The following is a 45,606-nucleotide window of genomic DNA, read 5'->3' on the forward strand; positions in this document are numbered from 1 at the left end:
TGGCACGTGAAATCCGTCGGTCTCTTGCGCCCCATATCTTGTTTCACGCTCTGCTAGGGTAGCAGCGTTTCCATCGAGTCAACAGAGCCCTTGAAATGGAAACTCAGCCGGTTGTTAGAAGGCCCCAAGACATATATCGAGTCCAACGATTCCATCCTTAATGACTAATTTCACAGGATATCTACTGGGCATAAGAGATAACATTGTTAAAAAACGAGGTGGGGAGGTCAGCTATGGTATTTTGTCTGTCATCGGTATAATCTTGTTTGCGTTAACATTCAGATCAGTTGATTTCAACGCGTCCTCAATAGTTACATTATTCCCGTTTCTGGTCAGCTTAGCTTTCTTTTCCTACGGATTATCTGGTTTTGTACCATCCGAGAACAAGAATACAATATTATTGCTGCGTTCAGGTGTTGTAGTTATAGCCATTGCCGCGATTGGCTTCGTTGCATTGTTTATCCTATTTGCGCTTGGAAATACTCCTTGAGTTGCACTCTTCAGCGACCGGCTGTTTCGGAGGTAATTATGTCTGAGGAGGTGTATTTAAACATAACCAACATTTTCTGACGGGTGGTTTCGGTGGAGATCGTCTAAATTGAATCCCGTACAGCAATCTTGGCATCCGCAACTACAGTCAGGACACCGGCGCGAGCGGTATGGTGAGGTCGTTGACTTACCGGATACTCATCTCACAAGCTGCGCGAGGAGGGTGGCCCCAATGAAGAGGGAACGTTATTGTATCTCTTCTAATACCTCTGGCCCCCTCAGTATCCGGAAGAATTGCTCGTACTCTGTCTCACTGACTACTTGGGACAGTGCGCGCTCTGCGTTCCTGTCGTCGATGATCAGCCCCACGGAATCGTGACCCTCAGACACCCGTATTTGAACAAGATTACCGGCGAATTTGGCGTCCGTTTTCGGGAGTTCATCTTCTCGCTCTTGTTCGAGCTTGGCTAATTCTCTGTGTGCTTCGTCAACCATCTCGCTCACGGTAGGGCCGTCACGGATTCGCGCACCGTAATCCGGCTCTGGAAGGGCAACAATCCAGTCCTCGTTACGTATTGGATCAAGCCAATCATTGACACCGTAGGGACCAGCCCATTCCTTGTCCAACTCCTCGACTACTCCAGTGGAGACGTACAACTGCTTATCATTCGACTGAATGTAGTTGATTAGCTGTCGCCGTTCTGGAGTAGATCGCCCGATTCCACCCAAGACGCTCGAGTCAACGAGGAGCGCATCCGGGAGCGGGTAGAGGGGTGAAGAGTCAACTAATTTCGGCCGATCGCTCATTCCTGCTCAAACACGTACGGAGTGTTTCGGATCTTCCGATCATGTACGTCGTGTTCGAAGGAATCATCGATGAGCCCTGCTTCGACAAACAGGGCAATGATCGGCTCCAGCGCCTGCGTGATGCTGATAGCCTCGATCTCATCAACATTGAGGCGGTCTGCTGCTCCACGACGAGTCACCTCGCCACTGAGATATGCCCGTGTCTGCTCAACCGCCATCAGAAGCTTCGCCTTGCCGTGCCGATCAACGAAGAGTTCGATCTCACTGACTTCGCCGCTTGCACCGTAAGCGGCGATCGTAAGCGGGTCAAACAGTATCCGCGTCTCTCCCTCCCCAACGGGGAGAAATAGTGAATCAGTCCGGAGCTGGCTCTCTTTCCCGCTACTGACATCCTCGACAATGTCTAAGTTTTTGAGCTTTCCAACCCGCATTGAGGTTGTACTTCCGGCAAGATCGAGTCTACGCTCGACACTGCTGTTCGTAGTAGGCTGATTCAGCAGGATGTCAGTATAGACTCTGGCGATGTCGGGATTCACCAGTATCTCTGAGGCTGCGATAAAGGAGCGTGCGGTGCCCTCTTTCGAGCCGTTCTCGTTCGCAGCCGGGGCGTTTGTTACCACCATCGTAATTCATGATACGTGAACCGAGAACTAATATCTTGTGGCAGTTGTGTCGGACTGTATGGAGGCTCCTAGAGATTGTTCTTAGATAACTGATTTGTAGATACTGGCATTTGTATTCACGCCTTAAGAAAGTATTTCAGTTAAACGAATTAATCTTAATCTTAATCTTAATCTTAAGATTAGTCTGACAGCTTCTTCCGGACAAACGGCTGCTAGCCGGGTACTAGAGCAGTGTCGGTGTTTCGTGGTCACCACCCAGTGGCCATGTCCCAGAGGAGGGCGACGTCAACGATACCGAGGATAACTCCAGCTAGTAGCCACGCATCAAGTAACGATGTGAGGTCCAAGATCGGACCAGAAACTGCGAGTTCGAAGGCCGACGCCAAACTCGCCACCTCAAACAAGAGTACCCCCGAGATGACCCATATCACAGTCGCACCAGCGGCGATGAGAAGCTTGTTCCCGCTCATCTTTGACGCTCTAGCGACACCAAGCTAATGTCCATCGTACCAAGGCGGAGCACCGAACGCGTCGGCGTAGCAGTCTGGGTGACACGGCCGCTTGCGGTTGTCCGGCCACGCCCGGTCGAGTGGAACCTGCTCGCCGCAGAGCCCACACTCGGCGGTGTGACCTGCCTGACGAGCGTCTGGTGAGAGATTCCGCGCCTCGAGGTAGAGCTCGTGGAGCGCCCACGGCGTGAGGCGAACGGCGACACGCTCGGCCGGATCGGGATCCTCGTCCGATGTCGCGGCCGAGAGCGTAAGCACCCAGTCGTCACCGGGCTCGCCGTCGGTCGCTGGCCCGAGGGCGATCGTCCCCGCGAGGTCGTCGTCGACGTAGTACCACTCTGCGTCGCGGTCGATGTGGTAGTGGGCATCGGGGCGCGGATCCTCGGGATCGACGTCATCGCCCATTGTGTGCCATCGTTGGGTCAGGCGTTCGCCTTCGGGCCCTGTCCGGACTTAGTCGTGAGCGGGAGGTCCGCGTCGATCTCGTCGTACCACACAATTGGGCGCTTTGCTCGGCCATTTTTCTCGAATTCGACGAGGCCGTAGTCGGCGAGCTCGTTCACGTTCTCGAGGACCTCTGGCGGGTTCCGGTCAACGAGGCGTGCAAGCTCGCGGATGCTCTCCGGCTCGTGTTCGACGATCGCCTCCAAGAGCTCGAGGTTGGTCGAGCGGAAAACGCGGCCGAACGTTTCGAGGTTCTCGATCGACAGGGTCGGCTCACTGGGGTCAACGTCCTCGCCAGCGTCGATCGCTTCGAGACGCTCTTCGAGGTCACTACGGTCGGCGGACTTGATCTGAACGTGGAGTGTCTTGGTCATGGGTGGTGGGGCGTGAGATGATCGGTTGTGATTGGTCGCGGGTCTGTACGTCAGTCACCGTAGTTGAACGGGCTACCAGTCGTCGCGCTTCTCTTCTGGGAGCGCCGCCCGCCAGGCGCGGAAGATCTCCGCAAGGCCGGGGTAGTCGATCTCGAAGGTCTCACCGCCGAGGTGGAGTTCGTGGACGCCGTGGTGGTTGTCGAACCGGATGATCGGATCATCTGCGCCGGCTTCGCCGTAGTGGTAGGCGTACTTGATCCCGTCCTCGAACCGGTCTGAGATCGGGACCGAAAGCACGCGTACCCGCGCAACGGTGCCATCGGCGTAGGCTTCAATTTCGTCTTCGAGTACGGTGACATCATCGCTCATCCACACACGTGTCGACGCACCCAGTTCCGATAAGTGTTAGGGAAAAACCTAACAAGAGCAAAGAAACAGATAGCATCCATGACGGCAACATCGAGCGTGGCTAATGCGGTACTACTCGTCGTCGGTGTCGTCATCGACGAGACCTAGAAAACTGTCCGTTACCTGTCTGAGCTACTGCCCGGCTGATGCCCTTCTCGAACAGATCCCAAGTATAGCTCGGCAATTGGAACGATATGAGTTAATCTTAACCTTAACCATAATATTAATCCAAAATACTCTTTCTACGATGTCTAGTGATGCTATGTGGAGCTCACGCGAGAAGAGGGCCAAATACTAGAGTCAAACAGTCCTCGAACGCAGCGGTTCGATCAATCGTCGTGGTCAATATACCCGGCTTCCCATTCAGTCCGAGCTTCGATTTCTCTAGTGCCCCGGCGAGTAGTGCTGTACTCGTTGGTCCGTCGGTCGCGCTGACTTTTTTCGATGAGTCCCTTCTCAACGAGCGTGTCGAGGTTGGGATAGAGCCGACCATGATGGATTTCCTTTTCGTAGTAGTNTTTCGATGAGTCCCTTCTCAACGAGCGTGTCGAGGTTGGGATAGAGCCGACCATGATGGATTTCCTTTTCGTAGTAGTCCTCGAGCTCGTCTTTGATCGCGAGTCCGTGGGGGTCATCAAGTCCGGCAACTACGTACAGCAGATCGCGCTGAAAGCCAGTAAGATCGTACATGTCGCAATTTACTCATTCGGGTTTTGAAATACTACTGATCTGGCCCTGTATGGAGCGAAGGAATTCGTCACTCTCCCCGTGGGTCACCAACCGGTATTTCACCATATTCTGGACATGAGACCCATCCCTGTCCGAATGCCCCACCCATCCCTTGGTCCGGGCTCCATTCGTGTTCATCCCCACAATGTGGACAGTCTACCAGTGGCGGGTCAATCTCCAGTGCCTCTTGCTGGATGAAATGATTTCCTTGGTAATGAAATTGTAGTCTGATTATACAATAGACTGCTGTGTTGAATAGCGATCTTATCTGCCGATATCACCGGTTTAGAAGGGTGAAGCCGAGGAAATCGAACCTGCCATGGAAATCGATATCCTCGACTTCATTGAGCAGTGTCGTGACCTAGCTAAACAAGCGTTAGGGAAGCACGCGGGCGAGCCCGCCAGCGGCGGGTTCGCCCGCTGGATCCACGTCGTCCTGCACTGTTTTCGGGTCGAAGACGGCCACAGCTACCGCGAAACGCCGAATCGACTGAAGTACATGGCCGAAGTACGTGACACTCTCGACTTAGATCGGGGCGATCTTCCCGATCATACGACGATCTACAAGTCGTTTGATCGGCTGAAAATGTGGGCGTGGCGGGCGCTGCTGCGCGGAAACGCGCAGCAGCACCCGCAGTCCGGCCACGCCGCTCTCGACAGCACGTTCTTCGACCGCCGACGTGCGTCGTCGTACTTCCGCCAGCGAGCTGGACGGACGATACAGACGCTAAAAGTGACGACATTGACTGATGTGGAATCGCTTGCTGTTCTTGATGTTCACATCACAGCTCGATGGAAGCACGACACGAAGACCGGACCGCAGGTCGTCCGGCGAAACGCGGACGACCTGCAGTCCGTCGCCGCCGACAACGGCTTCCAAGACTGGCACACCGAGTGCGAAATCGCCGCACATGACGTTGAGTACCTTGTTCATTACCGCGGCTCGTCAGCGAAAGCAGCCGCGAACAACGCTCTCAACCGAGCAAATGGCTACTCTCAGCGCTGAATGGCCGAAACATCCTATTCGACAACGAAGCGCTCGCTCGGCGACGCCGTGCGAGCGCTCGGCTGGTATCGACAGTTCCGTGAAATTGTTCTGATGTTCGCCATCATCAATATAGAACCGCTGTGTGAACCGCTATAACCGTGACTCAGCATCTATTCAACAGAGCACAACGAACCGTCACTCGGTTCTACCAGAACCTCACCGGACTTTCCGCTCCCTACGGACACCCATTCGGTGTCTGCAAAGCGCGTCATAGAAACAGGAAGCCCCACCCTCAACGAAGCCGCACCAGCGGCTGAGTAGGGTGGGGTAGTTCACGTTGGAAATATGAGGACTTTCGCTAACCCCCTATTAATATGTGGCATCGAGGGCGATCCCGTACAACCCGGATCAAAATCACTCGTTAGCGAGAACGACTCGACAGCACTCAATCGCTGCTTCGATGTGGCGGTCGGCGATCACATCGTCTGTTTTGTCAGCCGACTCAAGCAGTGTGGCAACCTGACGAACCCGTTTCTGTCTGGTTTGAGTGTCAAGATCGTCACTGGTAGCATCGCGGGCGACGGCTTCAGCCTCTCCGAGCCATCGGTTCGTCGCTGGCGGTACTGGGCGATCTGCGGTCGCAGTTAGATGAGTCGCCAGTGCGTCGACTGCAGCCCGCGGCTCGGTTGGGATGTCGATTTCGTCCGTCATCGTTAGTGTATTGACACCCACTGTGAAGAATTGTTGTCCCAAGCGACACTCCAGATTCTTGAGAATGTCTCCAGCCTAGCACAACCCCTTGTTAGTCAGTAGTAACGTGTCCTCAGTATCTGTCCGGTATCGTTCGAGAACCACACCAGACGACACAAACCCATACGCAGCCGAGAACGTCGAGTATGGTGGAAGTCGATCTCCCCGACTTCGTTGTGTGGTCGGTGAGCGAGCGAGGAGCGGGTGACGTGCTCGTCGCGCTCCCTGCTACCTGATCACCACCGAGTCGGTCCCGTATACTGTCAGTCCTCCGGTCGTTCGGCCGGTGAGGACGGCGATCGTGTCGTCAGCCTCGAAACCGGCGTCGGCGAGGCGGAAGACCGCGACAAGGTCGGCGTATCCGTCGCCGTTTACGTCCTCAACGTCGGTTGCGAACGCCGTCTCCCCGCCGCCGGCGGCGACCGTCGTCTCGGACCCGAACCTGAGCGTCGAGTCGTCGATAGTGGTCGGGTCGAAGTCCGCGTTCCCGAGGACGGCAACGGGGACTGCCGCGCGTGGGCTCGGCGGGAGTTTGTTGGCCGTATCGCCCGGCCGGACGTCGACCTCGACGGGGAGCTTGACGAGTACCGTGCCGACAGCGACGCCCTCGACGGCGAGATCGAACGTCCCCGCAGCGGTGACGGTGTAGTCGAATGTCACGGTCGTCTTCTCCCCGACGCCGAGCGTGACCGCCCTCGAGTCCACCACCGCCCCGTCGACCGTGAGGTTCAGCGTCTCGGAGCCGGCGGCGCCGCCGTCGTTTCTCGCGGTGGCCGTCACAGCGACCGTGTCACCAACGAGTACTTCGCTCTCGTCGACCGAGGCGTCGATGACGACGATCTGGGGGACCAGCCCGCCGATCGCGAACGCCGATAGGCCGGGCGAGACGGCCTCATACTCGTACGCACCCGTCGTGGCGTTCAGCCCAAGGGTCGTCGTGGGGAGCGCCTCGGGCGTTCCCGTGGTATCGTCGTAGCGGAACAGCGCCACGTCGTCGGGGGCGACGCCCGCCGTGGCGAGCGCGTCCGCGTCGACGCTGAAGCGGAACACGACCTCAGAGACCTCGGCGTCGAGAAGACTCGTATCGACCGTGAGGTAGCCGAACGGGACGGTCCCGTTCGGGCCAACGACGGCGAGGTCGGTCGTACCAGGCGGGGCCGTCTCGCCCGTCGTCACGTTGAGCGCGTAAGTTGTATCGAGCGCGATGGTGACCGCGAGCGAATCGAGGGTGACGTTCTCGGTCACCGGGTCGTCAAGCGGAATCATCACCGGCTCGTCCGTGATGGCGCCGATGACGGTGACGTTCGAGCCGTCACCCGAGTCGTCTACGTCGACCGTCGGCCCGGTGGTCCCGAGCGGGGCGAAGACACTGAAGTCGGTGATGCTTGCCGAGACGGTGTCGTTCGTCGTGTCGACTATCGACCCAGGGACCGGCGCCCAGGCCGTCCCGTCGTACTGCCACAGTTCGAGCGTCGATTCGGTGATGTCCCTGGCGAGCACGTCGGCGTCGTCGTAGGAGACGGTGATGTTGAGGATTGACGAATTCAGGCCAGTCGTGCTGGTCGCGGTCGCGTTGAAGAACCCGCCCACGTTCGTCCGGTCAGTGGGCGTCGCCGGCAAGGCCTCAACGTCGCTGACGCGAACGTCTTGGCCCGTAAAGGAAACCGTCGCCGACGACAACTCCAAGCTCTCGAAGGCGATAGCCGTCGAGTTGTTGTCGAATAGCGAGGGATTGCTACCGACGCGAACATCCTCGACCCCGCTGTTCACGACGGTGCTGTTCCGCACGGTGACATTATCGGAGGATTCCCCCACGCTATCGTCACTAACACTGATCCCGGTCTGGGCGTTGCTAACCGAGAGGCCCTCGAGCGAGGTGTTCGCGCTGTTCCGGATTGAGACGCCTACGAGGGCGTCAGAGACCGTGACGTTCCGGACGGCGACGTTGTGAGAAGGTGCGCCGAACGCACCATCCCTGACGCTAACCCCCGTCTGGACATCGGTAATAGAGAGGTCTTCGAAGGCGGCGTTCGCGTTGTTCCCGACTTCGACGCCGATAATGGTGTTCGAGACCGCGACGTTCCGCACCGAGACGCCGTCGCTCCCGACCACTGTGAGCGCGCTATCGAGCGGGCTGACTCCGAGTCCGCTCGCGGTGATATCCCCGAGAGAGAGTTTGCTGTCGGTGAATGCCACGTTCCGGACGGCGCGAAGCTCCACGGCACCACCGCCCTCGACGATGCCGTTCGACGTTGACGTCTCCTCGACGATATTCGTGATCACGGCCCCATCGATGTCGGAGAACCCGACAACGGCGGCCCGGCGGAGGGTAACGTCGGTGACCGTCACGTCGGTGCTCGCCTCAAAGGATGCTCTGTTACCCTGCATGACGACATCTTCGAGCTGGACATCGGTGGTCTCGACGAACTGGAACGTGTTGACGGTGTAGCCGCTCGTGGTGACATTCCGGACCGTGACGTTCGTGTAGGGACCGGCAGTCGTCCCGTCTACGAGAACGCCGATCGACGGGTCGAACGCTAAGTTCGTGCCCGTCAGGGCGTATCCCTGTCCGTCCAGGATGACGTTAGAGGACCGGATGTCGATGCAGACGTCCGTCCCGTCGTCGAGGATAATTCCGTTTTGCAGGACGGAGAGGTCGTTCTGCACGAGGTAGACTCCCGGCGAGTCGATGACTCGGCAGGTAGTGACGTCGGTGGTGGCGGCCGCGACCGGCGTGGCTAGCCCGACGAACCCGCCTGTCACGACCCCTAAAGTCACGAGGACTACTACAACGGCCCGGGTGACGTTCGTACGGCTTGTACCTCTCCTCTGGAGCGCCTCACGGCGTGTTGAATCGGACATGGCTGCGAACTCCGTGTCGAACTACGACTGGTAGCAATTGACACGTGTAGAACGGCTTAATCGAAGATATACTTATCTACGGAGAACGCTTTCAAAATCGAGACTCGAATAAACGGCTCCGTTGAAATCATTAATCGGTGATAGGTTTCAGCGGTCGTGCTGCATACAGGGTACGTATCTCGCACAAGGCCTTCGTCAGAATAGGTGGCTCGTTCAGTACAGGTCGGACAAGCAAGGGAGTGCGAAAAAACTGCTCCGCGTCTCTAACCAGGCTTGTCACAGGTATCACTCGCCGCTGAGCACTCCTCGGATCGCGCTGACCGCCTCTCTGAACGAACGAACGTCCATGGAGTCAGCAGTAAAGAGGACGCCAACATCGCCCTCAAGCACCCTGACGACGAATCCGTTGTCGTGGAATCGGACGGTGAAGTTGTACGGGCCGATGTTCGAACCGTCGTCACTGTGTGCGATTTCGGTTCGGGCTGACCGTTCCGCGAACCCCACTTGTTCGAGTTGGACCAATTGCGCTTTCCGTTCTTGCGCGGCCTCATCAGACGGGTAGAGGTCCCGCCGCACGTACAACAGATCGAACGACGACGGTGTGAAATACATGACGCTCCGGAGGGTGTCCCCGAGGCTAGTTCGGGTGGCACTGAGGATCTGTTTGGCCGTCTCGTCACTGATACTCGTATCGAATGTCTCTGAGTTCATACAACGTAGCAATCGCGTCCGGTGATAAGAAGCATTTCTACGGCGATATCCAAAAATCAGCCCTGGCGTTCCGGCGAGATCTGCTGTACACACTGTCTTCCGCATCGAGAGCGGCTCCCATGATGACGTATTCGGATCTAATCGCCTCATTGGAACTGAAAAATTGCGTAATTATAGGCGAAGTAACAGTTAGGTAGAGTCCGCTCCAATACTGTGTATGCCCGAAGACAGTGAGGTAGTATCTCAGGACCGAATACTCAAACCGGGACAGCAGGTGTACGACGGGAACGGCCGGACCATCGGCGTCATCTCTGCCATCACGGAAACTGGGGTCGAAGTCAACACCAACAGTGACGTTGACACGTTGTCGCTCAGGCGCGCTCCCACCGTTAATCTCGGCGAGGGATATCTTGTGTGGCGGTGCAGCGAGTGTGGGGAGTTGGGTGATATCGACCAGATTCCCGACCACTGTCCAAGCTGTGGAGCTAGCAGAGAAACCCTCTACGCCTACCTAGAGGATTAACACGTATGTCAGAGGATCACCCCCCACGCGATTCGCCGGAGTGGAACAACCCTGACCTGTGTCCGTTTTGTGGTGCGGCCCTGTCGGACGGCGGGGTCGGATTTATCGATCACATTGCGGACGCCCCCAAATGTGAAGAGCGATTCGAAGCTTGGCGGGGACAGATTCGAGACGACATCGGTGGGGAATGGGGTGGATAACTGCGGTTTGCTTGCTGTATCTCTCCTCTGAGGGCGGTGATGCAGAACTGTTCTCACAGTGTGATGGTTGGGCTGGCGACATCATTTCCTCGGTGGTGATTAGCAAGTGCGACGGCCAACCGAAGGCAGAGGGCGATGAAGACATCTGCCCGTTTATCTAATACATCAAGCAGAGCAATTTCCTCGCCCAGTTCGTGCCGTGGGGTGCTGGCCCGTCCCTCTACGATTCCCCGTCGACATCGTCGGCGAAGAACGCCAGTTCCCGCCGGTTCCACCCGCGGTCCCCGTCCCGAACGTTGTAGAACCAGCCCGCCTCGCCGGGCCGGAATGGCGATACATAGCCGTAAATCGCCTCTCGTCCCGGTTTGTCTCCATCGTCCGGTGGGTAGGCATACCAGACCGGCTCGGAGTCGGACTCATCGGACCAACCGTTGCGGCCGGTTGGATCCACCGAGAGCTTGTACCTGATCGGGTTCGGCGCCGACTGCCTGTAGACGGGCACCCTGCCCTCCTCGGGTACTGTGGAAACGTAGAAGAAGGGGTTCTTCTCCAGGATCCACCCGTGGTTGGGCATATCCGACGTGCTGAGTGAGAAGTACCACCGACGGGGATTGTCAACAAGGTAGCCGTACACCGGCGCGATAGTCGGTTCCGGTTCCGGAGCGAACCCGCTGGCGTACCCCTCGTATGCCGCCTCCAGTTGCGCCCGACGAGCCGGGGTTTCGCACAGTTCCCACAGCGGCCGCAGACTGTCCGGGTTCAACGAGACGAATACCAGGTTCTGGCGGATGCTCTCGCGCCAGTCGTCGTAGAGTCCGTCGACGATTTTGCCGGCGAACTCGGCCTGGCCGCCCCGGGCGTGGACTTCGATCGTCGACGCTTTCCGAAATTCCTCGATGGCCTCACTATACTGGGTCCGCTGCTCGGCCGATAGCTGGCCTGTCGCCCCTCGGTAAGACATCTCCGCTGCCACGGTGAAATCCACGTCGGAGCTGTACCTAGTGGTGTTGGTTGCGGCGCTGTAGGTCGCCGCGGCGCCGACGATCAGGCTGTGCAGGTAGTGGGTGCCGTACCTGTCGAACAGCACGGCCGGTTCCAGTGTCTCCAGGTCGTCCGCCGCTCGCTCTCTGAGGAGGTTCCGAACCGGCACGCTCGGATCCAGCGTCAGGAGGGCGATGTCGTACTGATCGGTCTGCGTGACGAAATTGAACACCGTACTCCGTCGCTGACGTTCGTTGAATTGAAATTCGAGGGAGCCCTTAAAGAAGCCGTAACCGCCATCAAGGCCGACCTGTGCGGCGAGATTGCTCTGGTAGTCGCTTGCCCGGGTACCGCTCGTGGCGGTAATATTCGCGTCCTCAAGCCACTGGACGCGAACAGTCTCGGGCTTGTAGAACAGTCCTCCGGCAGTGTCGAACTCGGCCGATTCGCCTAGGTCGAACAGCGACATCTTAGTCGATACCGGACTTGCGAACTGGCCACGGAACACATCGTAACTAAAACCAATAGAGTCCAGCCCCGGGAACGCGACGCCACCCGGTGGTACACTGTCGTCCTCAGGTGGCACGACCTGATCCGCTCCCGAGCCATCATCGGGATTGAGGCCGCCGTCGAGACATCCCGCTATCCCGCTGACAGTACCGACACCCATCGCACGAACGAAGTTTCTTCGGGAGGAAATCATGAGTCAAATACGCACGGATTATTAATAAGCATATGCGTATAGATTTATATGAGATATGGCGCAGAAAGCCTTCACACACTCTATACTGCCTGTTTTTTATTTCCGAAGAGGATATGGTAGACTGGGTTTCATATCGTGATAGTTGGACTGGCGGCATCGTTTCCTCGGTGATGATTAGCAAGTGCGACGGCTAGACGAAGACAGAGAGCGATGAAGACGTGTGATTTGACCCTCACTCGGCCTCGGAACTGTGTCACCGTAGTCTTTGATTCGTTCTTCGACGCGATACTCTGTGTCTGGTGGATCGGCCGTATTCCGTTGATTGTACGGCGTAATCGGCACGACTGGCTGCTTGAGCAGTCAGTCGTGCCACCCTAGCATATCGAACTCTGAATCACCAAGGAACCAGCGTGGAGTCTCAACGGCGAGCGCGTCACGTGTGACGCGCATCTGCGGTCTCCTCGTCGAGTTTTTTGCCGAAGTGAACGCCGCTGCGACAGGAATGTTGTCTGCGGCGGTTACGTAACAGCAGCCGTAGTCGTAGTAGAAGTCGTCTTCTGCGTGATCATAGTTCCACTGCGCGTCGTCTTGACCTCCTCCCGCGGCTAAAGACGCGGGAATCCCACCACGGGATTTCAGGCCGGACGTGGCCCTCTGGTTTCAAGACGCATACGCTCCACGCGTCTCTTGCTGGGTAGCATCGGCGTGGCTGTCTTGTGGGGCGGTCAAACGCCCCCCATCCTCAGCCGAGTCATTGCCATCCATGTGTTCTCTCGAATGGCTCTCTCCGCTGAGGTAGCGGTCTGCGATGTTTATCGCGCCGTTCACGTCCGCATGGTACTCGCCCATCCAGCAAGCGTCGTTCGTACACTTGAACGTCGCCTGTCGCGGGCGGTATCCCACTTCACCGCACGCGTGGCACTCCTTCGACGTGTTACGTGGGTTCACCGTCTTGACGGGGATCCCCTTCTCGACGGCCTTGTACCGTATCTGTGCGTGGAGTTTGGCGAACCCCCATCCGTGGAGACGCCGATTCATATACTCGCCGTAGTCCATCGATTCCCGTATGTGCGTCAGGTCTTCCAGAACCAGCACGGGATTCTCGACGGACTCAGCGTACTCCACGACGTCGCGGGTGACGCGGTGGAACACGTCGTCTATCTGGTTCCACAGGTCGTCACCGAACGACTCCGCGATACGCTCGCTTCCGCGCGTTTGGAGTCGTCGCGTGGCGGTGAAGTATGTTTTGCGGAGCCGACGGACAGTTTTGCCCTCGTCGGCCCACAGTTCGGGCGCGGTCGGGGAACCGTGGTCGTCGCGATGACACACCGTGACGAGTGATGCTTCCCCGATGTCCACTCCGATGGGCGTCCGTTCTTCGGCGGATGTCTCGGAGCGTTCCTCCACGTTGCAGGTGGCGGTAACGTGGAGATACCACCTCTCGTCCCGCTCGAATAGCCGACTCTCGCCCATCATGGCGTCTCCTGCGTTCAACGCTTCGAGCCAGTCCCGCTGTTCGGGGTTCGGTTGGGCTGGGATCCAAAGGTGGTAGTCCTCGTGGTGCGGAATCTTGACGTACCACTCGATAGCGTTCTCAGGCTTGTGGTCGAGTCGTAGCCCCTCGTTGGTGAAGCGCACAGGGTGGTCGCCGTGAAGATCGCCCGCGTTGTAGGTCGTCGTGAGTTGCGGGACGTATTTTTTGAGTGCGTTCTTCGCATACCCGCTCAGGTCGTAGTCGACCACCACGTCGTTCGCTTCGGTCTGCGTGGTACAGTTCTGGTAGAAGGCGTCTTGGAGGGCGTGCTGATACGCTTCTCGCGTCTCTCGAAATTTCCGCCGCTTGTGAGCGTTCGGGTCCACGAGCTTGAGTTCGAGCGTCTTCGTGAGTTCGGTCACGAGTCGCTTTCCTTGTGTTGCTGGATGTAGTTCTTGACTGTCTCGCTCGAAACGTGCCCGGCGGTCCCTGCGTAGTAGCCTCTCGCCCATCCGATTTTCTCGCCGTCGTGGTCGGCGTATCGGTGGTTGTACTTGCGCGAGGAGATACCCTTGAACCAGTTAGCGAGGAGCGCCGGTTCGTTCTTGGGCGGGCTACTGACGAACAGGTGAACGTGATCGGGCTGGACGGTGAGGTCAAGAATTTCGACGCCTTTGTTGTCGGCTATTTCGTGGAGGATGGTTCGCACACGGTCAGCGACCTCGTTGACCAGTACCGAGTTGCGGTACTTCGGCAACCACACTATGTGGTAGTTGAGATTATAAGTCGCGTGCCGTGTGGTCTTCATCTGCGTTACATACTATGGATCAAAGTGTGTTAATACTGGTGGTGAATCGGTGGGAAATCCAGCCGTAGCGTCGTCGGTAGAGGTGTACGCTATTGTCCGCTTGACCCCCGCCTAAAGACGGGGGTATGCGCTCGTAACTCTATCACCTGCTAAAGGAGTAGAAAAGTCATGTCTCAGGTGCCAACGGGAGCCTAATTGTAATCTCGGTGCCACCTGACTCGCGGCCGTCAACACAAATATTGCCGCCCGAATGGGTGATAGTCCAGTAGACAAGCCACAATCCGAGTCCGCTGCCATGTGATAGTGTCTCGATGGCCCCGCCAGATTCAAGCACGTTTCTGTCAAACTCCGGTATTCCCGGACCATTGTCCCGCACCCGGAGAATACCTCGCGGTTCGTCAACAGCAAGGCCAACGGAGACTCGTGGTTCGTCGCTGTCATTGTGGACAAAAGCATTGATTAAGAGTTCTTCAATGGCGGCATCAATCGAATCAGACGCAGAAACAACAAGTTGAGCCGGGCCTGAGACATCGATCCCTGCGTCAGGCCAGTCCTTAGCTACCTCTTCGGCAAGTTCCCGAACTAACTGTCCGATATCTACTGGCCCCGGCTCGCGTGGATCACTGAGACCATCAGTAATCTTTCGCGACTTCTCGCTCGTCGTCAACAGGGTGTTCGCCCGCTCAACAATGACATCGGCAGCAGCCTTGAGTTCGCCGTCGAGTTCGTCTTGCAGTTGTTTGCCTCGACCACGGATTACATTCACATCGTTGCGAATATTATGGCGCAAAATATTGTCAAAGACTTTCAGCTGTCGCGTCCGATTGTCGAGATTGGTGACGTCCCGGCAGATCGCAAGTGTGCCGGTAAGTTCTCCATCCTGGTAGTAAGGGTACCGACTCGTGTAGAAGACCGCTTCCTTATCGGTATGTGTGAACGTCGGCTCAACACTGTATTCGACTGGCTGTTCGGTCTCGATCACGCGCTGTTTCTGCCGGGCAATCTCTGTGGCAGTGGCTGTGTCCATAAACTCGTATTCACCATCGCCGTGTAATTCATCTCTTGAGAGCCCGGCAAACGAGCACAGTGCGTCGTTAACCAGTCGAAACTCTCCCTCACAGCTCTGGAGCATAATTGGATCCTCAAGCCGCTCAACAATATCACGATATAACGAGAGCCGTTGTTCAATCTCTTTCCGTTCGGTGATGTCCCTTTGGACGGCGACAAAGGCTTTCGGCTCACCGTCTTCGACGATTGGAGCGATAGTCTGATCAGCGACGTATTGGGATCCGTCTCGTCGTTGGTTTGTAATTTCTTCATGCCACGTGTCGCCAGCGGAGATCGTCTCCCAGAGGTCACTGTAGTAGTCGTCGGCCATCACTCCAGAGCTGATAATTTCTGGCGACTCGCCGACAGCTTCAGTCCGACTGTAGCCCGTAATTGATTCGAATGCTGAGTTGACGTATTTAATCGTCCCAGTAGTGTCGGACATCCAGATCGCGTGACCAGAGGATTCAACCGCTTGTTTGAATAGTGCCAGCGACTCTGTGCGTGTTTTGAGACGTAACGATTGGGTCCGCAGTCTGGTGAGCGCCTCCGTCCGCCACTCTAATTCAGCCTTTTTGATCGGCATCGAAACCACTTCGTCGGCGGTTTTGAACACAACGCTGTCGGCAATCTCGCCACGATCGGTCTCAATGACCGAGAGGTCTGCTTCCGGAATAAGCAGGAGGCACGGCAAGAGAGCGGGCTCAGCCTTGCGTTTCCGAGCTCGGAGCGTCTCAGCATGCGTCTGTAACATCTCTCCATCAAGGATACAACAATCGAATGTCGCCGTTGTAACTGGCTGATCAGGATCGACAAGCGTGTAGCTATCGTGGGATTCAATCCACTCAACAATCAGCCGTCGATTTCCTTTATCAGAGAGTAGGGGGAATAAGGCTGCCTGCTCAGCAATATCATCAGCGGAGTCATTTTCAGGAAGTGTGCCGTTCATCGATCACTTCCCCTCGCTACTGTCTTCAGCCCCAACTGTTTGTAGCTCAACTACAAATGCTACGCCAGGTTGGTCCGTCTCAGTTGCTTCACTGGGCAATTCATCCTCACCACGGTCCGCGATCCAGACCTTCCCATCATAACTCTTTACAAGATTGTCAACGAGGAACAAACCTATTCCGGTCCCCCCGCTCTCAAGTCCTTTCTGACCTTCTTGAAACAAGTCTTGTCGCACGTCGGTTGGAATCCCTGGTCCGTTGTCAGCCACTCTGACACGGACGGTGTCATCCACCTCTTCGACGGTGAGGACTACCTTCGGATGTGTTGTCTGATTGTGTTGAACCGCATTGTTGACAAGGTTCCGAAATACTGACGAGAGCAACTCATTCGCCAGTACACGCGTTTCTTGATCGGGTGGGTCTGGCATCGTAATTTCTGCGTCGGAAAACGTCTCCCGGCGCTTTTCGAGTTCTTCGGCGAGGAGTTGTCGAAGTGAGATCGGCTTGAGATCTGGCGTTCCATCACCGTGAATGAGTTCTGATAGGTCACGGGCAACGTTTGTGAGTTCGATAACATGATTTCCTGCCCGGAGGATCCGGTCAAGTTTGTCTTTACCGTCCGAAGAGAGCTCATTTTCAAGCATTTCTCCCCACGAAACAATGACGTTCATATCATTTCGGATGTCGTGACGGAGAACTCTGTTCAACACGTCGAGTTGCTCACGTTGCTCACGAAGACGTTCTTGGAGATCTCGGAGATCAGTAATTTCGTGATTAACGGCGATGAACTGTGTGATATCACCATTTTGTGCTTCAACTGGAGCAATTGTTTGTTGGAGGATATACCTCTCGCCGTCTTTGCGTCTGTTGATAACCGTGCCATGCCACGTCTCACCAGCGGTGATAGTCTCCCACAGCTCTTCATAGAACGCCTCATCGTGTTCACCAGTTTTGAGCATCCGCGGGGTGTTTCCGACGACTTCCTCACTTGTATACCCTGATTGTGACTCAAAACCTCTATTGACGTACTCAATTGTCCCGTCGACGTCGGTGATCAATACCCCGTGACCGGCGTGTTGGTCGCGGATTTGGCGGAGTTGCTCACGTCGGTTGAACGCGACAGTCGACTGGTCTCGCAGGCGGAGAGCCATCTCTAATTGTTCACCAAGTTGGTGTTCTGCGAGTGGCATATCGATCAGCCCGTCAATGACATCCCACAACTCCGGGTGTGTCTCGCGGAGACGATCACAGATCTGGCGGTGTTTTGCCTCGGGGACCAACAACAGATACGGCAGCACAACCTGCTCGTGGTGCTTTCGTGTAAGGAGTTCCGAGCGGTGCTCGTATAAAGCTGTCCTGTCGATGAGACAGCAGTCGAACGCAGCCTCAGCGATATCTACGCTCTCGACAATCGTATATTGATCATGTGTGGTTAGCCACTCTGAGAGGACACGTCGGTTCCCTGCGTCACTAACCAGCAGCAGGACGCGCTTCGCTTCGTCGGCTGTCTCTTGGTAGGGCTGCTGTTCGTTTGTGGACATGAGGTTTGATCGAGTGGGCTCGTATTGGGTGCGTATGTCACGCGAAGGCTACGCTTGGTCGGTATCAGCCACGTCGCGATCAGTTCCGCCAGTATCCTCGGACCAGTCGGGCGTCCCAGTGAGAATGCCCCGAAGTTGTGGGAGCGGCTCCCCGACGCGTATTCCGTCGGCCGTAATCTCGAGTTCGCGAAGGCTGCGTTCGAAGTTGCTGGTTCGCATTTTCAGTGTCCCAATCACTTTCCGCACCTCGCCGCGGTACTCGACGTGACGCAGGAAGACAATATTATCGGCAAGATTGCTCGTCCGCTCTTCAGACGCTTGGAAGTCCCCGGTGATATTCTGGACTTCATTAATAAGCAGGGTAGTGATACTGGCAGCCCGGAGGAACCGACCGATCCGCACCAACGCACCCGTCGTGTCAGCAAGTCCACGGAGATTTTCTTGGAATCCTTGTGACCCATCAATCATCACAACCTCAGTCCCGTCGGTAACAGCCTCTCGGAGGAGATGCTCAAATTCACCAACCGTGTACTCATCGGGAGAGACCTCAACAATGGAGAGTTCGCCGCTGTCCAGCGCAGCCTGAAGTGGAAGCCCAATTGCGTCTGCGCGATCACGAATGGTCCATTCTGCTTCTTCGAACTGGAATAACACGCTCTGTTTGCCCTCAAGTGCTGCTTGGATGAGAAACTGGAGCCCAGTCGTTGTCTTGCCGACACCGGTTGGCCCGCTAAGCATTGTTATCGTGCCCTGGTCTAAGCCGCCATAGAGCAACTCATCGAGTTCGTCCACGCCAGACGAAAGCGGTTCCGCGTCGCTCGCTTGTTTCTGTGTATCGGGCACGAGTGCCGGCCAAACTTCCAGTCCCGCCGCAGAAATATCGTAGAAATGATCCCCACGCCGGAACGATGACCCTCGGAACTTAGAGACACTGACCATCCGGCTCTCAGGAGTCACATCTAGAGAAATGACAGTATCAACAAGAAACTGGATATCATCGTCTGTGATTGGCCCGCCAGCTTGAGACGTTAACATGCCTATCGCGTCAATTTCTTTGAGATAATCAAGGAGGCCGAGGATTCCGGACCGGAATTGCCGCTCGTCAGTTGTAAGATGCCGGAATTCTGTGATTGGATCTAGTAACACCCGGTCTGGTTCGATCTCATCAATCTTCTCACGGAGGCCCGCAATAAAGTCCGGCTGTTCGACTTCTGCTGACTCAAAGACGCTGTAGGAGTTACGCTCTGAGAACTGTTCTTGAGTCGGCGAAATATTATGGAAGTGAATTTGCTCGGTATGAAGATCGAACGCATCAGCGGTTTCTTCAACGTATGCCTGCGGCTCACCCATGTTGACGTACAGAGATGTCTCGCCAGCGTCTATCCCCGCCGAAAGAAAATGTAAGCCGAAAATTGTCTTCCCTGAACCAGGAGAGCCGCGTATAAGCACGTTTCGCGGGTGGATGAGGCCGCCGTTTAAGATGTCGTCTAACCCACTGATACCCGTAGACGATCGTGGATCTGGCATACTAGGATATTACTCTTAGTATTCAAGTAGTTTGTTGCTGTGACCGTGCTCTTCTATTACACTGGCTCCGATCGAACAGTTTGAGTTCGATCGGAGCCACAGCGTGTAACATACAGGCAGAGCCGCGAGCAGAAGTTCATGCCGGTGACACAGTGTCCGTCACGTACGACCCTGCGCGGCTTCATTTGTTCGAAGATACGACCGGAGAAGCGTTCTATCACTCAGGGTCGCATCTCCCATCCGATGAGCAGGTAGTGTCCTAAGTTTCGAGATAGCGATCCGAGAAAAAATAGTACCCTGTGTGACAGGATGTTTATTCAATCTAAGTCACGACAAATCATCACAAAACCAACTACTGTTGCGAGTAGCGTCGGCGAGTACCTCGAACGCCTCGACAACGGCGCAGCGACCAAGCGGATCGTCTACCTCGCCGACCAGCTCGGCACCGACCTCCCCACCCGCGAGGAACTCGTCGCATCGTTCACGAGTGGGTATTCCCCACTGGACCCGACGCGACCCGAAACCGGATCGACCGACAGCACGTATCGCCTCCGAATCAACGTCGAGCCAGCCACGCTGGAGCCGACGGAGTCCTGACCGCGATGATCAGTCAGGACCGGCTCCGGATTCTCGCTCGCGAACTGGGCGTTCGACAAGGGTACGCCGAGAAGAACTACTCGAAGGTGACGACCCGTCCTCGCCCCCGAAGAGGGACAACTGCTCGCCGCGCTCGATTCCGAACTGAAGCGAGAAAGCGGCGATAGCGTCTGGGGAACCAGTCAGGACGGAACACACACCCTTGGCTTGTCTGCCCTAGCGGAGGTCAGCGTGCCGCAAGAGGGCACTGTGCGCCGCATTCCAAGGGGTCGGTCAGGCTTGCCGGTCCGGGAAAACCATCACCGGAACATCTGCCTCGCGTATGAGCTTGCCTCCAGGGTCGCCGGCGATTGTCCGCTCCCACGTATCTATATCTCGAGGTGTGAAAGCGACGAGTGTCGCCTCCATCATATCGATCGCATCGGTGAGTGCCTCCGCGACCTCGCGCCCTTCAAGCGTCGCCCACTCAAACTGGAGATCATCGCGGTAGAGAATGTCGACGAACTTCTCGTACGTCGCTCCGGTGAACTGGTCTCTGCCGGTTTTCACCGTCGTCTCAGCGGCCGTTCCCTGGGTTACGTGTGTTACGATAAGAGTCGTGTCAGAATCCAAATGCGGCCGAACCGCACGTGCCGTCGCTTCAGCGTCGTCAGGACTCGCAATTGGAACGAGAATACGTTCGAATAAGTCGTCGTTCATGGATGTACCGTGTCTGACGCCAGAGAAAAGCGTGTGGGTTACTAACTCGTAGGCATTATCCAAGTGGTACTGCGCAACTACTGAGTAATCACACTACTACTGGCTTGATCGTCTGTTCGGTCGGTAGTCGCAGACATACTACTGTTCCATCAGCTGTCGACTCGACGCCAGCTAGCCCACGAGAGTCAAGTTCGCAGACGACGATTCCGGCCAGAGCGGGGCAGAACGCGGGGGGACCGTCGCCGGACGACCGCGCGGCGGTGTCGGGCTTATGTCGAGACGGCGAGGAAGCCGACGAGTCTGACGAGGAGAGCGACGTGCGACGCACCGGACAGACGCGATTCCGAGACTTCGAGTGACGAACATCCCGGTGACTCACAGGCAGCACACGCCGTCGCGGCCGTCCGCGTCGGCTCTCACTAGTTCGGACAGACGGTGTCGGCGCGGCTAGCTGACCGGATTCAGCGAGACCGGCCCCGCTCGAAACGGTGTCGCCGGAAACGGAGCCGACCGGCTTCCATCGTCACAGTACTCGGAGTCGGTATCCGTCGGCGGCGGCTTCATCACTGACTCGCCCGGCCTCAACGGCAGCGTCAAGCACCTCTGCGACGAACGCTTTCGGCACTTCGATGCCGATGAAATCGGCGCCCTCGCGGGCCGTGGTCAATCGCGCCATGGTCCGGTCGGTCCCGTCGTCGTTGTAGATACTTCCGACGCGTTCACCGTCTCGGTAAAATCCGAGCGTCACATCGGTCGGTTCGATGGCGTCGAAGTTCACCTCGAACACTCGGTCACTGCTCTCGATCCGGGCGAGCATGAGCCCGTCGTGCTCTGTCACAAGCGTGTCCATACCGCAGTTACGAGTCCACGACGGATAAGCGTAGAATCGGCGCCAGTTCCGCACCACGCAGAAATGCGACTCCTGGTGGCGAGCAGCACGGACTCGTCCGTGGCGGCCGGAGAGATATGGTGCCGATTCCGCGACCGGTCGGTGACGCACCCGTCCGTGTATCCGGCGCGCGGCTGAGCGGCGCCGACACCGGTATGTGCGCGACGACCGAACAGTTGGTGTGTCCACCACGAGCGTCGCAACGGCGGCCAATCCGCAGGCGCTGGTCGACAGGCTCCCAGCGGCCCCGGGCGACTGGGAGCGGTACGACGAGTCCGGCGGCGTCGTTGAGTATCGGCTTCCAAATGGGGAAAGCGCCTGTACCGCGACGAAAGTCGCAGTCCGTCCCGGCATCCTGAGCGACGCGGCCGTCCGGCTCGTCCGCAAACGCGGGTGTAGCGACGCGGGGAGCGACACCTTCGACTCGCTCGACGCCGCCGCGGACGCAGTCAGCCGAGAGCTCCACCACGTCCTCGCGGCCGTCGACGGCGACCAGCCGCAGTAGACTCGGCTGTGTGTTCGGCCGCGACTTCAACACCGCCACGAGCGATACAGAACAACGAGAGACCACCACTGCTATCCGGAACGAACTGTGATACACTACTCATTTTACTGAACGATCCTGTACACCCAGTACTGACCGATCGGCCTCTCCCGAAGATTGACCACGGTTCGCACCGCATTCGCGCCTTGTGTGCGGCAACAAACTCACGAGCGTCTCCGGATCTGGCAGAACCTTCGTGACCGGTCCAAGATAGCCAGTTGATGTCCCAACCATCTTACCAAACCTCCGGGTATTACTTCTCGATGGATGTCCGTCGTGCCCTCCTCGGCAACCCTGACGAACGCCACCGTATCGCTGGCACCATCGGTATTGTATTCGTCTTCTCATTCCTCCTCTATGCCGCCTACTGGCGGTCGAACGCGGCCTACGGTGCGAGTACGGAGGTGACCTCCCAGTTCAGTGCTATCCGCGCGGTCACTCCGGAACTCAGTGATAGCGGTCACTCCAATGCTGCCGCCATCCTATACCTGCCCACAGCGGCGCTCGCGATTCTCGTTCAGTATCACGGTGGCGCCGTACTCTACACGCTCGCGGCGGGGCCCGTCCTCCCGGTCGCGTCGGCTCTTGCTCGCGCGGCGTTTAGCCCGTTGCCAGACGTATTGGAGATTGACGTCCTCAGTGTCACACTTCCGACCCACATTCGGCTCGGCCTCGCCGTCGGCGCTCTTGCCGTCGTCGTTGGATCTGTGTTCCGGTACTGGAGGCCGCCGACCGGGCGTTTGTTGTCGGAACGCTTCTTCGGCTCGTCGGAGGACCGCTACAGAGCGCTCGCCGCCATCGTTGTTATCGCCGTTCTCTCAGTTCCGTTCACGTTCTGGTTGTACGCCACGTACCCAACCTATCAGCCCTTCTCGTATGCCGTGTTCGGCGCTCCGATTGCGGCGCTCGTCTACTCGCACTGGCGCGGGATTGTACTCGCGTGGCTCGGCAACGCTGCGGTCGTATTGGGACACTCCACCGCAATCGCGTTCATCGCCGGTAGCCCGGACTACGTCGTCGATCCGGGCTTCTTCGTCCCCGCACTCGTGATCGCAACCGCAACAGGGTCGCTCGGTGCGGGCGCGGCCGTCGTCTTCCGAGAGCTGTACGCGGTTGTCAGCCGCTGAGTCCTTATAGCGTCGAGATCACTCGGAGAATAGGTCGAAGGCGCCTTATCCCGGAGAGTCGACTACCACGAGCCCTCACTCAAGGAGCGCTAACCGGACAGCATCGGACATTCCACTAATGCGAGCGGCATGCTCCCAAGATTCCTCGCGAATACCGTTGGTGACGTATGCGAAGCCGACGTTCAGTTCCGGGTCACCCCAGCCGAAAATACTCCCGAGCCCGGCATGACCGAACATCCGCTCGTGGCTGAACGATCCGAACATGTCATTTGCCAATCCGCCAGTCCAAAACCCGAGCGCATACCGGGCCGGTCGCGAGAGCGTCCCGTCAGAATCTGTTTCAGCGTGGGTCCGAGTCGCTTCGGCAACCGTCTCCTCACCAAGCAGGCGTGCGCCATCGAGTTCGCCGCCGCTGGCCATGCACGCGTAAAACCGCGCCATGTCTCGCGCAGTGCCAATGCCGTTTGCCGCCGGGATGACTGCACGCCGAACAGCTTCGTTATTAAACGCGTCCGCGGATTCGGAGGCCGGGATGCCTAACCCCTCACCGGGATCACGACAGCGGTCGAACATCTCGAATCCGGCTAGGGTAGCGACATCGTCGTCGTCATCCGAGTCAAGCCCGATCGACGACCGATCCATTCCTAACGGGTCAAACACGTTTTCGGCGACATACTCGTCGACGTGCTGACCAGAAATACGGTGGATGAGTTCACCGACGATCCAGCCGTAGTTGAACGTGTGATATGCGGGTTGTTCGCCCGGGTCGAATACCGGATCGATATCTTCCATGGCCCGGACGACTGCGTCCCAGTCTCCCCACTGTTCGGGCTGGTCATCGAAATCGCCGTATGGGATACCGGCGGTGTGGCTAAGCACCTGTCGGATGGTAATATCGGCTTTCTGTGTCCCGTTATCGGCGAACCCGGGCCAGTGATCGACAACCGGGTCGTCGTACGCAGCCTCGCCCTGCTCAATGAGTTGATGCAGGCCGACGCCCGCATATGGTTTCGTACACGAGAAAATGAGATGACGCGTTTCTGCGGTGGTTTCGTCGCCATTCGGGCCGGTCGTCCCACCGGCGAAATCCACGACGAGGTCTCCGTCAACGTAGACGGAGAGTTGGGCACCGTGATGCAGACCAACATCGAGATGCCGGTCGAATTCGGCTCGAAGTTGCTGTCGATCACTCTTGGTGAGTGTTGGCATACCACTACTTCAAAAGTATTGACAATAAGAATTGGGTAAGGACGTACAGTTTACCGACTACACGCTGTATGCTCAGCAGGTAAGCGACGAGCGTGGCGACGTCGTACGCTGAGGCGACTGATTCGGAGGCGCTGTTCATCGGCGCGCATTCGGAGGATTTCTCCGGGTATCCCGACTGTCGCCCCGCCTTTTTCGACGCCTTTCAGAACGTCATTGATGTCGGGACAAAACCGGAGACGGAGATCGAGTTGAAAGCGCCGTTCGTCGAGTGGTCGAAAACGGAGATCGCCGAGCGTGGGTTGGAGCTCGACGTGCCGTACGAGATGACGTGGTCGTGTTACCGAGACGAGGAGCCGGCGTGTGGGACGTGTGATGCGTGTGCGTTCCGGCTTGAAGCGTTCCGGAACGCTGGGTCACGCGATCCGATCGAGTATGCTGAGCGGCCGGAGTTTTCGTAAGTCGTTGCTAGTTGGCTGCGGGTCAGATCGGTCGGAAAGATCACTCACCAGAGCGATTCGATACGCTGCTCGATTGCTTCGAACACCGTTGAGTACACGTCGAGTGGGTGGAGGGAAGCGAGGTCGAGATCGGAGACGTCAGTACCGGTTGGTGGTTCGTGAAAATGGAGTCGGGTGTTGTGTGTATTTGGATGCCGATCCCAGCGACACTCCCAGTGGGTGTTGTCTCCCCGGGTCTCGACGTAGTGGATGGAAAAATCCCCGGTTGTGAACCATCGGATGTCGGTTTTGGCGTCAGCGACCGTATCGGGATACCGTTCAGTGTCAAGGGTGGCGGTGAGTAATCGCGGTTCGTACGTATTTGGGTCGAACTGGGTGGCAGCAACGAGTGGGTCCGTCGTCAACTGTCGTTCAAACAGGCGTAACGTTTGTCGATCGGGCGGACCCGTCGATTCAGCCGCTGAATCCTCTGTGGGCGGACTCATCTTAAGCGGGGATGAGGTGCCCGTCGTTCTGTGAGAGTTGGCGGGCAAGTTCGTATAAGCGAATATCTCGAATGACTCCCTGCCAGTCGCTTACTGCAGTCATGCGGTCGTGGATCGTCTCGTGGTCCTCGGCGTCGAACACCGCAACGGTGGCTGGGTCGGTGGTGCCGAATTCGGCTTCGTACTCCGTCCGTCGCTGTTCAAGTGCTTCGACGCGGTCGATGATCGAATCGACAGAGAGATCAGTGGCGATCCGACTCGCCTCTTGCCATTCGAGATACCCATCGTTTCGCTCGTACGTGGCCGGACGGCTGTCACGATCAGCGCGGGCAATCCCCATCTCCGCAAGACGATCGAGATGCTTTTTTGCGGCGTTCGGAGAGCAGTCCGCGAGCTCTGCAACCCTCCTGTATGTCGTCGGTGACGTGAGCCCGAGGACCACATCGTAGACGCGGCCGAAGGTATCGGTTCCGTCTTGCCACCGTGGCGTCTCTGTGGCTGAGTCAGGAGCCGGATTGAACTCGCTCATGGTAGTCTCTACGGGGCAAGCATCAATATATCTTTGTATCGCTCAAATATCTGTGAGTCTTGGGTCGGGCAAGTTTCCCAGCCACTCGGGTCGGACACGTCGACCGCTCTCTGACTCGCACTCATGATCTCAACAGCATATGCCGTTTATCGATTGTTGAGTGGTCAAAAACAGAAATTGCGGAACATAGATTGGAGCCCGGCGTGCCGTACGAGATGGCGTGGTCGTGTTACCGTGACGAGGAGCCAGCGTGCGGGACGTGTGATGCGTGTGCGTTCCGGCTTGAAGCGTTCCGGAACGCTGGGTCACGCGATCCGATCATGTATGCTGAGCGGCCGGAGTTCTCGTAACCCATCGGTTGATACGTGTCTCACTTTCACCGGCGGCTGGACAGGGGTAAAAGTAGTCCGCTGTAGCGGGCGGGCTATTCAAACTGGGAAGCATGGCCGTAGTGGGACAGATCACCACCTCATTCACCCTCGGTCGAACTGCTGTACATCGCTTCAAACTCTGCTTCGCCGCGGATCAGCTCGTCAACGCCGCTCGTGAGCGTTACCTCGCCGAACACTGTCGCTCGGTAGTACGTGTGGAGGCCGTCTGCTCCTCGCTCGGTGTGTTGGCGTTTTTCGACGAGGCCGACGTCGACGAGTTTGTTGAGGTGGTAGTGGAGGGTGCTGTCGTCGATGTCGATCGCGTCCTCCAGTTCTTTGGGGCTCATGTCGCCGCTATGGACGAGTCGGTAGAGGATTTCGTATCTGGTGCGGTGCCCGACCGCTGCGTGCATCGCCACGTACTCGTCAAGGCTGAGGATACTCTCCTCAGGCAGCAGGTCTTCTGGATCCTCCGGGAACATTGCGCCGGCGGTCTGTGAGTGATCCGTCGCCATCGTAGTGTCTCGTACGGGCGAGAGACGCTTAGGTTTTCTCAAGCCGAATTTTCTCAAAAACACCGTCTTTTAAATACTAACAGCGGTCTTACTTGTACGTGACTATAGAGATCACGCGCGACCTCATCGTCGAGCGGTTGGGTCACGTGACGTACGACCGGTTTCTTTTCTACTTGATGGGACCGTACAAATCATTCAATCTCAACTACGTGCTCAGCGAGGAACAGCGGGAAGCAATCGACGTGGAGGATCTCCCGGGACCGCTCCGTCGTCTGTTTCAAAGTAAAGAAGAGATCGATGCGGCACAGGCACTCTTGCGACGAGTACAGGGTGCACTTCGCGTGACTCCCGGCGTGAACGCGTTTCTTGCTGTTGACGTTGACGTGGATACTGACGAGGTGGATGCCGCAACGCAAAGTATCGAGTACACGCGGTGTAGCAACGCAACGGCGTTCATCCTCCCGTTTCTCGGGCATAATTTCGGCGTCGGCGAAGAAGCCGGAAGCATTCTGGAAGCGCTTTCAGAAACCCACGGAGACCGGTTGATCTTCATACACGAGGCTGATGTGACGAGCGCGATGATACGATCCGCACAGGTGCGATGGGACTTGCGAGTAGCAACGTATGAGACCGAGTCAGAACTCGTGTCGAAGCTTCGGCTGTTCACCGGTGGCATCATGCATCGAGAACGCCGCGGCGATCTCGATTCGTTAGCTGGATATAGGCGCTAAGCCCCCACCCTCAACGGAGCGATCGAAGGGAGCGGAGTAGGGTGGGGATACAGCGCCGTCATCATCTGTTCATACAGCGCCGTCATCATCTGTTCATACAGCAATACGGTTGCAGGCCCACAGACCCACGTAGTCACAACGTTTTTTCACTGGGGTACCGTACAATAGTACGAACCCAATGGAGTACGACCTCGATTCGGGAGCGCATTCGACGTACTCCCTGCACTACCACCTGATACTCACTACGAAGTATCGGCGCGGAGTGCTAACCGAGGAGCGAACCCAATTCATTCGCGGGGTTATCAGCGGGTTCACGGACAACTACGGCGTCGAACTGACGAACCTCGACGGAGAGGACGACCACGTTCACATCCTGTTCCGAGCGAAACCCACCACAAACCTCGTGAAGTTCATTAATACAGTCAAGGGCGCGACTGCTCGCCGTATCCGAAACGAGTACGAGGATGAGCTGAAGACCGAACTGTGGGGCGACTCGTTCTGGAACGACTCGTACTGCCTCATCTCGACGGGGCAGGTGTCGCTGGATGTGCTGAAACAGTACGTCGAAGACCAGCGGGAGAGCTGATGTACTACGCCTACAAGTACCGTCTCAAGCCGTCCGACGCCCACCGAAAGGAGTTGGACCGCCACCGCGATATTTGTAGGCAATTGTACAACCACACGCTCTATCGGCTCAACGAGTACCAAGACGAACACGGCGAACTACCTTCCATGACCACGCTTCGGTCGGAACTCCCCGACCTCAAGAACTGGTGGGACGGCCTCTCCGACGTGTACTCGAAGGTTCTCCAAACCGTCGTGGAACGGCTGTTCGACAACCTCAAAAGCCTCTCCAAACTCAAAGAGAACGGCTACGGCGTCGGTCAACTCAAGTGGAAGCCGCCACGGGAGTTCCGCAGTTTCACGTACAACCAGTCTGGCTTCAAGCTCGACAAAAAGGGCGGTCAGACTGTGCTGTCACTCTCGAAACTCGGAGACATACCGATTCGGCTCCACCGCGCCATCCCCGACGACGCGAAGCTCAAACAGGTCACGATCAAGAAGGAACCGACGGGCGAGTGGTTCGCCACGTTCGGCGTCCAAATGGACCGTGAACCGCCCGAACCGCCTGAGAATCCCGAGCGGTGCGTCGGCATTGACGTGGGGATTCTCAAGTACGCCCACGACACCGACGGGACCGCCGTCGGGTCGCCCGACCTCTCCGCCGAACGGGAGCGTCTGGAACGCGAACAGCGGTCCCTCTCACGGAAGGAATACGGGTCGAACAACTACGAGAAGCAACGACGGCGGGTCGCGGAGTGTCACGCCGATCTCCGACGAAAGCGCCGCGACTTCCTGCACAAGCTCTCGAACTACTACGCTCGGGAGTACGACCTCGTGGCGGTCGAAGACCTGAACGTGAAAGGGATACTCGAATCACCGTCGAACAGCCGCAACACGGCGGCGGCGGCGTGGCGAACGTTCCTCACATTACTCGAATACAAGTGCGAGCGTGAAGGAACGCACTTCGTCGCCGTGAATCCGAGAGGGACGACCAAGGAGTGCGCGTCGTGCGGCGTTTCGACCGACAAACCGTTGTGGGTCCGTGAACACACCTGTCCCGCCTGCGGGTTTAAGTCGGACAGGGACGCAAACGCGGCGTGGAACATCCTTTCTCGCGGCCTCGAAGATGTAGGAGTGGGACACTCCGAATCAACGTCTGTGGAGACTGCGCTCCCTGTGGACACCGACTCGGTGTCTGCAAAGCGCGTCGTGGAAGCAGGAAGCCCTACCCTCAAGGAGCGAACGGCGTCAGCCGTGAGCGAGTAGGGTAGGGTAGTTCACCGATGGACGGTGGACTGCGAAGTGTATTGTCGGATTCATCCTGCGGCTGAAGCCGCAGGTACTCTTCTTGTATCTGTATAAACGGCACGGACGGGCCGAAACTGACGAGTGACACCGACATTGAGAGTCCTCGCTTGTGCGCGAACTGCGTCGGTGATCCTGGGAGCCGGCGCTGCGACGTACCCCAGGTTGATCTCGGGGCCACGTCGCGTGCGCATCGCTACCGACCAACGAGTGGGGCGCGACCGCCCGGTGTGAAAACAGATTTCGTGTACACCGTCATTGATTGCTGGTTCCACCAACCATATGTGGGCGTGTCGTATCGGTTGCCACATGGCGGGACCGCCGATCCACGAATTACACTTCGCAGAGGAACCGAGCGTCGACCGAGTCCCCGGGCCGAACTCTCGGCGCCTGCTCGACAGACAGGAGGCCATCGACAGCAGCGCGGTCGCGTACCCGAATGACATCCCGCTCGCGTTCGAGGAGGGGAAGGGTGCAACCCTGAAGGACGCGGACGGGAACGTGTTCCTCGACTTCTTCGCCGGGATCGGCGTCTACAACGTCGGCCACGCGAACCCGTACGTCAACGAGGGCGTCCACGAGCAGATCGACAAGCTCACCCACACCGTCGACTTCCCGACCGAGCCCCGCCTCGATCTCATCGACAAGCTCGACGAGATCGCACCCGGAAGCCTCACCGGCAACAGCCGGTTCGTCTTCGGCGGTCCCACCGGTAGCGACGCCGTTGAGGCGTCGATCAAGCTCGCGAAGTACAACACGGGCGGTAACGGGCTGCTCGCGTTCCGGAACTCCTACCACGGGGCGACGGCCGGCGCGATGAGCATCACGTCGAACAAGAAGTTCAAGAAGCCGTACGCACCGCTGTTGCCCGACGTGGTCCACGCGCCGTTCCCATACCCCTTCCGCGAGGGGCGGAGTCCCGAGGAGTCGGTCGACCGCGCGCTCGAAGAGGTCCGCGCGATCGTCGAGGAGCCGTACGGCGGCCTCACGGATCCGGCCGGGATCTTCGTCGAGCCGATCCAGGGCGAGGGAGGCGTCATCGCCCCGCCGGACGGGTTCCTCTCGGGCCTCCGCGAGATCGCCGACGAGAACGACCTCCCGCTGATGTTCGACGAGATCCAGGTCGGGATGGGCCGTACCGGTGAGTGGTGGGCGTCAGAACACTACGACGTGACGCCGGACGTGATGACGACCGCGAAGGCACTCGGCGGCAACGGCCAGCCGCTGTCCGGGACGATGTACCACGAAGATCTGGACACGTGGGGGCCGGGCGACCACGCGGGCACCTACCGGGGGCACGTCCCCGCGATGGTCGGCGGCCTGCGCGCGATCGAATACATCGAGTCGCACGACCTGCTCGACCACGCGACGGAGGTCGGCGCGTGGATCCGCGACCGCCTCCGCGACGCCGGCGAGGGCGACCCTGGGCTCGGCCAGGTCCGCGGTAAGGGCCTCTTCGTGGGCGCCGAGTTCGTCGACGCGAACGGGGAGCCGGATGACGACCGCGTCGAGGCGATACAGGAGTACTGCTACGAACACGGGGTGCTCGTCTGGACGGCGGGCCAGTACGGCAACGTCGTCCGGCTCCTGCCGCCGCTCGTTCTGACCCAGCAGCAAGCGGAGGTCGGCACCGAGGTCATCGCCGACGCGATCGAAGCGACGGCGGAGCTGGCGATCGCTGAGTAGTCGTCCGTCGAACGGTCGTCGGTCGAACAGTGGTCAGCCGAGCGCGACGTCAGCAGCCGAGGACCGGGCTCACGCGGGCAGCGCCGACTCGGGCACCGTCCCGTCCTCGTTCCACCCGCGGTGCTCGTAGTACGATTCGATGGCGTCGTCGAGCCCTGGGAGCTCCTCCTCGTACGGCAGCCGGTCGTCGTCGACGTCGAGCCCTCGCTGATTATTGAAATGGCGCTCCAGCGTGACGGTCCGCGCGCCCGCGGCGAGCAGCTCCTCGAAGTCGGCGTCGAAGAGGAGCTCGTAGCGCTCCGGCGTCATGAAGTCTCGAGAGAACTTACAGACGACGCCGCTGTCGTTGAGCGCCATCAGGTTCTCGCGCTCGATGAGCCGCTCCGCTTTCCCCTCGAACCCCGCGGGCTCCATCGCCTCGTCCTCCTCGACGAGGGGGTACTCCACGGAGTAGAACGTCGCGTACATGTGGTCGGCCCCGCGATTCGCGACCGCGTACGAAAGCGCCTGTCCGTGGAGAAGTCGTCCCTCGTGGGCTGCGAAGTCCATATTCTTCACCGACCAGTTCCCCACGCCGAGCTCGTCGTGGATCCGGCCGATCCCCTCCGCGAGCCGGTCGCCCACCCCGTCGCGGTGAGCGATCTGTTCGACGAGGTCCCAGATGAGTTCGCGGTTGCCGAACTCGTCCTCGGCGGCGAGGTACGCGGCGATCGTGTTGCCCGTAGAGATGGCGTCGAGCCCGTACTCGTCGCAGAGGCGGTTCGACTCCATCACGTCAACGATGTCGTCGACCCCGGAGTTCGAGCCGAACGCCATCGCGACCTCGAACTCGGGGCCCTCCGTCTCGACGCCGCGGGCCTCGTCGCGGGTCGGGAGCTTACAGGCGAACGCGCACGCCGAGCACGTCCCCTTCTTGTACTTCTTGTCGGCGACGGCAGCGCCGTTGATCCCTTCGACGCCCTCGAAGGAGCGCTCGGAGAAGTAGTACGACGGCAGCCCGTCCATCTCGTTGGCCAGGTCCATCACCGCCACGGTCCCCTGCTCTTTCATGATGTGGTCCTCGGTGGCGGCCTCGCGGTGGATGTCGTTCGCGGTCGCGTCGATTGAGAACTCGGGTGCCGAGTCGCCGCCGAACGTGACGGCCTTGATATTCTTCGAGCCGAGCACCGCGCCCAGCCCGCCGCGGCCGAACGCGCGCTCCTCGGTCGTCATGATCGACGCGAACCGGACCTCGTGTTCGCCCGCAGGGCCGATCACGGCCGTCTGCTCGCTGGAGAGGTCGTGTTCGTCCTCCAGATAGCCCGTTGTCTCCGAGACCGTCGCCCCGGCGAGGTCGGGCACCGACTCGAACTCGACGCCGTCGTCGCGCACGTGGACGACGACCAGCTCGTCGCTCGCGCCCGCCAGCTCGATCGCTCCGTACCCCGTCGCCGCGAGGTGGCGCGAGACGAAGCCGCCGGCGTTCGACGAGAGCAGTCCGTCGGTCAGCGGCGACAGCGCGGTGCAGTTCGTTCGCCCCGTGAAGCTCATCTGGGAAGCCTGCATCGGCCCGGTGGTGAACACGGCGCGGTTCTCGGCTCCGAGCGGGTCCGCGTCGAACGGGATCCGCTCGTGCGCGAGGCTCGTCGCCACACCCCGTCCGCCGATGTATCGCTCCTGAACCCCCGTGATATCCGTCTCAGACGTCGTCCGCTCGCCGACGTCGATCGACAGTAGCGGCCCGGTACTGTGTAGCATGTCCAACGATCCGTGGACACGGTACAAAAAAACCGGCCTCACCCGCCCAGATTGAGGGTTTCACGGCCTCTCAACCGCCCTCACGAGATGGCTCGCGAGGCGTCTGAGCGACGCTTCGGGGCGAATTCGCGGGATCAGCGGGGAGAACCGTACACAGTATCCGTTTTTAATGTACACGATAAATTTATGCTGCTCCTGGCTGATCGGCTTCGTAGACGTTCTGTTATCATGCCACGGGAACACATCTTCGACGAGGCCGAGTACGAACGGCGGGTGGCTCGGACGAAAGAACGGTTGCGTGAGCGGGACCTTGACGCGATCGTCGTCAGCGACCCGGCGAACATGAACTACCTGACCGGCTACGACGGCTGGTCGTTCTACGTCCACCAGGCGGTCGTGGTCACGCCGGACCGCGACGAGCCGATCTGGATCGGTCGCGACATGGACGGCGACGGCGCGCGGGCGACGACCCACCTCGCAGAGGAGAGCATCCGCGCGTACAGCGACGACCACGTGCAGTCGCCGCGCGACCTCCACCCGATGGACTACGTCGCGGGCGTCCTCGAGGAGCTGGACGTCGCGGACGGGCGCGTCGGGTTGGAGATGGACGCCGCCTACTTCACCGCGAAGTCGTACACGCGGCTGCAGGGGAACCTCCCGGACGCCGAGTTCGAGGACGCGACGCTGCTCGTCGGCTGGCTCCGGATCAAGAAGTCCGACCAGGAACTGGAGTACATGCGGCAGGCCGCGCGGATCTCCGAGAACGCGATGCAGGCGGGTCTCGACGCGGCCGGGGAGGGCGTCCCGGAGTACGAGGTCGCCTCCGCCATCTACCAGCAGCTGATCGACGGGACCGACGAGTACGGCGGCGACTACCCGGCGATCGTCCCGCTGATGCCGTCGGGCGACCACACCGGCACCCCCCACCTCACGTGGACGGACCGGCGCTACGAGGACGGCGACCCGGTCATTATCGAGCTCTCCGGCTGCCGCCATCGCTACCACTCGCCGCTGGCGCGGACGACGTTCGTCGGCGAGCCACCGACCGAGCTCCAAGAGACCGCGGACATCGTCGTGGAAGGGCTGGAGGCAGCACTCGACGCTGCAGAGCCCGGCGTCAAATGCTCGGCCGTCGAGGAGGCGTGGCGCACGACAATCGAGCAGTACGGGCTCGAGAAGGAGGACCGCATCGGCTACTCGATGGGGCTCGGCTACCCGCCGGACTGGGGCGAGCACACCGCGAGCATCCGCCCCGGCGACGACACCGTCCTCGAGGAGAACATGACGTTCCACATGATCCCCGGCATCTGGACCGACGATATCGGGATGGAGATCAGCGAGACGTTCCGCGTCACCTCGACCGGCGCGGAGACGCTGGCCGAGTTCCCGCGAGAGCTCTTCACGGCCTGAGCGGGATTCTCGGGACCGCCTCCCTCACTCCGGCCTGAGGACCGCGTTCTCCAACTCCTCGCCGTTATCCAGCGCCGCGACGTTGTCCGCGACGATATCTGCCAGCCGGTCCCAGTGTTTGGGTGTGTGGCCACCCGTGTGCGGGGTGACGAGGCAGTTCTCTAGATCCCAGAGAACGTGGTCCGACGGGAGCGGCTCGGGGTCGGTGACGTCGAGGGCGGCGCCGCGGATGCCCTCGGTCTGCAGCGCGGAGACGAGCGCGTCGGTGTCGACGAGGCCGCCGCGTGCCGCGTTGACGACGACCGCGTTCGGCGGGAGCGTCGCTAGCTCCGCCTCGCCGACCATCCCGCGAGTCAGGTCGTTCAGCGGGCACGCGAGCACGACGTAGTCGCTCCGGGCGAACGCCGCGTGGACGTCGTCGTCGTCGAAGCCAAGCACCTCGTCGGTGGGCCCGCCCTTCTCCGGCGTGTAGCGGATCCCGATCGTCTCCACCTCGAACCCGGCGAGCCGCTGGACGACCGCCTGGCCGATCGAGCCGAGGCCCACAACGGTGACCGTGCTGTCGGTGAACTCATGTGACTGGAAGTGGCGCCACTCGCCGTTGGCCTTCCGGCGGAACCCCTCGTGGAGGTTGCGCGCGAAGACGAGCATGTTAGCGATCGACTGCTCGGCGATGCCCGGCGCGTGGATGCCCCCCGCGTTCGTCACGGTGACGCCGTGATCGCGGAGCGCGTCAGTCGGAACGTGGTCGGTGCCGGCGAAGGTACACGCGAACAGCTCCAGTCGGTCGGCGCGCTCAAGGAGGCCGGCATCGAGCGTGATGCCGGTCACGACGCGGGCTCGCGGCACGAGGTCGCGCTCCTCTGCTGGCGTCTGCGCGAGCGCGACCGTTCGGTCCGGAAGTCGGTCGCGGAGTGCGTCCGCGTACGACGCCATCGACAGTCCTTCCGTTCCCTCCCGCAGCACGACGATATCCGGATCGGCGGTCTGGTGTGAGCTCATGAGCGGTGGGCGCGTCGAGACGACGCGTTGGCGGATCAAGGCGAGGGGGTTTCTTAGCTTTTTGTGTACCCTACGTACACGACAATTGTGTATGATCAACTACGCTTAAGACGGTCGAGTGAGAGAGCCACTCGCATGAACGAACCGATCCGAGATCGGCTCGCCAGCGTCCGCCGACGATTCCACCGCCACCCGGAGCCGGCGTGGCGCGAGTTCCTCACGACGGCCACGCTCGTCGAGGAGATCCGGTCGATAGGCGTCGACGAGCTCGCGATCGGCCCGGACGCGTACGACCCGGCCGACCGGATGGCCGTGCCGGACGCGGACCTCGGCCCGTGGGTCGAGCGCGCCCGCGACCGCGGCGCGGACCCGGAGCTGCTCGACCGCATGACCGGCGGCAACACCGGCGCCGTCGCCGTCCTCGACCGTGGCGAGGGGCCGTCGATCGGGCTCCGCGTCGACATCGACGGGCTGTTCATCGAGGAGTCCACCGACCCCGACCACGACCCCGTCGACGAGGGGTTCCGCTCCGAGATCGACGGGACGATGCACGCCTGCGGCCACGACGTCCACATGACGTGGGGGCTCGCGGTCCTCGAAGCCATCGCCGAGAGCGACTTCGCCGGCCGCCTGGTGGTGTTCTTCCAGCCCGCCGAGGAGACCGGCGGCGGCGGCCATCCGATGGCCGAGAGCCGGTTCGCGGACGACCTCGACTACCTGCTCGCGGTCCACGTCGGCCTCGACCACCCCACCGGCGAGGTGGTCGCCGGAATCGAGAAGCCGCTGGCGATGGCGCACCTGGACGCGACGTTCGAGGGGACCTCTGCGCACGCCGGGAAGGCGCCGAACGAGGGAGACAACGCGATGCAGGCGATGGGGACGGCGATCGTGAACGCGTACGGGATCCCCCGGCACGCGGACGGCATGACCCGGGTCAACGTCGGAAAAGCGGAGGCCGGCACGGCGAGCAACGTCATCGCCGAGCGCGCGCACCTCGAGGCCGAAGTGCGCGGCGAGACGACCGAACTGATGGAGTTCATGCACCACCGGTTCGAGCGCGCCGTGCGCGCCGCCGCGACGATGCACGGCTGTCGCGGCACCGTCGACCTGGTCAGCAAGTCGCCGCGCGCGGACAGCGACCCGGAGCTGCAGGCGCTCGTGACCGACGTCGCCGAGGGCGTCGACGGCGTCGACACCGTGCTTCCGGCCGCGGACTTCGGCGCGAGCGAGGACGCGACGTTCCTGATGGAACGCGTCCAGGAGGCGGGCGGGCTGGCGACGTACCTCATCGTCGGTACCGACCACCCCACGAGCCACCACACGCCGACGTTCGACGTGGACGAGCGGAGCATCCGGCACGGCGTGGACGTGCTCGTCGGCGCGGTTCGCGACCTCGAACGCCGACACCCGGTCCCGCAGGTCGAGAGCGCGGCGAGTATCCGTCAGAACGGCGAATGACCGACGGCTCCGGTCCCGGCGATCCCACTCCCGACGCCGCCGCCGAGGACGGGGCGGAGCCGTCGCCGACCGTCACGCTCGGTGATGTCGAGGACGCACGCGACCGGCTCGCCGATGTCGCGCATCGGACGCCGCTCGACACGTCGCGCACCTTCGCCGAGATGAGCGGGGCCGCGTCGCTGGGGCTCAAGCTCGAACAGCTCCAGCGGACCGGCTCGTTCAAGATCCGCGGGGCGTACAACGCTATGGCGCAGCTCTCCTCGGCCGAGCGCGAGGCCGGCGTGATCACCGCCAGCGCGGGCAACCACGCGCAGGGCGTGGCACTTGCGGGCGATCTCCTCGGGATCGACGCAACGATCGTCGTCCCCGAGGTGACGCCCGCGGCGAAGATCGCGGCGACGCAGGGGTACGGCGCGACCGTGCTCGTGGAGGGCGACATCTACGAGCGCTCGTACGAGTACGCCGTGGAACGCGCCGCGGAGACCGGCGAGACGTTCGTCCACCCATTCGACGACGCGGCCGTCATGGCCGGACAGGGCACGGTCGGCCTCGAACTGCTTGAGCAGTACCCCGCGATGGACGCCGTGGTCGTCTCCATCGGTGGCGGCGGGCTCATCTCGGGCATCGGGACGGCCGTGGCGACCGCGGACCGAGATGTCCGGGTAGTTGGCGTCCAGCCAGAGGGCGCGGCCCACGCCGAGCCGTCGCTGGAGGCGGGTGAGGTGCGTGCGCTCGACGACGTCGACACCGTCGCCGAGGGGATCGCCGACACGCGGCTGTCGGAGGCCACCCTCGCGGTCGCGAGCGAGGCCGTCGACGAGGTGGTGACCGTCTCCGACCGCGAGATCGCGGCGGCGGTGGCGCTGCTGGCCGAGCGCGAGAAGGTGGTCGCCGAGGGGGCCGGCGCCGCGCCGCTCGCCGCCGCGATATCCGACCGGCTGGACCTGTCCGACTCGAACCCGGCCGTCGTCGTGTCGGGCGGGAACGCGAACCTCACCGACCACGCCGAGCTCGCGCGCACCGGCCTGATCGAGCTCGGGCGCTACGCCGAGGCGCGGCTCGCGCTCGCGACGTGGCCGTCGCGAGTCGACGACGTCATCGAGGCGGTGACGGCGGAGGGCGCCAAACTCGGCGCGCTGGAGCGAGCACGCCGGAGGAGGTCTGATCACCCGAATCGTACGCCCGTGACGATCGAGATCGAAGGCCGCGGCGCCGACCACCTCGACGCGGTGCTAACGGCTGTCTCGGCGCTCGACGGCGTGTCGGTCATCGAGCGATCGGTCGTTGGCGGGAGTTGAGCGAGTGGCGACGGTGATCGCTCTGTACAGGGAGCCTATTGATTGACATCCTCCCCGCGCTGAAGCGCGAGGATTCCCACGGCACCGTGCCGCTGGTTTGGGATGGTTATGGTTTGGAGCGTCCTTAATGGGCGGCTACTGGCTGTGCCAAGCAGCCGTTACTCCTATCCCGGCATGGGATTCAGAGATACTTTTGCTGACTGCACCTCGCCTCGCAAACAGAAAGGGGTGCTTTCTGCACGAGAGTAGGGAATCCCGATATTGTCCGATTAAGTGGGCGGACAGGCCGCCTCGGATACCAACTTGTACACCAACCACCATTTTAAACCATCCGGCCAGATCTGAGCGTATTCCTTGCCGAATCGACTGTCGGATTCATCCCCGCGCTAAAACGCGAGGCTTTCTCCTCGAACTTCCGTAATTCGTCGGACCGCAGATCTGTTGCCAAAGCCGAGCGTCCCTAGGATCGCCGCAGCAACTACGCTTCCGACAATAGCCGAGATGATCCTCACAGGCGCGCCCGGTATTGTATATTTTGCGCGCTACTGTTACGCGACTGCGATGTGAATCCTTCGGAAGGGGGTTGAGACAACAGTATTATAATTGAAGGTGCAATAGTATTGCGTGTAATAAGAATGACTGAACTCAACGGATTAGATACCGTCGCACTCGAAAACATGATCGAGTCGGTTTCTGAAGACCCTGCTGAGGCATCATAATAACCGCAAGGCGGAAACCCGCGTCTTTAGGCGCGGGAGGAAGCCGACAATCCATTACACGAACCATACCCAATAGCAGGCTGACTCCCCCATGTCAATATAAACCATTATAACAATTCCCTGTCTTATATGAAGTACAGATGGTGGAGGATTCAAACACTCGAACCGTGCCCATCAAACTCGATGTGGACCAGAGTGCTGCTACCCTTCTCCACCAGACAACCGACCACTTCCTCGACGCCGCCAACTACGTCGTAGACGTAGCGTGGCAACCAGACTGGAAAACCACCAGCAAACAGAAACTCCACGATCAAACGTATTACGATGTTCGAGACGACTCACCGCTCCCGGCCAACCTCGTGCAAGCCGCACGCAACCGAGCCGCAGAAGCCGTCAAAGGCTGTGTCGAACGCTGGAAGGATGGCAAAAAAGCCTCGAAACCACACTTCACGTCACGGTTCGCCAGCTACGACACCCGAACCGTCACCGTCAACGACGACCACGCCACGCTCGCCACCATCGATGGGCGAGTCACCGCAGAGTTTGTCCTCCCCGATGAACAGCGTGACACGCCACATTCGGCGTACTTGTTCAACGGAAATTACGACGTGAAGGGTGCTACACTCCACTACGACGAGGTTGAGGATTGTTTCTATCTTCACGTGCGGACAAAGCCCGCCGTGGAGAACGATGATACCGAACAAGGCGATGCCAAGCACGTCTCCGTCCTTGGTGTTGACCTCGGCATCACAAACATCGCAACCACCTCAACCGGCACGTTCTGGAGTGGCGGCGAACTCAACCACTGGCACCGAGAGTACGAGAAGCGACGGGGCGACCTACAACAGACCGGGACTCGATGGGCACACGAGAATGTTCAACGAGTCGGTCGAAAACAAACCGGGCGCTTCGAGCAGCTGCTTCACACGATCTCGAACGAACTCGTGGAGGAAGCTGTTAAAAACGACTGTACGCACATCGTGTTCGAGCAACTCAAAGGCATCCGCGAACGCCTCCCGCACGCGAAGGCGGTTCACAAGTGGGCGTTCCACCGACTCTACGAGTACGTCACGTACAAAGCCGAGTCTGAAGGGCTGGAGGTGATGCAGATTAACCCGGCGTACACGAGTCAGCGCTGCTCGAAGTGTGGATTCACGCACGAGGATAATCGCCCACACAACAACGGTCAGGACGAGTTTGAGTGCTTGAAGTGCGGGTACGACGTTCACGCGGATTACAACGCGGCGAAGAATATCGGTCTGAAGTATCTCCGCGACCAGCAAAAGTCTGGTCGCGGAGGCGCACCCGTAGGCGTGCGCTTGAACAGCGGGACGTTGAACNCTCCGCGACCAGCAAAAGTCTGGTCGCGGAGGCGCACCCGTAGGCGTGCGCTTGAACAGCGGGACGTTGAACGTGAATGGCGAGTATTCACCTACCGCCCTCAGCGGGTAGAACGGGAGTCCACGCTGAATGCCACGTCCTTCAGGGCGTGGTAGCTTACTCACGTTCCGGGCAGAAACTGAATGGACCGGTGGCTTTGCGAGTGAGACACACATTAGCGATTTCGACCAAGATGGAACGACTGTCGAGTCGCCGGAGTTCACGATCACTGGCGACGAACCCGAAGCGATGCTCGGCGACCGTGCTGGTCCGAACGCAGTCGAACACCTCCTCGCTGCGATTGGATCCTGCCTGAGCGTTACGTACGCTGGACACGCGGCAGCTCACGGCATCCAACTCAATGACCTCTCTTTCGAGTTCGAGGGTGACATCGACCTCCGCGGGTTCCTCGGGTTGAGCGACGAAGTCCGGGCGGGATACGACCAGCTCCGGGCCACGACGCACATCGACGCCGACGCGTCGGAAGACGAACTCAGGGAACTACACGAGGAAGTCACTGCAACCTCGCCGGTGTACGACAACGTGACGAACGAGGTCACACTCGACTTCGATCTCCAGTTCGAGTGATCGTTCCGTCGGGCGAGCCAAGGAGAGACTCCTCCGCCCGACACATCAACGAAATCTGGTAGAACAGATAGTTCACTGATTGAGCAGGTTAACACTGTCTGTACCACCGGTTTCAGCCCTTTAGTTCGCCGCCGCGGTCGCGCTGACGGCGTCGACCGCGTCGAGGAAGATGCCCGTGCCGAGCGCGATCTCGCGTTCGGTCGCATCCAGCGGCGGTAGCAGTCGGATCGTCTTCTTTCCGCAGCCGAGCGTCAGGAGGCCGCGGTCGAGAGCGGCCTCGACGACGGCCCCGCGACGCTCCGCCGTGTCGAACTCCACCGCGAGCATTAGCCCCTTGCCGCGGACGTCCACGACGGTGTCGGGCACGTCGTCGCGGAGGAGCTCTTTCGCCTGCCGCCCGCGCCGGGTCGCGTTGGCCAGTAGGTCGTGCTCCTGAATCGCCTCCAGCGTGAACGCCCCCATCATCGAGCCGAGGAGGTCGCCGCCGCCGAACGTCGAGCCGAGGCGGTTCTTCTCCGTCGGGAAGACGTCCGACCGAGAGATCGTCGCGCCGACGCGCAGCGCCTTCGCGGCCGCGATGACATCCGGCTCAATCGCGTAGTGGTCGGCCGCCCATATCTCGCCCGTCCGGCCCATCCCCGACTGGATCTCGTCGACGACGACCGGGATGTCGTACTCCTCGGTGACGGCGGCCACCTCGTCCATGAACGCGTCGCTCGGGAAGCGGTAGCCGCCGACGCCCTGGATCGGTTCGAGCGTCAGGAAGGCGATCTCGTCGGGGTCGACGTGGCCGCCCTCCGGCGCGAGCATGTCCCGGAGCTGCGAGCCGCCGCCGGCGAAGAAGCCGCAGTCGCAGCTCGCGGCGTCGCAGCCACGGTCCGCACAGAACGGCACCGTCTCGATGCCGCTGATCTCGGGGTACCGGCGGGTGTACACGTCCTTCGATTTGGTCAGCGAGAGGGTCCCGAGCGTGCGGCCGTGGAAGCTACCCTCGAAGGCGACGCCGTACTTCGCCGGCGCGCGGTGGTCGTGGGTGATCTTCATCGCGTTCTCCATCGCCTCCGCCCCTGAGTTCGAGAGGAACACCGTGTCCATCCCGTACTGACTGGAGACGTCAGTCAGCAGGTCCATGAGGTGGCTCGACCCGGGGAAGTCGGCCTCCTCCGGGGTCGGCCCGGAGCCGAAGTACATGTCCTGGCCGGCGATCTTCAGCGGCTCGACGAGGTCAAACTCCCGCAGCTTCGAGAGCACTTTCTCGTTATTGTAGCCGAGCGGGGCCGCGCCGATGTGACAGGTAAAATCGAGGAGGACGTTGCCGTCGACGTCGGTGACGAAGGGCCCGTCCGCCTCGCGGGTCACGTCCCAGACGAACTCGTGTGAGTACTCGCTGGGCGCGGAGTGCGACTGGTGGAAGTCGACCCAGCGCTGCGCGTTCGGACCGGGGAGCGCGTCCGCGTCGGGTTCCGCCGTATCCCTATCCATACACAGTTTATGTATATACCGTACATTAAAAGTTGGTATAGGGGCCGCGCGATTCGGACGCTCCGGCCGTCAGTCGTCGGCCGCTCCGACCGTCAGTCGTCGTCCGCTCCGGCTGACTCGACCGGACTGGACCGTTCTGGGTCATCGGTCGACCCCCACAGCACCGTCTTCTGTTGGAGGAGCACCTGTTCGTAGTGCTTGCCGAAGTCCCTGATAAGCGACAGCATCGCGAGGAAGCAGACGAACGCGAACGGCGCACCGGTGATGATGACCGCGTTCTGGAGCGCGCTCGCTCCCCCCTCGCCGCCGATGATCATGAGGATCGCGGCGGTCATGCCGAGGACGACCCCCCAGAAGACGCGGTTGATGTTAGACGGCTTGGCCTTCCCGCCGGTGGTCATCATCGAGACAGCTAGCGTCGACGAGTCCGCCGACGTGATGAAGAACGTCGTGACGAGGATCATGAACGCGATCATGAACACCGTCCCGAACGGGAAGGCGTCAAAGAGGATGAAGCCGGAAATCTCCGGCGTGAAGTTGTTGATAACGGCACCGAAGTCAGCGGTACCGGTGTGATGGTACTGCAGCGCGGTTCCGCCGACGATGGTGAACCACGGGATGGTCGCCGCCGAGGTCGCGCCGATCCCCGTGAACGCGACTTCGCGGACGGTCCGTCCCTTCGAGATGCGGGCAATGAACAGTCCCGCGAACGGAGACCACGAGAGCGCCCACGCCCAGTAGAAGACCGTCCAAGAGTTCATCCACGTCGTCCCGGCTTCGCTACCGGCGCCGGTGTACAGGCTCATGGACGTGAACTCGGCGATCATGCCGCCCATCGCCTGTGAACCCAGCAAGAGCAGGAAGAGGGTCGGCCCCAGAATGAACGTCGCCAGCATGAGAGCGACGAACAGGATCATGTTAAAGTTCGACAGCCGGCGGATTCCCTTGTCGACGCCGAGCACCATCGAGATGGTAAACAGCAGCGTCATCGTGGTCACCACGAGGAGGATCCCGATGTTCCCGAGATCGATCCCCCACTGGTAGTTGAGCCCGGCGATGAACTGACTCCCGATGAACCCGAGCGACGTCGCCACGCCGCCGATCGTCGCGAAGACCGCGAGGATGTCGACGACTTTCGCGGCCGGACCGTCGAGGTTCTCCTTTCCGAGGATCGGCGTCAGCGCCGACGAGACCCGGAGCGGGACGTCCTCGTAGTTGTACGCGAAGTAGGCGATCGCGAGCCCCATGATCGTGAACACCGCTAGCTGGGGAAGCGCCCAGTGGAACAGCGTCTGCTGGATCGCGTACGGGATCGCCTCGGCCGTGCCCCCCTCGATCGCGAACAGCGGCGAGGGGTTATCGTAGTAGAACAGCGCCTCCGTCGGCCCCCAGAACACGACGCCCGCTGCGAAGCCGGCGGAGTACAGCATCGCGAAGTACGACAGGAAGCTGTACTCGGGGTCCGAGTCCCCCATCTTGATCCGCCCCCAGGGACCGACGATCAGGAACAACAGGAAGAGGACGATCATAAAAACGATCACCAACAACGCCCAGTTCAGGTACGAGACGACCCAATTATAGGCGGTGCCGATCGTGTCCGTGACGAGCGTCTCGTTGATAAAGAACGCCACGATCACGCCGGCGGTCAGCAACGCACCGAACGCGAAAACGATTGGATCGATCTCCGATCTGAACTCCTCGATCACGCCCTGTTCGGAGCCACTCATCAGGTGACACCTCCGCGACGGCGACGACTACTTGGCCCACAGTGCCTCCGCCGGGTCAGTATCATGCCACGTGCTGGCATGCACAGTCGATCAGAGTTGTACACAATAAGTGTTTCTCAAAATGCGATATTCTACTCGGTTTTTGTATCCTGTATATATGATCAACATAATTTGAATCCAGGAGATACTAAAGCGGTATCGCCAGTTCGATCCGCAAAAATCTGTACGTTCAGTGGAAAAGAGCCGCTATAACCCCAAAGACCATGTTAAATAGCGAGATTCTCAGACAGTACCGAGCGTCCGTGGAACCAGCTTCGCAGCGAGCGAACGGCCACTAGCCGTCGGACCGTCACCGATATTTGTTACCGCACAGATGACAGCGTGTTGCTCGTCAGTTCGTCGACTCAGGCCCGTCAGTTCGTCGACTCAGGCCCGTCAGTTCGTCAGTTCTTCGAGCGTGCGCTCGTGAGAGGTCGCGCTCTCCGTCAGCTTCTCGGCGAACTCGTCGACGCGATCCTTGATCTCCTCACCGGCCTCCTCCGGGGAGAACGAGTCCGACATGGTGAGCAGGCGGACGAACGCGCGGAGCTCCTCGTCGGTGAGCTCCGCGAACTCGTCGTTCTCGAGTTTGGCGACCACCTCGTCGACGTCGATCTGGCCGACCGGCTCGACGTTGAACTCCACGTTGACCATGCGGTAGTCCGACCCGGCGAGGCGCTGTTCCGCCTCCCCGACCCCCTCGGAGAGCATGTCCTTGAACGGGGTGTGGTACCCCATCGTACCAAGATGGAGGAACGCGAGCATATGGGTGATCCCCTGCGTGTACGCGTCGCGGTCCTCGTCGTCCGGGTCGAACACCGTCTTCCGGTCGCGCTCTTCGAGACACTCGAAGAGGATGCTGAAATCGAGGATAGCGTTCCGGACGCGGCGTCGGATCCGGTTCCGCTTCTGTTTCCGCGAGTGGTCCGTGTAGTCCGTCTTCCGGCCGAGCAGAAAGTCACGGTCGGAGGGCGTGAGGATCCCGCGAGGACGGTCCGACTCGGCGGCCGCCTCCAGCGACTCCGACACGTCGTTCTGGCTCATGCTCAAAATACCGGGTGCCACCGGATTAACTTTTGCGAGGCTAAGTCCCTGTCCTCAAGGAGCAACGCAGGGAGCGAAGCGACCGAGTAGCGTTAACGAGAGCAAAGCTCTCGTTCGCACATCAGAACGCAAAGCGTTCTGAGGACGCAGTAGGGGGGATACAGCGTCCCCAGAAATCGAAGCTTTCTGATGTGCGAAAGAGACGCTGGGCGTCTCGTCAACGCCGCACGGTTCTCATACACCTGCGACACTCGCGGCCTTGAAGACGTAGGAGTGGTTCACTCCGAATCAACGCCTGTGGAGACTGCGCTCCCTGTGGACACCGTTGTGTCTGCAAAGCGCGTCGTGGAAACAGGAAGCCCCATCACCAGAAGTCAAAGACTTCTGGTTAGCAGTCAGAACTCTTCGAGTTCTGACGACACCCTCAAGGAGCGAACCGCGTCAGCGGTGAGAGAGTAGGGTGGGGTAGTTCACCAGTAGTAACCGACCCCACCCTACTTCACTCGGCCTTGCGGCCTCGCTCGTTGAGGGTGGGGCTTTGATGTGGTTTTCGCCCTCGGTTGGCGCG

40 protein-coding genes and 8 pseudogenes are annotated in these 45,606 nt (G+C 59.9%); 21 read left to right on the plus strand and 27 right to left on the minus strand.

Annotated features, from left to right (window positions below; translation table 11 throughout):
* Positions 1-160 precede the first annotated feature (160 nt).
* Positions 161-490, plus strand: a complete 330-nt coding sequence (locus C468_RS17875; protein ID WP_152422840.1) for a hypothetical protein — start codon at positions 161-163, stop codon at positions 488-490.
* A gap of 245 nt (positions 491-735) precedes the next feature.
* Here C468_RS17875 and C468_RS18915 read toward each other — a convergent pair whose 3' ends face one another.
* The 7 genes and pseudogenes from C468_RS18915 to C468_RS17235 form a co-directional block, all read right to left on the minus strand.
* Positions 736-1,296, minus strand: a complete 561-nt coding sequence (locus C468_RS18915; RefSeq protein WP_241430960.1) for a hypothetical protein — start codon at positions 1,294-1,296, stop codon at positions 736-738.
* Positions 1,293-1,919, minus strand: a complete 627-nt coding sequence (locus C468_RS01050) for a DUF7437 domain-containing protein (RefSeq protein ID WP_008847012.1) — start codon at positions 1,917-1,919, stop codon at positions 1,293-1,295. Before C468_RS01050 ends, C468_RS18915 begins: the two co-directional genes overlap by 4 nt.
* A gap of 248 nt (positions 1,920-2,167) precedes the next feature.
* A complete protein-coding gene (locus C468_RS01055) occupies positions 2,168-2,389 on the minus strand; it encodes a hypothetical protein (RefSeq protein WP_008847013.1) in 222 nt (73 codons plus the stop codon).
* 24 nt (positions 2,390-2,413) lie between these two features.
* Complete coding sequence (locus tag C468_RS01060) at positions 2,414-2,833, minus strand: hypothetical protein (protein ID WP_008847014.1); 420 nt, start codon at positions 2,831-2,833, stop codon at positions 2,414-2,416.
* Between the two features lie 17 nt (positions 2,834-2,850).
* Entirely contained in the window at positions 2,851-3,246 is a 396-nt protein-coding gene (locus C468_RS01065) for an HVO_A0114 family putative DNA-binding protein (RefSeq protein ID WP_008847015.1), read from the minus strand.
* 72 nt (positions 3,247-3,318) lie between these two features.
* The gene (locus C468_RS01070; protein WP_008847016.1) at positions 3,319-3,615 is read right to left on the minus strand and encodes a toxin-antitoxin system TumE family protein; all 297 of its coding nucleotides are present in this window, start codon (positions 3,613-3,615) and stop codon (positions 3,319-3,321) included.
* Between the two features lie 368 nt (positions 3,616-3,983).
* Positions 3,984-4,344, minus strand: a pseudogene (locus C468_RS17235) (helix-turn-helix transcriptional regulator).
* Positions 4,345-4,702: 358 nt separating this feature from the next.
* Between C468_RS17235 and C468_RS01075 the strand changes: the two are divergent.
* Together C468_RS01075 and C468_RS19275 are read left to right on the plus strand one after the other, a co-directional pair.
* Positions 4,703-5,527, plus strand: a pseudogene (locus C468_RS01075) (IS5 family transposase).
* A gap of 69 nt (positions 5,528-5,596) precedes the next feature.
* Positions 5,597-5,692: pseudogene (locus tag C468_RS19275) on the plus strand (RNA-guided endonuclease InsQ/TnpB family protein); the annotation flags it as partial.
* A gap of 93 nt (positions 5,693-5,785) precedes the next feature.
* Here the strand turns inward: C468_RS19275 and C468_RS17250 are convergent.
* From C468_RS17250 to C468_RS01085, 3 genes are all read right to left on the minus strand, one after another.
* On the minus strand, positions 5,786-6,082 hold the full coding sequence (locus tag C468_RS17250) for a hypothetical protein (protein ID WP_080510569.1): 297 nt from the start codon (positions 6,080-6,082) through the stop codon (positions 5,786-5,788).
* A gap of 267 nt (positions 6,083-6,349) precedes the next feature.
* Positions 6,350-8,884 carry a hypothetical protein gene (locus C468_RS01080; protein ID WP_008847018.1) on the minus strand — a complete coding sequence of 845 codons (2,535 nt, stop codon included), beginning with the start codon at positions 8,882-8,884 and terminating at the stop codon, positions 6,350-6,352.
* A 384-nt stretch (positions 8,885-9,268) separates the two neighbouring features.
* Positions 9,269-9,694, minus strand: a complete 426-nt coding sequence (locus C468_RS01085) for a DUF7522 family protein (protein ID WP_008847019.1) — start codon at positions 9,692-9,694, stop codon at positions 9,269-9,271.
* 217 nt (positions 9,695-9,911) lie between these two features.
* On the opposite strand from C468_RS01085, the gene C468_RS01090 reads away from it, so the two are divergent.
* Positions 9,912-10,217 (plus strand): DUF7130 family rubredoxin-like protein, encoded by a 306-nt coding sequence (locus C468_RS01090; RefSeq protein ID WP_049911817.1) that lies wholly within the window; start codon positions 9,912-9,914, stop codon positions 10,215-10,217.
* A gap of 5 nt (positions 10,218-10,222) precedes the next feature.
* Positions 10,223-10,417: a DUF7501 family protein gene (locus tag C468_RS19410; RefSeq protein ID WP_080510570.1), complete on the plus strand. Its 195-nt coding sequence runs from the start codon at positions 10,223-10,225 to the stop codon at positions 10,415-10,417.
* A gap of 220 nt (positions 10,418-10,637) precedes the next feature.
* Here the strand turns inward: C468_RS19410 and C468_RS01095 are convergent, their stop codons facing one another.
* From C468_RS01095 to C468_RS01130, 6 genes are all read right to left on the minus strand, one after another.
* Positions 10,638-12,101 carry an MAC/perforin domain-containing protein gene (locus C468_RS01095; RefSeq protein WP_080510571.1) on the minus strand — a complete coding sequence of 488 codons (1,464 nt, stop codon included), beginning with the start codon at positions 12,099-12,101 and terminating at the stop codon, positions 10,638-10,640.
* Between the two features lie 660 nt (positions 12,102-12,761).
* On the minus strand, positions 12,762-13,997 hold the full coding sequence (locus C468_RS01100; protein WP_008847022.1) for an RNA-guided endonuclease InsQ/TnpB family protein: 1,236 nt from the start codon (positions 13,995-13,997) through the stop codon (positions 12,762-12,764).
* Positions 13,994-14,383 (minus strand): IS200/IS605 family transposase, encoded by a 390-nt coding sequence (gene tnpA / locus C468_RS01105; protein WP_008847023.1) that lies wholly within the window; start codon positions 14,381-14,383, stop codon positions 13,994-13,996. The genes C468_RS01100 and tnpA (C468_RS01105) overlap by 4 nt, the downstream gene beginning before the upstream one ends.
* Positions 14,384-14,549: 166 nt before the next feature.
* Complete coding sequence (locus tag C468_RS01110; protein WP_080510572.1) at positions 14,550-16,379, minus strand: PAS domain-containing protein; 1,830 nt, start codon at positions 16,377-16,379, stop codon at positions 14,550-14,552.
* A 3-nt stretch (positions 16,380-16,382) separates the two neighbouring features.
* Complete coding sequence (locus C468_RS17260) at positions 16,383-17,918, minus strand: ATP-binding protein (protein WP_080510573.1); 1,536 nt, start codon at positions 17,916-17,918, stop codon at positions 16,383-16,385.
* 48 nt (positions 17,919-17,966) lie between these two features.
* The gene (locus tag C468_RS01130; protein WP_080510574.1) at positions 17,967-19,445 is read right to left on the minus strand and encodes an ATPase domain-containing protein; all 1,479 of its coding nucleotides are present in this window, start codon (positions 19,443-19,445) and stop codon (positions 17,967-17,969) included.
* 366 nt (positions 19,446-19,811) lie between these two features.
* Between C468_RS01130 and C468_RS01135 the strand changes: the two are divergent.
* Both C468_RS01135 and C468_RS19415 read left to right on the plus strand, forming a co-directional pair.
* Positions 19,812-20,042: pseudogene (locus tag C468_RS01135) on the plus strand (type IV toxin-antitoxin system AbiEi family antitoxin domain-containing protein); the annotation flags it as partial.
* Positions 20,043-20,147: 105 nt separating this feature from the next.
* Positions 20,148-20,264: pseudogene (locus tag C468_RS19415) on the plus strand (DUF7539 family protein); the annotation flags it as partial.
* 51 nt (positions 20,265-20,315) lie between these two features.
* Here the strand turns inward: C468_RS19415 and C468_RS01140 are convergent.
* The gene (locus C468_RS01140) at positions 20,316-20,741 is read right to left on the minus strand and encodes a universal stress protein (RefSeq protein ID WP_049911824.1); all 426 of its coding nucleotides are present in this window, start codon (positions 20,739-20,741) and stop codon (positions 20,316-20,318) included.
* Between the two features lie 523 nt (positions 20,742-21,264).
* On the minus strand, positions 21,265-21,591 hold the full coding sequence (locus C468_RS01145) for a hypothetical protein (protein WP_008847030.1): 327 nt from the start codon (positions 21,589-21,591) through the stop codon (positions 21,265-21,267).
* A gap of 220 nt (positions 21,592-21,811) precedes the next feature.
* Between C468_RS01145 and C468_RS01150 the strand changes: the two genes are divergently transcribed.
* Together C468_RS01150 and C468_RS01155 are read left to right on the plus strand one after the other, a co-directional pair.
* A complete protein-coding gene (locus C468_RS01150) occupies positions 21,812-22,135 on the plus strand; it encodes a hypothetical protein (protein ID WP_008847031.1) in 324 nt (107 codons plus the stop codon).
* Between the two features lie 302 nt (positions 22,136-22,437).
* Positions 22,438-23,301: a hypothetical protein gene (locus C468_RS01155; protein ID WP_049911826.1), complete on the plus strand. Its 864-nt coding sequence runs from the start codon at positions 22,438-22,440 to the stop codon at positions 23,299-23,301.
* Between the two features lie 75 nt (positions 23,302-23,376).
* Here C468_RS01155 and C468_RS01160 read toward each other — a convergent pair whose 3' ends face one another.
* Complete coding sequence (locus C468_RS01160; protein ID WP_049911828.1) at positions 23,377-24,510, minus strand: serine hydrolase domain-containing protein; 1,134 nt, start codon at positions 24,508-24,510, stop codon at positions 23,377-23,379.
* A gap of 89 nt (positions 24,511-24,599) precedes the next feature.
* On the opposite strand from C468_RS01160, the pseudogene C468_RS01165 reads away from it, so the two are divergent.
* A pseudogene (locus C468_RS01165) lies at positions 24,600-24,968 on the plus strand (7-cyano-7-deazaguanine synthase); the annotation flags it as partial.
* Positions 24,969-25,012: 44 nt separating this feature from the next.
* Here C468_RS01165 and C468_RS17270 read toward each other — a convergent pair.
* Together C468_RS17270 and C468_RS01170 are read right to left on the minus strand one after the other, a co-directional pair.
* Complete coding sequence (locus C468_RS17270) at positions 25,013-25,453, minus strand: hypothetical protein (protein ID WP_080510576.1); 441 nt, start codon at positions 25,451-25,453, stop codon at positions 25,013-25,015.
* A 1-nt stretch (position 25,454) separates the two neighbouring features.
* On the minus strand, positions 25,455-25,982 hold the full coding sequence (locus tag C468_RS01170; RefSeq protein WP_008847036.1) for a DUF7342 family protein: 528 nt from the start codon (positions 25,980-25,982) through the stop codon (positions 25,455-25,457).
* A 155-nt stretch (positions 25,983-26,137) separates the two neighbouring features.
* On the opposite strand from C468_RS01170, the pseudogene C468_RS17275 reads away from it, so the two are divergent.
* Positions 26,138-26,332: pseudogene (locus C468_RS17275) on the plus strand (7-cyano-7-deazaguanine synthase); the annotation flags it as partial.
* A gap of 119 nt (positions 26,333-26,451) precedes the next feature.
* Here the strand turns inward: C468_RS17275 and C468_RS01175 are convergent.
* Positions 26,452-26,868 (minus strand): winged helix-turn-helix domain-containing protein, encoded by a 417-nt coding sequence (locus C468_RS01175; protein WP_008847037.1) that lies wholly within the window; start codon positions 26,866-26,868, stop codon positions 26,452-26,454.
* 98 nt (positions 26,869-26,966) lie between these two features.
* Here C468_RS01175 and C468_RS01180 point away from each other — a divergent pair, with 98 nt between their 5' ends.
* From C468_RS01180 to C468_RS01195, 4 genes are all read left to right on the plus strand, one after another.
* On the plus strand, positions 26,967-27,599 hold the full coding sequence (locus tag C468_RS01180) for a DUF7509 family protein (RefSeq protein ID WP_008847038.1): 633 nt from the start codon (positions 26,967-26,969) through the stop codon (positions 27,597-27,599).
* 178 nt (positions 27,600-27,777) lie between these two features.
* Positions 27,778-28,185 (plus strand): IS200/IS605-like element ISHko3 family transposase, encoded by a 408-nt coding sequence (tnpA, locus tag C468_RS01185; protein WP_008847039.1) that lies wholly within the window; start codon positions 27,778-27,780, stop codon positions 28,183-28,185.
* Positions 28,185-29,429 (plus strand): RNA-guided endonuclease InsQ/TnpB family protein, encoded by a 1,245-nt coding sequence (locus C468_RS01190; protein WP_008847040.1) that lies wholly within the window; start codon positions 28,185-28,187, stop codon positions 29,427-29,429. Before tnpA (C468_RS01185) ends, C468_RS01190 begins: the two co-directional genes overlap by 1 nt.
* A 348-nt stretch (positions 29,430-29,777) precedes the next feature.
* The gene (locus tag C468_RS01195) at positions 29,778-31,154 is read left to right on the plus strand and encodes an aspartate aminotransferase family protein (protein ID WP_008847041.1); all 1,377 of its coding nucleotides are present in this window, start codon (positions 29,778-29,780) and stop codon (positions 31,152-31,154) included.
* 69 nt (positions 31,155-31,223) lie between these two features.
* Here the strand turns inward: C468_RS01195 and C468_RS01200 are convergent, their stop codons facing one another.
* Positions 31,224-32,891 carry an aldehyde ferredoxin oxidoreductase family protein gene (locus C468_RS01200; protein ID WP_008847042.1) on the minus strand — a complete coding sequence of 556 codons (1,668 nt, stop codon included), beginning with the start codon at positions 32,889-32,891 and terminating at the stop codon, positions 31,224-31,226.
* A gap of 228 nt (positions 32,892-33,119) precedes the next feature.
* Between C468_RS01200 and C468_RS01205 the strand changes: the two genes are divergently transcribed.
* Positions 33,120-34,301: a M24 family metallopeptidase gene (locus tag C468_RS01205; RefSeq protein WP_008847043.1), complete on the plus strand. Its 1,182-nt coding sequence runs from the start codon at positions 33,120-33,122 to the stop codon at positions 34,299-34,301.
* Positions 34,302-34,325: 24 nt separating this feature from the next.
* Here the strand turns inward: C468_RS01205 and C468_RS01210 are convergent, their stop codons facing one another.
* A complete protein-coding gene (locus C468_RS01210; RefSeq protein WP_008847044.1) occupies positions 34,326-35,303 on the minus strand; it encodes an NAD(P)-dependent oxidoreductase in 978 nt (325 codons plus the stop codon).
* Positions 35,304-35,438: 135 nt separating this feature from the next.
* Between C468_RS01210 and C468_RS01215 the strand changes: the two genes are divergently transcribed.
* The 4 genes from C468_RS01215 to C468_RS01230 all read left to right on the plus strand — a co-directional run bounded on the left by C468_RS01215 (position 35,439) and on the right by C468_RS01230 (position 40,746).
* Positions 35,439-36,761 (plus strand): amidohydrolase, encoded by a 1,323-nt coding sequence (locus tag C468_RS01215; protein ID WP_008847045.1) that lies wholly within the window; start codon positions 35,439-35,441, stop codon positions 36,759-36,761.
* The gene (gene ilvA / locus C468_RS01220; RefSeq protein ID WP_008847046.1) at positions 36,758-38,059 is read left to right on the plus strand and encodes a threonine ammonia-lyase; all 1,302 of its coding nucleotides are present in this window, start codon (positions 36,758-36,760) and stop codon (positions 38,057-38,059) included. The genes C468_RS01215 and ilvA overlap by 4 nt, the downstream gene beginning before the upstream one ends.
* A gap of 859 nt (positions 38,060-38,918) precedes the next feature.
* Positions 38,919-40,274, plus strand: coding sequence for an RNA-guided endonuclease InsQ/TnpB family protein (locus tag C468_RS01225; protein WP_394295465.1), 1,356 nt, complete (start codon positions 38,919-38,921; stop codon positions 40,272-40,274).
* A gap of 133 nt (positions 40,275-40,407) precedes the next feature.
* Positions 40,408-40,746 carry an OsmC family protein gene (locus C468_RS01230; RefSeq protein ID WP_008847048.1) on the plus strand — a complete coding sequence of 113 codons (339 nt, stop codon included), beginning with the start codon at positions 40,408-40,410 and terminating at the stop codon, positions 40,744-40,746.
* Positions 40,747-40,866: 120 nt separating this feature from the next.
* Here C468_RS01230 and C468_RS01235 read toward each other — a convergent pair whose 3' ends face one another.
* From C468_RS01235 to C468_RS01245, 3 genes are all read right to left on the minus strand, one after another.
* Complete coding sequence (locus C468_RS01235; RefSeq protein ID WP_008847049.1) at positions 40,867-42,228, minus strand: aminotransferase class III-fold pyridoxal phosphate-dependent enzyme; 1,362 nt, start codon at positions 42,226-42,228, stop codon at positions 40,867-40,869.
* A 92-nt stretch (positions 42,229-42,320) separates the two neighbouring features.
* Complete coding sequence (locus tag C468_RS01240; protein WP_008847050.1) at positions 42,321-43,955, minus strand: BCCT family transporter; 1,635 nt, start codon at positions 43,953-43,955, stop codon at positions 42,321-42,323.
* Positions 43,956-44,390: 435 nt separating this feature from the next.
* On the minus strand, positions 44,391-45,038 hold the full coding sequence (locus C468_RS01245) for a hypothetical protein (RefSeq protein ID WP_008847051.1): 648 nt from the start codon (positions 45,036-45,038) through the stop codon (positions 44,391-44,393).
* A 171-nt stretch (positions 45,039-45,209) separates the two neighbouring features.
* Between C468_RS01245 and C468_RS17285 the strand changes: the two are divergent.
* Positions 45,210-45,497: pseudogene (locus C468_RS17285) on the plus strand (RNA-guided endonuclease TnpB family protein); the annotation flags it as partial.
* Positions 45,498-45,606: the final 109 nt, after the last annotated feature.

The sequence above is a fragment of the Halorubrum kocurii JCM 14978 genome, from assembly GCF_000337355.1.
Lineage (GTDB): Archaea > Halobacteriota > Halobacteria > Halobacteriales > Haloferacaceae > Halorubrum > Halorubrum kocurii.

What these genes read in the sequence shown, in the direction of transcription:
- C468_RS01195 (WP_008847041.1), top strand. Translation starts at nt 29,778, where the DNA reads ATGGCGGGACCGCCGATCCACGAATTACACTTCGCAGAGGAACCGAGC.
- C468_RS01200 (WP_008847042.1), bottom strand. Translation starts at nt 32,891, where the DNA reads ATGCTACACAGTACCGGGCCGCTACTGTCGATCGACGTCGGCGAGCGG.
- C468_RS01170 (WP_008847036.1), bottom strand. Translation starts at nt 25,982, where the DNA reads ATGAGCGAGTTCAATCCGGCTCCTGACTCAGCCACAGAGACGCCACGG.
- C468_RS01155 (WP_049911826.1), top strand. Translation starts at nt 22,438, where the DNA reads ATGGATGTCCGTCGTGCCCTCCTCGGCAACCCTGACGAACGCCACCGT.
- C468_RS01110 (WP_080510572.1), bottom strand. Translation starts at nt 16,379, where the DNA reads ATGAACGGCACACTTCCTGAAAATGACTCCGCTGATGATATTGCTGAG.
- C468_RS01085 (WP_008847019.1), bottom strand. Translation starts at nt 9,694, where the DNA reads ATGAACTCAGAGACATTCGATACGAGTATCAGTGACGAGACGGCCAAA.
- C468_RS01055 (WP_008847013.1), bottom strand. Translation starts at nt 2,389, where the DNA reads ATGAGCGGGAACAAGCTTCTCATCGCCGCTGGTGCGACTGTGATATGG.
- C468_RS01130 (WP_080510574.1), bottom strand. Translation starts at nt 19,445, where the DNA reads ATGCCAGATCCACGATCGTCTACGGGTATCAGTGGGTTAGACGACATC.
- C468_RS01215 (WP_008847045.1), top strand. Translation starts at nt 35,439, where the DNA reads ATGAACGAACCGATCCGAGATCGGCTCGCCAGCGTCCGCCGACGATTC.
- C468_RS17250 (WP_080510569.1), bottom strand. Translation starts at nt 6,082, where the DNA reads ATGACGGACGAAATCGACATCCCAACCGAGCCGCGGGCTGCAGTCGAC.
- C468_RS01245 (WP_008847051.1), bottom strand. Translation starts at nt 45,038, where the DNA reads ATGAGCCAGAACGACGTGTCGGAGTCGCTGGAGGCGGCCGCCGAGTCG.
- tnpA (WP_008847039.1), top strand. Translation starts at nt 27,778, where the DNA reads ATGGAGTACGACCTCGATTCGGGAGCGCATTCGACGTACTCCCTGCAC.
- C468_RS01090 (WP_049911817.1), top strand. Translation starts at nt 9,912, where the DNA reads ATGCCCGAAGACAGTGAGGTAGTATCTCAGGACCGAATACTCAAACCG.
- C468_RS01070 (WP_008847016.1), bottom strand. Translation starts at nt 3,615, where the DNA reads ATGAGCGATGATGTCACCGTACTCGAAGACGAAATTGAAGCCTACGCC.
- C468_RS01190 (WP_008847040.1), top strand. Translation starts at nt 28,185, where the DNA reads ATGTACTACGCCTACAAGTACCGTCTCAAGCCGTCCGACGCCCACCGA.
- ilvA (WP_008847046.1), top strand. Translation starts at nt 36,758, where the DNA reads ATGACCGACGGCTCCGGTCCCGGCGATCCCACTCCCGACGCCGCCGCC.
- C468_RS01175 (WP_008847037.1), bottom strand. Translation starts at nt 26,868, where the DNA reads ATGGCGACGGATCACTCACAGACCGCCGGCGCAATGTTCCCGGAGGAT.
- C468_RS01050 (WP_008847012.1), bottom strand. Translation starts at nt 1,919, where the DNA reads ATGGTGGTAACAAACGCCCCGGCTGCGAACGAGAACGGCTCGAAAGAG.
- C468_RS01065 (WP_008847015.1), bottom strand. Translation starts at nt 3,246, where the DNA reads ATGACCAAGACACTCCACGTTCAGATCAAGTCCGCCGACCGTAGTGAC.
- C468_RS01140 (WP_049911824.1), bottom strand. Translation starts at nt 20,741, where the DNA reads ATGAACGACGACTTATTCGAACGTATTCTCGTTCCAATTGCGAGTCCT.
- C468_RS01095 (WP_080510571.1), bottom strand. Translation starts at nt 12,101, where the DNA reads ATGATTTCCTCCCGAAGAAACTTCGTTCGTGCGATGGGTGTCGGTACT.
- C468_RS01235 (WP_008847049.1), bottom strand. Translation starts at nt 42,228, where the DNA reads ATGGATAGGGATACGGCGGAACCCGACGCGGACGCGCTCCCCGGTCCG.
- C468_RS18915 (WP_241430960.1), bottom strand. Translation starts at nt 1,296, where the DNA reads ATGAGCGATCGGCCGAAATTAGTTGACTCTTCACCCCTCTACCCGCTC.
- C468_RS01210 (WP_008847044.1), bottom strand. Translation starts at nt 35,303, where the DNA reads ATGAGCTCACACCAGACCGCCGATCCGGATATCGTCGTGCTGCGGGAG.
- C468_RS01145 (WP_008847030.1), bottom strand. Translation starts at nt 21,591, where the DNA reads ATGGACACGCTTGTGACAGAGCACGACGGGCTCATGCTCGCCCGGATC.
- C468_RS01160 (WP_049911828.1), bottom strand. Translation starts at nt 24,510, where the DNA reads ATGCCAACACTCACCAAGAGTGATCGACAGCAACTTCGAGCCGAATTC.
- C468_RS01230 (WP_008847048.1), top strand. Translation starts at nt 40,408, where the DNA reads ATGCTCGGCGACCGTGCTGGTCCGAACGCAGTCGAACACCTCCTCGCT.
- C468_RS01205 (WP_008847043.1), top strand. Translation starts at nt 33,120, where the DNA reads ATGCCACGGGAACACATCTTCGACGAGGCCGAGTACGAACGGCGGGTG.
- tnpA (WP_008847023.1), bottom strand. Translation starts at nt 14,383, where the DNA reads ATGAAGACCACACGGCACGCGACTTATAATCTCAACTACCACATAGTG.
- C468_RS01240 (WP_008847050.1), bottom strand. Translation starts at nt 43,955, where the DNA reads ATGAGTGGCTCCGAACAGGGCGTGATCGAGGAGTTCAGATCGGAGATC.
- C468_RS17260 (WP_080510573.1), bottom strand. Translation starts at nt 17,918, where the DNA reads ATGTCCACAAACGAACAGCAGCCCTACCAAGAGACAGCCGACGAAGCG.
- C468_RS01060 (WP_008847014.1), bottom strand. Translation starts at nt 2,833, where the DNA reads ATGGGCGATGACGTCGATCCCGAGGATCCGCGCCCCGATGCCCACTAC.
- C468_RS17270 (WP_080510576.1), bottom strand. Translation starts at nt 25,453, where the DNA reads ATGAGTCCGCCCACAGAGGATTCAGCGGCTGAATCGACGGGTCCGCCC.
- C468_RS17875 (WP_152422840.1), top strand. Translation starts at nt 161, where the DNA reads ATGACTAATTTCACAGGATATCTACTGGGCATAAGAGATAACATTGTT.
- C468_RS19410 (WP_080510570.1), top strand. Translation starts at nt 10,223, where the DNA reads ATGTCAGAGGATCACCCCCCACGCGATTCGCCGGAGTGGAACAACCCT.